At 72.9% G+C, this 51,612-nt stretch carries 37 protein-coding genes, 1 rRNA gene and 1 other RNA gene (1 of these 39 cut by a window edge); 10 read left to right on the plus strand and 29 right to left on the minus strand.

All coding sequences use genetic code 11. The features are described 5' to 3' along the window. Together ACFZCF_RS05155 and ACFZCF_RS05160 are read right to left on the minus strand one after the other, a co-directional pair. Positions 1–229: the 5' portion of a DUF3039 domain-containing protein gene (locus ACFZCF_RS05155; RefSeq protein WP_388441604.1), read on the minus strand. Its footprint begins 65 nt before the window's first position; only the first 229 of its 294 coding nucleotides appear in the window; its start codon is at positions 227–229; its stop codon lies beyond the left edge, outside the window. A 30-nt stretch (positions 230–259) separates the two neighbouring features. Next, positions 260–820, minus strand: a complete 561-nt coding sequence (locus tag ACFZCF_RS05160; RefSeq protein WP_391284693.1) for a YqgE/AlgH family protein — start codon at positions 818–820, stop codon at positions 260–262. A 289-nt stretch (positions 821–1,109) separates the two neighbouring features. On the opposite strand from ACFZCF_RS05160, the gene murA reads away from it, so the two are divergent. After that, on the plus strand, positions 1,110–2,456 hold the full coding sequence (murA, locus tag ACFZCF_RS05165; RefSeq protein WP_388441610.1) for a UDP-N-acetylglucosamine 1-carboxyvinyltransferase: 1,347 nt from the start codon (positions 1,110–1,112) through the stop codon (positions 2,454–2,456). An 85-nt stretch (positions 2,457–2,541) separates the two neighbouring features. Here murA and ACFZCF_RS05170 read toward each other — a convergent pair whose 3' ends face one another. The 7 genes from ACFZCF_RS05170 to ACFZCF_RS05200 all read right to left on the minus strand — a co-directional run bounded on the left by ACFZCF_RS05170 (position 2,542) and on the right by ACFZCF_RS05200 (position 11,582). Beyond that, entirely contained in the window at positions 2,542–2,823 is a 282-nt protein-coding gene (locus tag ACFZCF_RS05170; RefSeq protein WP_015033921.1) for an HU family DNA-binding protein, read from the minus strand. A gap of 314 nt (positions 2,824–3,137) precedes the next feature. Next, entirely contained in the window at positions 3,138–4,553 is a 1,416-nt protein-coding gene (locus tag ACFZCF_RS05175) for an NAD-dependent malic enzyme (RefSeq protein WP_388441614.1), read from the minus strand. Positions 4,554–4,941: 388 nt separating this feature from the next. Continuing rightward, positions 4,942–7,221, minus strand: coding sequence for a HelD family protein (locus tag ACFZCF_RS05180; protein ID WP_388441617.1), 2,280 nt, complete (start codon positions 7,219–7,221; stop codon positions 4,942–4,944). 62 nt (positions 7,222–7,283) lie between these two features. Next, on the minus strand, positions 7,284–7,814 hold the full coding sequence (locus ACFZCF_RS05185; protein ID WP_391284697.1) for a GNAT family N-acetyltransferase: 531 nt from the start codon (positions 7,812–7,814) through the stop codon (positions 7,284–7,286). Positions 7,815–7,883: 69 nt separating this feature from the next. Beyond that, positions 7,884–9,002, minus strand: coding sequence for a uroporphyrinogen-III synthase (locus ACFZCF_RS05190; protein WP_388441623.1), 1,119 nt, complete (start codon positions 9,000–9,002; stop codon positions 7,884–7,886). An 84-nt stretch (positions 9,003–9,086) separates the two neighbouring features. Then, a complete protein-coding gene (locus ACFZCF_RS05195) occupies positions 9,087–10,442 on the minus strand; it encodes an MFS transporter (RefSeq protein ID WP_391284699.1) in 1,356 nt (451 codons plus the stop codon). A 162-nt stretch (positions 10,443–10,604) separates the two neighbouring features. Beyond that, positions 10,605–11,582: a LysR family transcriptional regulator gene (locus ACFZCF_RS05200; RefSeq protein ID WP_388441629.1), complete on the minus strand. Its 978-nt coding sequence runs from the start codon at positions 11,580–11,582 to the stop codon at positions 10,605–10,607. Between the two features lie 84 nt (positions 11,583–11,666). Here ACFZCF_RS05200 and ACFZCF_RS05205 point away from each other — a divergent pair, with 84 nt between their 5' ends. After that, positions 11,667–12,911, plus strand: a complete 1,245-nt coding sequence (locus tag ACFZCF_RS05205; RefSeq protein ID WP_391284702.1) for an MFS transporter — start codon at positions 11,667–11,669, stop codon at positions 12,909–12,911. Positions 12,912–13,010: 99 nt separating this feature from the next. Here the strand turns inward: ACFZCF_RS05205 and ssrA are convergent. The 5 genes from ssrA to ftsE form a co-directional block, all read right to left on the minus strand. Then, positions 13,011–13,379, minus strand: a transfer-messenger RNA (tmRNA) gene (gene ssrA, locus ACFZCF_RS05210). Positions 13,380–13,476: 97 nt separating this feature from the next. Then, positions 13,477–14,013 carry an SsrA-binding protein SmpB gene (gene smpB / locus ACFZCF_RS05215; RefSeq protein ID WP_388441635.1) on the minus strand — a complete coding sequence of 179 codons (537 nt, stop codon included), beginning with the start codon at positions 14,011–14,013 and terminating at the stop codon, positions 13,477–13,479. A gap of 18 nt (positions 14,014–14,031) precedes the next feature. Continuing rightward, a complete protein-coding gene (locus ACFZCF_RS05220) occupies positions 14,032–15,198 on the minus strand; it encodes a S41 family peptidase (protein ID WP_388441638.1) in 1,167 nt (388 codons plus the stop codon). Between the two features lie 78 nt (positions 15,199–15,276). Next, positions 15,277–16,194, minus strand: coding sequence for a permease-like cell division protein FtsX (ftsX, locus tag ACFZCF_RS05225; RefSeq protein ID WP_388441641.1), 918 nt, complete (start codon positions 16,192–16,194; stop codon positions 15,277–15,279). Positions 16,195–16,215: 21 nt separating this feature from the next. Continuing rightward, entirely contained in the window at positions 16,216–16,905 is a 690-nt protein-coding gene (ftsE, locus tag ACFZCF_RS05230) for a cell division ATP-binding protein FtsE (protein WP_031008389.1), read from the minus strand. A 237-nt stretch (positions 16,906–17,142) separates the two neighbouring features. On the opposite strand from ftsE, the gene ACFZCF_RS05235 reads away from it, so the two are divergent. After that, on the plus strand, positions 17,143–17,328 hold the full coding sequence (locus ACFZCF_RS05235) for a hypothetical protein (protein ID WP_388441645.1): 186 nt from the start codon (positions 17,143–17,145) through the stop codon (positions 17,326–17,328). Positions 17,329–17,415: 87 nt separating this feature from the next. Here ACFZCF_RS05235 and ACFZCF_RS05240 read toward each other — a convergent pair whose 3' ends face one another. The 4 genes from ACFZCF_RS05240 to ACFZCF_RS05255 all read right to left on the minus strand — a co-directional run bounded on the left by ACFZCF_RS05240 (position 17,416) and on the right by ACFZCF_RS05255 (position 23,336). After that, complete coding sequence (locus ACFZCF_RS05240) at positions 17,416–18,594, minus strand: hypothetical protein (RefSeq protein WP_391284707.1); 1,179 nt, start codon at positions 18,592–18,594, stop codon at positions 17,416–17,418. 364 nt (positions 18,595–18,958) lie between these two features. After that, a complete protein-coding gene (gene prfB / locus ACFZCF_RS05245; protein WP_388441651.1) occupies positions 18,959–20,068 on the minus strand; it encodes a peptide chain release factor 2 in 1,110 nt (369 codons plus the stop codon). A gap of 85 nt (positions 20,069–20,153) precedes the next feature. After that, positions 20,154–21,404 (minus strand): serine/threonine-protein kinase, encoded by a 1,251-nt coding sequence (locus ACFZCF_RS05250; RefSeq protein ID WP_388441654.1) that lies wholly within the window; start codon positions 21,402–21,404, stop codon positions 20,154–20,156. A gap of 171 nt (positions 21,405–21,575) precedes the next feature. Next, positions 21,576–23,336, minus strand: a complete 1,761-nt coding sequence (locus ACFZCF_RS05255; RefSeq protein WP_388441657.1) for a protein kinase — start codon at positions 23,334–23,336, stop codon at positions 21,576–21,578. Positions 23,337–23,951: 615 nt separating this feature from the next. On the opposite strand from ACFZCF_RS05255, the gene ACFZCF_RS05260 reads away from it, so the two are divergent. Both ACFZCF_RS05260 and ACFZCF_RS05265 read left to right on the plus strand, forming a co-directional pair. Next, positions 23,952–27,356: an FHA domain-containing protein gene (locus ACFZCF_RS05260; protein ID WP_391284711.1), complete on the plus strand. Its 3,405-nt coding sequence runs from the start codon at positions 23,952–23,954 to the stop codon at positions 27,354–27,356. Positions 27,357–27,507: 151 nt separating this feature from the next. After that, a complete protein-coding gene (locus ACFZCF_RS05265; protein WP_391284714.1) occupies positions 27,508–28,836 on the plus strand; it encodes a glycosyltransferase 87 family protein in 1,329 nt (442 codons plus the stop codon). 50 nt (positions 28,837–28,886) lie between these two features. Here ACFZCF_RS05265 and ACFZCF_RS05270 read toward each other — a convergent pair whose 3' ends face one another. Continuing rightward, positions 28,887–33,848, minus strand: coding sequence for an NAD-glutamate dehydrogenase domain-containing protein (locus ACFZCF_RS05270; RefSeq protein WP_391284715.1), 4,962 nt, complete (start codon positions 33,846–33,848; stop codon positions 28,887–28,889). A gap of 427 nt (positions 33,849–34,275) precedes the next feature. Here ACFZCF_RS05270 and ACFZCF_RS05275 point away from each other — a divergent pair, with 427 nt between their 5' ends. Next, a complete protein-coding gene (locus ACFZCF_RS05275; protein ID WP_031008360.1) occupies positions 34,276–34,830 on the plus strand; it encodes a DJ-1/PfpI family protein in 555 nt (184 codons plus the stop codon). Between the two features lie 43 nt (positions 34,831–34,873). Here ACFZCF_RS05275 and ACFZCF_RS05280 read toward each other — a convergent pair whose 3' ends face one another. Together ACFZCF_RS05280 and ACFZCF_RS05285 are read right to left on the minus strand one after the other, a co-directional pair. Further along, positions 34,874–35,536: an HAD family hydrolase gene (locus tag ACFZCF_RS05280; RefSeq protein WP_391284718.1), complete on the minus strand. Its 663-nt coding sequence runs from the start codon at positions 35,534–35,536 to the stop codon at positions 34,874–34,876. Between the two features lie 24 nt (positions 35,537–35,560). Then, positions 35,561–36,067, minus strand: a complete 507-nt coding sequence (locus ACFZCF_RS05285) for a DUF6912 family protein (RefSeq protein WP_391284720.1) — start codon at positions 36,065–36,067, stop codon at positions 35,561–35,563. A gap of 217 nt (positions 36,068–36,284) precedes the next feature. On the opposite strand from ACFZCF_RS05285, the gene ACFZCF_RS05290 reads away from it, so the two are divergent. Next, the gene (locus ACFZCF_RS05290; RefSeq protein ID WP_391284722.1) at positions 36,285–37,133 is read left to right on the plus strand and encodes an Rv3235 family protein; all 849 of its coding nucleotides are present in this window, start codon (positions 36,285–36,287) and stop codon (positions 37,131–37,133) included. Positions 37,134–37,185: 52 nt separating this feature from the next. Here the strand turns inward: ACFZCF_RS05290 and secA are convergent, their stop codons facing one another. Further along, entirely contained in the window at positions 37,186–39,987 is a 2,802-nt protein-coding gene (secA, locus tag ACFZCF_RS05295; RefSeq protein ID WP_388441678.1) for a preprotein translocase subunit SecA, read from the minus strand. A gap of 240 nt (positions 39,988–40,227) precedes the next feature. Between secA and ACFZCF_RS05300 the strand changes: the two genes are divergently transcribed. Then, on the plus strand, positions 40,228–40,866 hold the full coding sequence (locus ACFZCF_RS05300; RefSeq protein ID WP_388441681.1) for a GNAT family N-acetyltransferase: 639 nt from the start codon (positions 40,228–40,230) through the stop codon (positions 40,864–40,866). A gap of 9 nt (positions 40,867–40,875) precedes the next feature. Then, positions 40,876–42,078: a winged helix-turn-helix domain-containing protein gene (locus ACFZCF_RS05305; protein WP_388441684.1), complete on the plus strand. Its 1,203-nt coding sequence runs from the start codon at positions 40,876–40,878 to the stop codon at positions 42,076–42,078. Between the two features lie 60 nt (positions 42,079–42,138). Here ACFZCF_RS05305 and ACFZCF_RS05310 read toward each other — a convergent pair whose 3' ends face one another. From ACFZCF_RS05310 to mtrA, 6 genes are all read right to left on the minus strand, one after another. Beyond that, the gene (locus ACFZCF_RS05310) at positions 42,139–42,903 is read right to left on the minus strand and encodes a response regulator (RefSeq protein ID WP_391284725.1); all 765 of its coding nucleotides are present in this window, start codon (positions 42,901–42,903) and stop codon (positions 42,139–42,141) included. 214 nt (positions 42,904–43,117) lie between these two features. Continuing rightward, complete coding sequence (gene hpf, locus ACFZCF_RS05315; protein ID WP_388441690.1) at positions 43,118–43,804, minus strand: ribosome hibernation-promoting factor, HPF/YfiA family; 687 nt, start codon at positions 43,802–43,804, stop codon at positions 43,118–43,120. A 291-nt stretch (positions 43,805–44,095) separates the two neighbouring features. Beyond that, positions 44,096–44,992, minus strand: a complete 897-nt coding sequence (locus tag ACFZCF_RS05320) for a ComF family protein (RefSeq protein WP_391284728.1) — start codon at positions 44,990–44,992, stop codon at positions 44,096–44,098. A 154-nt stretch (positions 44,993–45,146) separates the two neighbouring features. After that, on the minus strand, positions 45,147–46,922 hold the full coding sequence (locus tag ACFZCF_RS05325) for an LpqB family beta-propeller domain-containing protein (RefSeq protein WP_391284730.1): 1,776 nt from the start codon (positions 46,920–46,922) through the stop codon (positions 45,147–45,149). Positions 46,923–47,016: 94 nt separating this feature from the next. After that, positions 47,017–49,038: an MtrAB system histidine kinase MtrB gene (mtrB, locus tag ACFZCF_RS05330; protein ID WP_391284732.1), complete on the minus strand. Its 2,022-nt coding sequence runs from the start codon at positions 49,036–49,038 to the stop codon at positions 47,017–47,019. 1 nt (position 49,039) lies between these two features. Then, positions 49,040–49,717 carry a two-component system response regulator MtrA gene (mtrA, locus tag ACFZCF_RS05335; protein WP_030498730.1) on the minus strand — a complete coding sequence of 226 codons (678 nt, stop codon included), beginning with the start codon at positions 49,715–49,717 and terminating at the stop codon, positions 49,040–49,042. 333 nt (positions 49,718–50,050) lie between these two features. On the opposite strand from mtrA, the gene ACFZCF_RS05340 reads away from it, so the two are divergent. Continuing rightward, a complete protein-coding gene (locus ACFZCF_RS05340) occupies positions 50,051–51,214 on the plus strand; it encodes a hypothetical protein (RefSeq protein ID WP_391284735.1) in 1,164 nt (387 codons plus the stop codon). 144 nt (positions 51,215–51,358) lie between these two features. On the opposite strand, the gene rrf is transcribed toward ACFZCF_RS05340, so the two are convergent. Continuing rightward, positions 51,359–51,475, minus strand: a 5S ribosomal RNA gene (gene rrf / locus ACFZCF_RS05345). Between the last annotated feature and the right edge of the window lie 137 nt (positions 51,476–51,612).

Below are 51,612 nucleotides of genomic sequence, written 5' to 3' on the forward strand. Positions count from 1 at the left end.
TCTCCTTGCACATGGGGCAGACCGGGTACTTCTTCGGGTCGCGCCCCGGCACCCAGACCTTCCCGCACAGTGCGACGACGGGAGTGCCGTCGAGGGCACTCGCCATGATCTTGTCCTTCTGGACGTAATGGGCGTAGCGCTCGTGGTCGCCGTCACCGTGGGACACCTGCGGCGTCGGCTCGACGAGGGTTCCCGTACCTGCCCCGCGCTCGGGCTCGAGAGTGCTCATGGGACCCAAGGGTACTGAACCCCGGGGCCCTCAGTTGAGCGAAGGGTCGTCGGGATAGGTGGCGACCATGGCGAGGTCGCCGCGCTGGCGGCGCAGGACCTGGCGCCAGAGGGTCTCGGGGGTGGGCGAGGAGACGTCGCCGGGCTCGGACTCGACGACGTACCAGGCGCCCTCGGTGAGTTCGAGCTCCAGCTGCCCGGGGCCCCAGCCGGCGTACCCCGCGAAGATGCGGAGCGCGCCGAGGGCGGGGCCGAGGAGCTCGGGCGGGGCCTCCAGGTCGACGAGACCGATCGCGCCGAAGACCCGGCGCCAGCCGAGCGGACCCTCGTCGCCGGGGATGACGGCGAGGCCGAGGGCGGCGTCGAGGGAGACGGGCCCGCCCTGGAAGACGACGCCCGGCTCGCCGGCGAGGGCCGCCCAGGGGGCGAGGACGTCGCCGACGGTGACGGGCGTGGGGCGGTTGAGGACGACGCCGAGGGAGCCCTCGTCGTCGTGATCGAGCAGCAGCACCACCGCGCGGTCGAAGTTGGGATCCGCGAGGGCGGGCGTGGCCACGAGCAGCCGTCCTGTGAGCGAGGACACCTCGGTCATGCGACACATGATCCCGCATCTTCGGCGCGGGCGGGGGTTCTCGGGCGGAATCCCGGGGAAAGCGGGGAAGGCGGGGACGAGCCTCGCAGGTCGGAAGGGGCGGGACAGGACCGCCCCGACCACCCCTCCGGAAGAACCGGACGGTGACACTCCGCAAGATCGCGGGGACGGAGGGTGTTGTGCCGAATTCATTACGTCTGACAGGCACCCCGACCGGCCCGATCAGGGTCCAATGGCCCCTTACCCTTTTCTCTGGCCACCCGACCGACGACTCCGGAACGCGAGATTCATGACCGGCACAGACAGCCATGATGTACTGCTCGTCCATGGCGGAACCCCGCTGGAAGGCGAGATCCGCGTTCGCGGCGCGAAGAACCTCGTGCCCAAGGCGATGGTCGCCGCCCTCCTCGGCAGCGGCCCCAGCAGACTGCGCAATGTGCCGGACATCCGCGACGTGCGCGTCGTCCGCGGTCTGCTCCAGCTGCACGGCGTGACGGTCCGCCCCGGCGAGGAGCCCGGCGAGCTGGTGCTCGACCCGACGCACGTCGAGTCCGCCAACGTCGCCGACATCGACGCCCACGCCGGCTCGTCGCGCATCCCGATCCTCTTCTGCGGCCCGCTGCTGCACCGCCTCGGCCACGCCTTCATCCCCGGCCTCGGCGGCTGCGACATCGGCGGCCGGCCGATCGACTTCCACTTCGACGTGCTCCGCCAGTTCGGCGCGACCATCGAGAAGCGCGCCGACGGCCAGTACCTGGAGGCCCCGCAGCGCCTTCGCGGCTGCAAGATCCGCCTCCCGTACCCCTCGGTCGGCTCGACCGAGCAGGTGCTGCTCACCGCCGTCCTCGCCGAGGGCGTCACCGAGCTCTCGAACGCGGCCGTGGAGCCGGAGATCGAGGACCTGATCTGCGTCCTGCAGAAGATGGGCGCCATCATCTCGATGGACACCGACCGGACCATCCGGATCACCGGTGTCGACAAGCTCGACGGCTACACCCACCGGGCGCTCCCGGACCGCCTGGAGGCGGCCTCCTGGGCATCCGCGGCGCTCGCCACCGAGGGCAACATCTACGTGCGCGGCGCGCAGCAGCGCTCGATGATGACCTTCCTCAACACCTACCGGAAGGTCGGCGGCGCCTTCGAGATCGACGACGAGGGCATCCGCTTCTGGCACCCGGGCGGCTCGCTGAACGCGATCCACCTGGAGACCGACGTCCACCCCGGCTTCCAGACCGACTGGCAGCAGCCGCTGGTCGTCGCCCTGACGCAGGCCTCCGGCCTCTCCATCGTCCACGAGACGGTGTACGAGTCCCGGCTCGGCTTCACCTCGGCGCTGAACCAGATGGGTGCCCACATCCAGCTGTACCGCGAGTGCCTCGGCGGCTCGGACTGCCGCTTCGGCCAGCGCAACTTCCTCCACTCGGCGGTCGTCAGCGGCCCGACGAAGCTCCAGGGCGCCGACCTGGTCATCCCGGACCTGCGCGGCGGCTTCTCGTACCTGATCGCGGCCCTCGCCGCCCAGGGCACCAGCCGGGTCCACGGCATCGACCTGATCAACCGCGGCTACGAGAACTTCATGGAGAAGCTCGTGGAGCTCGGCGCCAAGGTCGAGCTGCCGGGCGGCGCGCTCGTCTGAGCCCTCCAGGGGGCCTGGGAAGGGCATACGGAAGGGCGGCCACCCCCGAGGGGGTGGCCGCCCTTTTCGTGCGCCTACAGGCCGCTTACTTGCCCTTGGCGGCTTCCTTGAGCTTCGAGCCCGCGGAGACCTTCACGCTGTAGCCGGCCGGGATGTCGATCGGGTCGCCGGTCTGCGGGTTGCGAGCGGTGCGAGCGGCACGGTGGGTGCGCTCGAAGGTCAGGAAGCCGGGGATGGTGACCTTCTCGTCGCCCTTGGCGACGACCTCACCGACGGTCTCGGCGAGGGCGGCCAGCACGGCGTCGGCGTCCTTGCGGGTCACCTCGGCGCGGTCGGCCAGCGCGGCCACCAGCTCACTGCGGTTCATGTTGTTACTCCCGTGTTCTTCTTGCCTGTGAGGCGTGAGATCGAAGCCGATGCTGCCAGGGGCCTCGGACAGTGCCCGGACTCGGGTCTGCCTCTCGTGGATCCCTCGCGCCCTGGGGGTTCCCCCCTGGACGAAGTCCTCGGGGGAGCATCCTGCCCCCACCAGCGGCGGGAACGCCAATCCGGCACCCTCTGGGGTCACACGGAAAGCGCCTGAGCGCCTCGGTGGTGACGTAGCGTCGACTCCCCGCAAACGGTGCGGAGCCGAAAAGCCACCCTAAAGGCGGGTTTACGGCTCCGCGAATCGCGACACGCTCAGGCGCCCGCGGCCGCCGCCTTGGCGGCGTTCCTGACGGCCCCCGCGACGGCGCCCGCGACCTTGTCGTTGAAGACCGACGGGATGATGTAGTTCGGGTTCAGCTCGTCCTCGGTGACGACGTCCGCGAGGGCGGTGGCGGCGGCGAGCATCATCTCGGTGTTGACCGTGCGGGACTGCGCGTCGAGCAGGCCGCGGAAGACGCCCGGGAAGACCAGCACGTTGTTGATCTGGTTCGGGAAGTCCGAGCGGCCGGTGGCGACCACGGCGGCGGTCTGCCGGGCGGCGGCCGGGTCGACCTCCGGGTCGGGGTTCGCGAGCGCGAAGACGATGGAGTCCTCGGCCATCGCGGCCACGTCCTCGGCGCCCAGCAGGTTCGGGGCCGAGACGCCGATGAAGACGTCCGCGCCGACGACGGCCTCCTTGAGGGTGCCGGTGACGCCCTCCGGGTTGGTGTTGTCGGCGATCCAGCGCAGCGGGGAGTCCGCCGGGGCCGCCACCAGGTCCTCGCGGCCGGCGTGCACGACGCCGTGGATGTCGGCGACCACCGCGTGCTTCACGCCCGCGGCGAGCAGCAGCTTCAGGATGGCCGTGCCGGCCGCGCCGGCGCCCGACATGACGACCCGGACGTCGCCGATGCCCTTGCCGACGACCCGGAGGGCGTTGGTGAGGGCGGCGAGGACGACGATGGCGGTGCCGTGCTGGTCGTCGTGGAAGACCGGGATGTCGAGGGCCTCACGGAGCCGGGCCTCGATCTCGAAGCAGCGCGGCGCGGAGATGTCCTCCAGGTTGATGCCCGCGAAGCCGGGGGCGATCGCCTTCACGATCTCGACGATGGCGTCGGTGTCCTGGGTGTCCAGGCAGATCGGCCAGGCGTCGATGCCCGCGAAGCGCTTGAAGAGGGCCGCCTTGCCCTCCATGACGGGCAGCGCGGCCTTGGGGCCGATGTTGCCGAGGCCGAGGACGGCGGAGCCGTCGGTGACGACCGCGACCGAGTTGCGCTTGATGGTGAGTCGGCGGGCGTCCTCGGGGTTCTCGGCGATCGCCATGCACACCCGGGCGACACCCGGGGTGTAGATCATCGAGAGGTCGTCACGGTTCCGGATGGGGTGCTTGGACGCCATCTCGATCTTGCCGCCGAGGTGCATCAGGAACGTACGGTCGGAGACCTTGCCGAGGACGACGCCCTCGATGTCCCGCAGCCGCTCGACGATCTCGTCGGCGTGCGCGGTGGAGGTCGCGGCGATGGTGACGTCGATCCGGAGCTTCTCGTGACCCGAGGCGGTGACGTCGAGGCCGGTGACGGATCCTCCGTGGGACTCGACCGCCGCCGTGAGCTGCGAGACCGCGGTGCCGCTCGCGGGCACCTCCAGCCGGACCGTCATCGAGTACGAGACGCTGGGCGCCGTTGCCATGGCCGGATTCCTCTGCTTTCCCTAGCTTCGTTGCTACGCCGCCCCGGCTGCTTGCCCTGGCGGCGCCCTCCGATCGTCGCACCTACCCGCCGGTAGCAGGTAATGCGGTCATTTTGTTTTCGGAAAGTAGTTTCCACCATACGAGAGTTTCCCGGGCAACAGAAGGGGCCCCGGTCATCGGAAGACGACCGGGGCCCCAACTTCGTATGTATGTCTAAGTGACACCGACCCGCCATGCTCGCCTCGCGGCAAGTGGTCCCTCTGAGGGACGAAGGTTGGGCCCGGGGGCTTGGATCGAGCCGGTGTCACGACCAGGCTAACAAACCCTCCCCGAAGGTGATTCCCCCGGCGCGTGTTGACCGGAAATCACCCCCGGAGAGCCCTGTCCTCAGTCCCGCAGGAGGTCCGGGACACCCGCCTCGTCCGGCAGGTCCCGCTCCCCCGAGAGCACCGTCAGCGCCTGCGTCGAGCGGGTGAGGGCGACGTACAGGACGCGCAGGCCGGCCGGGGACTCGTCGGCGATCTCGGCCGGGGAGACGACGAGGGTGGCGTCGTACTCCAGTCCCTTCGCCTCCAGCGAGCCGAGCGCGACCACCCGGTCGCCCAGGCCGTCGAGCCAGCGGGCCGCCTCCGCGCGCCGGTCCATGGCGACGACCACGCCGACCGTGCCCTCCACCTCGGCGAGCAGCCGCTCCGCCTCGGACCGTACGGCTCCGGCCAGGTCGCCGCGTCCGCCGACCGCGACGAAACGCGGCTCGACGCCCGTCGAGCGGACCGCCCTCGGCGACTCCTTGCCCGGCATCGCGAGGGCCAGGACCCTGGCGGCCAGCTCGGCGATCTCCGCCGGGTTGCGGTAGTTCACCGTCAGCTCGAAACGGCGGCGCGGCCGGGAGCCCAGCGCCTCGTCACGGGCGGCGGCCGCCTCGTCCGGGTCGGACCAGGACGACTGCGCCGGGTCCCCGACGATCGTCCAGGTCGCGTGCCGGCCGCGGCGGCCGACCATCCGCCACTGCATGGGCGTCAGGTCCTGCGCCTCGTCGACGATGACGTGGGCGTACTCGGTCCGCTCGGCGGCCAGCCGCTCGGCCCGCTCCCGCTGGGTCTCCTCGCGCACCGGCATCAGCTCCTCCAGCCCGGTGAGCTGGTCCAGCGGGTCGTACTCCCGCTTCCGCTTCGGCCGGGCGGGGGCGCCCAGGAGGGTGTGCAGCTCGTCGAGGAGGGCCACGTCGTGGACGGAGAGCCCCGGCCGGCGCAGCGAGCGGGCGACCCGGCGGACCTCGCCCGGGTTGAGGATCCGGCGGGCCCAGCGGCCGAGCCGCCGCTCGTCGGCCATGGCGTCGAGGACCTGGCGCGGGGCCAGCTCGGGCCACCAGGCGTCGAGGAAGCCGAGGAACGCGTCCTCGGTGGAGACGTCCTCGTCGAAGGAGGAGCGCAGCTCGGCGGCGAGCTCGGGATCGCTGTGCCGGCCGGCCGCGCCCGAGCGGGCGTACAGGGCGTCCAGGAGGAGCCGACGGGCGCGGGGCCGCAGCAGGTTGACGGGGGCGGTGCCGGAGAGCACGTTCTGCCGGATCCGGCGCAGCTCGGCCTCCTCCAGTTCGAGGCGGCGCCCGAAGGCGACGACCCGGAGGAGCTTCGGCGAGTCGGGCCGGTCCAGGGCGCCGCGGGCCGCCTTGCGGAGCACGGCGAGCATCCGCGAGGAGCCCTTGATCCGCGAGACGGCGGGCTCGTCGTACGCGTCGGCCTCGGCCCCGTCGACCAGGTTGCCGAGCGCCCGGATGGCGACCTGCCCCTCCTCGCCGAGGGAGGGCAGCACGCCCTCGGTGTACGAGACGAGCAGCGGCGTCGGCGAGACGATGAGGATGCCGCCCGCGTAGCGCCTGCGGTCCTGGTAGAGCAGGTACGCCGCCCGGTGCAGCGCCACGGCCGTCTTCCCCGTGCCCGGCCCGCCCTCCACGTACGTGACGGAGGCGGCGGGCGCGCGGATGACGAGGTCCTGCTCGGCCTGGATCGACGAGACGATGTCCCGCATGGTGTGCGAGCGGGCCTGCCCGAGGGCAGCCATCAGCGCGCCGTCGCCGATGACGGGCAGCTCCGCGCCGCCGAGGCGCGCCTTCAGCTCCGGACGCATCAGGTCGTCCTCGACGCCCAGGACCCGACGCCCCTTCGAGCGGATGACCCGGCGGCGGACGACCCGGCCGGGCTCCACGGGCGTCGACCGGTAGAACGGTGCGGCGGCGGGGGCGCGCCAGTCGATGACGAGCGGGGAGTAGTCGGCGTCCAGGACGCCGATGCGGCCGATGTGCAGGGTCTCGCCGATGTCGGCGGTGTTGTCGGGCCGGACGGCGTCGTCGGCGGGCTCCACGGAGGTGTAGGCGCCGTCCGGCCCCTTCACCCCGTCCTTCCCGTCGAGCAGATCGATCCGCCCGAACAGGAAGTCCTCGAACTCGTTGTTGAGCCGGTTCAGGTGCACCCCGGCGCGGAAGACCTGGGCGTCGCGCTCGGCGAGCGCGCCGGGCGTGCCCACGTGCCCCTTCCGCGCGGCGTCGTTCATCAGGAACTCCGCCTCGTGGATCTTCTCCTCCAGGCGGCGGTAGACCTGGTCCAGATGTTCCTGCTCGATGCCGATCTCACGGTCTCTGACCGTGTCGACGGCTTCCTGCGCGGCCACTAAGGCCCCCTTCTGACGTGCACTGGGCAGCCGTCAAAGGTACGCCACCGGGGGCCGCCGTGTCAGGCGAGGTCGGGCGCCCGATCATGCAGGATCCGCTGGAAGAGGAGGTGATCGCGCCACTCCCCGGCGATGTGCAGGTAGCGGGGCGCGTGCCCGATCCGCTCGAACCCGGCGCGGGCGAGGACGCGCTGCGAGGCGTGGTTGTCGAGGAGGGTGGACGCCTCGATCCGGTGCAGGCCGAGGTCGTCGCGCGAGGCCCGCAGCACCTCGGCGACGAGCGCGCCCGCGATGCCGCGTCCCGTGCGCCGGCCGTCCACCCAGTATCCGAGCGAGGCGCTCTGGAAGGGCCCCCGCACGATCCCGGACAGGATCGCGGCCCCCACGATCCGCTCCCCCTCGTCCGTCTCCTCCACGGCGAACCACCGCCGGCCGCCGTCGGCCAGCCGCTCGGCCTGCGCCTCGGCGGTGTAGTACCGCTCCGGCCGGTACGGCTCGGTGGCCCGCATGTGCGCCCGGTTCCGCGCCAGCGCCTCCGCCAACGCGCCCGCGTCCCCGTCCCGACCCGCCCTGATCCCCACCGAAACATCCACCCGGGCAACCTACTCCGTCAGGACGGCCGTTCCCCCCGCCGTGTCGTCGTGGGTGCCCGCGCGGGGGTGCTACGACGTCGGGTCGACCGAGAGGCGGTAGCCGCGTTTGACGACGGTCTGGATGAGCTTGGGGGTCCCCAGGGACGCCCGGAGACGCGCCATCGCCGTCTCGACCGCGTGCTCGTCCCGCCCCGCCCCGGGCAGCGCCCGCAGCAGATCCGCCCGCGAGACGACCCATCCCGGCCGGCGGGCCAGCAGCCCGAGCAGGGCCATGCCGGCCGGCGGCACGGGCCGCAGCGCCCCGTCGACGAGGACCGCGTGCCCCCGGATCTCGACCCGGTGCCCCGCCACGGGCAGCACCCGGGCCCGTGCGGGCAGTTCCGTGCAGAGGAGCTGCACGAGCGGCCCGAGCCGGAAGCGTTCGGGCTGGTGCGTGGGGATGGCCTCGGCCTGCAGCGGCAGCGCCGTCACGGGCCCCACGCACATCGCGGGCACCTCGTGCCGCAGCGCCTCCACCAGCCGCTCCCGCAGCCCCCGCTCCGCGGCCCGCGCGAAGAGCGACGCGGCGGCGGGCGCGCTGGTGAAGGCGACCGCGTCGAGGGAGCCGGAGAGCACCGCGTCGAGGAGCCGGTCGAGCGGTCCGAGGTCCTCCGGCGGCATCCAGCGGTAGACGGGCACGCCCACGACCGTCGCCCCGGCCTCGGTGAGCGCCTCGACGAAGCCGGGGAGGGGCTCGCCGTGGAGCTGGACGGCGATCCGCCGCCCGTCGACGCCCTCGGCGAGCAGCCGGTCGAGGACCTCCGCCATGGACTCGGACGAGGGCGACCAGGACTCGGTGAGCCCGGCGGCCCGCACGGCGCCCTTGACCTTGGGCCCGCGGGCGAGGAGTTCGATCCCGCGCAGCGCGTCGAGGAGTTCGGAGCCGTACCCCCATCCCTCCGCCGCCTCGACCCAGCCGCGGAAGCCGATCGCGGTGGTGGCGACGACGACGTCCGGTGTGTCGCCGATGATGTCCTTGGTGGCGGCGAGGAGTTCGGTGTCGTCGGCGAGGGGGACGATCCGCAGCGCGGGGCCGTGCACGACCGCCGCCCCGCGCCGGCGCAGCAGGGCGATGAGTTCGTCCGCGCGCCGGGCCGCGGTGACGCCGACCGTGAAGCCGGCCAGGGGTCCGTGTTCGTGCTGGTCCATGGGCATCGAGAGTGGCGCGGACGCGTGACAGTCGGGGTTCACGCGTATTTCCTGGCCGTTACGGTACGCGCCCTGCACCTCGGCTCACACCTTCGCGTATCCGGGCCGGGTCTCCGGCTCCTCGGCGGACTCGGCGGTGTCGGGGACGACGGGCGGGCGGCGAAGGTATACCGCCCAGGTGACGGCCATGCACGCGGCGTAGAAGGCGAGGAAGGCGACGAAGGCGCCGGTGCCGCTGCCGACGGTCTGGAAGGACTGCCGGAAGGCGAGGTTGATGCCGAGGCCGCCGAGGCCGCCGATGGCCCCGATGAGGCCCATGGAGGCCCCGGAGAGCCGCCGTCCGTAGGCCTCCGCGGTCTCGCCGGCGAGGCCCTTGCGGTGCCCCTGGGCGAGGAAGATCGCCGGGATCATCTTGAAGGTGGAGCCGTTGCCGAGGCCGCTGAGGACGAAGAGGGCGGTGAAGCCGACGAGGAAGACGGCGAGCGACTCGATGACGGAGGCCCAGATGACGACGCCGGTCGCGGCGGACATGGCGGCGAAGGTGGCGAGGGTGATGCGGGCGCCGCCGTGCTTGTCGGCGAGGGAGCCGCCGAAGGGGCGGATGAGGGAGCCGAGCAGGGGGCCGATGAAGGTGAGCGAGGCCGCCTGGAGCGGCGTGCGGCCGAACTGGGTCTGGAGGACGAGACCGAAGGCGAAGCTGTAGCCGATGAAGGAGCCGAAGGTCCCGATGTACAGGAAGGCCATGATCCAGGTGTGGCGGGCCCGGACGGCCTCGCGGAAGGCGCCGGTGTCGTTCTTCACGGGCGTGAGGTTGTCCATGAAGAGCGCCGAGCAGACCGCGGCGACGATGATCAGCGGCAGGTAGACGCCGAGGACGATCCTGGGGTGCAGGGCGCCGGCGGTGCCGATGACGAGGAGGCCGACGAGCTGGACGACGGGGACGCCGATGTTGCCGCCGCCCGCGTTGAGGCCGAGCGCCCAGCCCTTCCGCCGGAGCGGGAAGAAGGCGTTGATGTTGGTCATCGAGGAGGCGAAGTTGCCGCCGCCGACGCCGGTGAGCGCCGCCACCAGGACGAAGGTGGAGTAGGACGTGCCCGGTTCCATCACCGCGTAGGCGAAGCCGGTCGGCAGGAGGAGCAGCAGGGCGCTGAAGACCGTCCAGTTGCGTCCGCCGAAGCGGGCGACGACGAAGGTGTACGGGATGCGGATCAGCGCGCCGACGAAGGTCGCGGTGGCGATGAGGAAGAACTTGCCGGCGGCGTCGACGCCGTACTCCGGGCCCATGAAGAGGACCATCACCGACCACAGGCTCCAGATGGAGAAGCCGATGTGCTCGGAGAGGACGGAGAAGGCGAGGTTGCGCTTGGCGATCCGCTCGCCCCGCTCCCGCCAGAAGGTCTCGTCCTCGGGTTCCCAGACATCGATCCAGCGCCCGCCCATCTCGCACCTCCACCGTGTCGGATCCGGTCTCGGATCCTGGTGCATCCGACGCTAGGGAGGGCGCGTTTCAGGACAGTGCCGTGAGGTGACGGCGGCGGAACCTTGCTCTCACCCGTCCGCCGGGCCCCCTGTGAGCGGCGGCCGGGCCCCCTCCTCTCCGGGTCACGCGCCGGCGCGGGCGCCCGGCAGCCCCGGTTCTCCCTCCGGGAGCCAGGAGCCGGGCGGGCGGGCGTGCCAGCCCTCCTGTGCGGCCAGTTCGGCGACGGCCTCGTGGAGGGCGTCGAGGGCGGGGTGGCGTAGGCCCTTGCGCCAGACGAGGCTGACGGGCGAGAGCGGGACGGGGTCGACGAGGGGGCGGAGGACGCAGCCGGGCATGGGCGGGAAGCCGACGACGGCGAGGACCGGGTGCCGGTGCTTGGCCATGATCCGCTGGAACTCCTCCTTGCCGACGGCGAGCGGCGCGGGCGGCGCGAGGTGGATGCCGCGGCCGGCGAAGAGCCGGGTGGCGAGGTCGGTCCACTCGGGGGTGCGGTCGTTCCCGGCGCCGGCGTAGAGGCGTTCTCCGGCGAGCCGGCCGAGCGGCACCTCGGGGAGGTCGGCGAGCGGATGGTCCTCGGGCAGCACCACGGCCATCGGCTCGTACCGCACGAACCGCGCGTCGAGCCGGGCCCGCAGCCCGGGGGCGAGCCCGCCGTACCGGCCGAAGGAGGCGTCGAGCCGGCCGGCCAGGATCTCCCGCGCGGCGCCGGTGAGCCCGGACTCGAAGCGGGCCATCAGTTCCTGCTCGGGGGCGAGTTCGCGGGCCCGGCGCAGGATGCGGTCGTGGACGAGGCCGGGCGAGTTCAGGTCGACGAGGAGCGGGCGGGCGCCGGCCCGGAAGGCGTCGCGGAGCGCGTCGTGGGCGTCGAGGACCCGGCGGGCGTACGGCAGGAGCCGCTCGCCGTCCGGGGTGAGCGCGACCTGCCGGGTGGTCCGGACGAACAGCTGGGCGCCGACCTCCCGCTCCAGGCGCCGGATGTCCCGGCTGAGCGCCTGCTGGGCCACGAAGAGCCGGCCGGCGGCCCGGGTGAAGTGGAGCTCCTCGGCGACGGCGGTGAAGGCGCGCAGCAGCCGGGGTTCTATGTCGTACGGTGTGGCCACCCGCCGCATTCAACAACACGGGTGCGTGAATCGCGAGCCGATGGGTGTTGGACGGTCCGGGCGGCCGGGCCGGAGCCTTGATCCATGCCACCTCAGCTTCTCGTCCCCACCCCGGCGGGTCCGGGCCTGGCCCCCCGCTACCGCGAGCGCCCCGCCGTGCTGCCCCGCAACCCGTACCTGCGGCTCTTCGCCCCGCCCGGCACGCGCGCGTTCACCGCCGGGAACCTGATCGCCCGGCTGCCCTCGGGAATGACCGGCATCAGCGCGGTGATCATGATCTCGGCCGGGTACGACTCCTACGCCCTGGCCGGAGCGGTCACGGCGACGGGTCTGGCGGCGAGCGCGCTGGCGGCGCCCTGGATCGCCCGGCTGGTCGACCGGCACGGACAGGCGCGGGTCGCCGTCCCCGCCACGCTCGTCGCCGTCCTGGGCCAGCTGGCGCTGCTGCTGTGCGTCCGGGGGCACGCGCCCGCGTGGACGCTGTTCTGCGCGATCGCGCTGACCGCGACCACCCCGAACACGGGCGGCATGTCCCGGGCCCGCTGGGCGCACCTGCTGCGCGGCGACGCGGCCGCGCTGCACACCGCGAACTCCTTCGAGCAGGCCGCCGACGAGCTGTGCTTCATGCTGGGGCCGGTGGTGGCGGCGGTGGTCTGCTCGGCGTTCTTCCCGGAGGCGGGGACGCTGGTGGCGGCGGTCCTCCTGCTGACCGGTGTCCTGCTCTTCGCCGCCCAGCGCTCGACCGAACCGCCGGTCGCGCCGCGCACCTCGGCGGGCTCGCCGCTGCGGCTGCCCGGGATGGTCCCCCTGCTCGTGGTGTTCCTCGCGACCGGCGCGGTCTTCGGTTCGATGGAGGTGACCGCCCTGGCGTTCGTGGACGGCCCGGCCGCGGGTCCGGTGCTCGCCCTCCAGGCGGCGGGCTCCTGCGCGGCCGGCCTGCTCTACGGCCGGGCCCGCCGCACCGCCGGCCTGCGGCTCTGCCTGGCGGCGATGACGCTGCTGATGGCGGCCCCGCTGCTGATGGCGCGGACGGGTTCCCTGCTCGCCCTCGCCGCCGGCCTGCTGGTGGCGGGCATGGCGACGGCCCCGACGATGGTCACCGGCATGGGCCTGGTCCAGAAGCTCACCCCGCCGTCCCAGCTCAACGAGGGGATGACGCTGGCCGTGACCGCCCTGCTCGCGGGCGTCGCCACCGGCTCCGCCACGGCCGGCTGGACCGCCGACCACGCCCCGTCCCCCCTCGTCGGCTTCCTCCTGCCGGTGACGGCCGCGGCACTCGCGCTGGCCCTGTGCGCGGCGACCGGCGTCGGCCGCCGCGCCCGGGGATGACCCGGCAGCGGTTCGGCTCCGGCGCGAATCTCCCCGACCGGGAACGACAGAGGCCCGGCGGTCGCGTGTGCGACCACCGGGCCTCTGCCCACATGGGATGAGTGGAGATGGCGGGAATCGAACCCGCGTCCAACGGTGCGGAACCAGGGCTTCTCCGTGTGCAGTCTGGTGCGATTTTCTCAGCCCTCCGGATCACCCAGACAAGTCCGGAACGGGCTCAGTCACTGTTTGATTTCCCTCTTCACCCCGTGACCGGGATCAAGGTTTAGTCCCCTTCATGATGCCAGGATCCGGGTCGGGAACAGCCCCGGGCTGACACTTCGCAAGTCGCTACTTAGGCAGCGAGGGCGAAGGAATCGCGCTTGGTGTTGGCGATTATTGGTTTCGGCGCGTGGTTTACGAGATCATTGCCGCTTCCTCGACACGCTTCCCCTGCTTCGACATCCGCTGTCGAAACCGATCATCCCCATGTTGATTTTTCAAACTATGCGCCCTCGGTGGGGTGCGTCACCCATCGTACGTGAACCGTGGGCGCGGTTGCCAGCGGATTAACGCCGCGCCTCGCTCAGCGCTCCTGGGCGCGCTGGCGCCGCTTCGCCGCCGCGATGGCGCGGGCGGTCTCCCGGGTGTCCTGCTTCTCCCGCAGCGTCTGCCGCTTGTCGAACTCCTTCTTGCCCTTGGCGAGCGCGATCTCGCACTTCACCCGGCCGCCGAGGAAGTACAGCGCGAGCGGCACGATCGTGTGACCGGTCTCCGACGCCTTCTGCTCCAGCTTGTCGATCTCCGCCCGGTGCAGCAGCAGCTTCCGCTTCCGCTTCGCCGAGTGGTTGGTCCAGCTGCCCTGCATGTACTCGGGCACGTGGATGTTGTACAGCCACGCCTCGTGGCCCTCGATCTGGACGAAGCCGTCCACCAGCGACGCCCGCCCCATGCGGAGCGACTTCACCTCCGTGCCCATGAGCGCCACGCCCGCCTCGTACGTGTCGAGGATGAGGTAGTCGTGGCGCGCCTTCTTGTTCTGCGCGATGAGCTTGCGCTCCGGCCCCTTGTCCTGGGCCTTCTTGGCAGGCTTTCCCTGCACGTTGACGAGTCCCTTAGCCATAGTGCGGTCATTTTCGCACTACGAGCCCCCTCCGAGGCCACTCAATACCGTGCGGGCCCGCTCCTCCGCCCCCTCCTCGGCCGGCAGGTCGGGCGCGATGCCGCGCCCGTCGACCTCGTGCCCGGCGGGGGTGCGGTAGTGACCCACGGTCAGCTCGGCGACGGAACCGTCCGGGAGGGCGCTCGGCATCTGCACCGAACCCTTGCCGAACGTCCGGGAGCCGACGGTGACCGCCCTCCCCCGGTCCCGGAGCGCCCCGGTGAGCAGCTCGGCCGCGCTCATGGTGCCGCCGTCGACCAGCGCGACCAGGGGCCGGCCGGTGTCGCCGCCCCGCTCCGCGTACACCGCCCGCTGCTCGCCCTCGACGTCGTACGTGGCGACCAGCCCGCCGTCGAGGAAGGCGGAGGCGGCGGAGGCGGCCTCGTCGACCAGGCCGCCCCGGTTCCCGCGCAGGTCGAGCAGGACGCCCGCGCCGGCCGGCGCGGTCCTGACGGCCTCCCGCACCCGGGCGCCGACGCCCTTGCTGAAGGCGGCGACCCGGATGACGACGGTCCGGGCGTCGGGGCGGGTGACGGTGACGGGCTCGGTCGCGAGCCGTTCCCTGCGCAGGGTCTGCGTCCAGGTCATGCCGCCGCGCCGGATCCGGAGGGCCACGGTCGAGCCGGGCACGCCGTCGCCGCGGAGCAGGGAGACGACCTCGGAGGCGGAGCGGCCGTCGGTGGCGATCCCGCCGACCGCGAGCAGCCGGTCCCCGACGCGCACCCCGGCCCGCCCGGCGGGACCGCCGGACCGCACCCGGGTGACCCGGATGCCGTCGTCCGCCGCGTCGGCGGAGAGGCCGACGCCGGTGTAGGCGCCGTCGAGGGACCGCTCGAACTCGGCGTACTCCCGCGGGTCGTAGACCGCGCCCCAGCGGTCGCCGCTGCGGCTGACGAACTCCTCGGCGGCCTGCTTGCCCGACTTGCCGTCGGCGGCCGCCTCGGCGGCGAAGCGGTGCAGGGCCGCCCGGTCGAAGGCGGCCCGGTCCGCCGGGCCGGTACGGGGCTCCCGCCCGGCGTCGTCCTCCCGGGGCAGTGCCCCGGTGGCGGCGCCGGTGGCGAGGACCCCGGCGAAGACGAGCGTGAGAACGGCCCCGCGGACGACACCGCGGGGCCGGAGACAGAGGGGTGCGCGGCCGGCCGGCATGGCGCCCACTCTAGGACAGGGCGGTGGCGCCGCAGGGGCTTTGGCCCGAGGACGCCATCCGTCGTCAGAGGTCTCTTCTCACACCTTCAGGTACTTGCGCAGCGCGATGAACGCCGCCACGGACGGCATCAGCAGGCCGATGACGATCACCAGCGGCAGCTGGGCGAGGACCACGTCCCAGCCGATGAAGTTCACCAGCGGCATCTGCTCGGCGAGGTTCAGACCGTGGTCGACGAGGAGGTACCGGCCGGCCACGAGCAGCACGCAGGCGAAGGCGCCGCCGATGAGGCCCGAGAAGGCGGCCTCCATGATGAACGGCATCTGGATGTAGAAGCTGGAGGCGCCGACGAGCCGCATGATGCCGGTCTCGCGGCGGCGGCTGAAGGCCGAGACGCGGACCGTGTTGATGATCAGCATCAACGCGATCACCAGCATCAGGAGCATGAGCGCGACCGCCGCGTAGTTGACGCTGCGCATCATGTTGAAGAGCGTCTCCAGGATGTTCCGCTGGTCCTGGACGGACTCGATGCCGTCCCGCCCCTCGAAGGCGGTGGCGACCACCTTGTACTTCTCCGGGTCCTTCAGCTTCACCCGGAACGACTCCGGCATCTGGTCCGGGGTGATGACGGAGGCGATGGCGGTGTCGCCGTACTGCTCCTGGTAGCGCTTGAAGGCCTCTTCGGCCGACTCGTAGTAGACGTTCTCGACGATGCTCAACTTCTTCAGATCGGCCTCGATCTGCTTCTTCTGCTCCGCCGTGACCGCGCCCTTGGCGCACTTGTCCCCGTTGGTGGCGTCGGCCTTGGTGCAGAGGTAGATCGAGACGTTGACCTTGTCGTACCAGTAGTCCTTCATCGTGTTGACCTGCTCGCGCATGAGCAGGGCACCACCGAAGAGGGCCAGCGACAGGGCCACGGAGACGATGACCGCGAAGGTCATCGTCAGGTTGCGCCGGAGGCCGACGCCGATCTCGGAGAGCACGAACTGAGCGCGCATGGTGTTCTGGATCCCCCGCCGTCAGTGCTGGTAGCCGTAGACGCCGCGCGCCTGGTCGCGGACGAGACGGCCCTTCTCCAGCTCGATGACGCGCTTGCGCATCTGGTCGACGATGTTCTGGTCGTGGGTCGCCATGACGACGGTGGTCCCTGTCCTGTTGATGCGGTCGAGCAGCTTCATGATGCCGACGGAGGTCTGCGGGTCGAGGTTGCCGGTCGGCTCGTCGGCGATCAGCAGCATCGGGCGGTTGACGAACGCGCGGGCGATCGCGACGCGCTGCTGCTCACCACCGGACAGCTCGCCCGGCATGCGGTCCTCCTTGCCGCCGAGGCCGACCAGGTCGAGCACCTGGGGCACGGCCTTGCGGATCTCGCCGCGCGGCTTGCCGATGACCTCCTGGGCGAAGGCCACGTTCTGCGCGACCGTCTTGTTCGGCAGCAGGCGGAAGTCCTGGAAGACGGTGCCGAGCTGGCGCCGCATGTGCGGCACCTTCCAGTTGGAGAGCCGGGCGAGGTCCTTGCCGAGGACGTGCACCTGCCCAGTGCTGGCGCGCTCCTCCCGCAGGATCAGCCGGAGGAAAGTCGACTTTCCGGAGCCGGAGGAACCGACGAGGAAGACGAACTCCCCCTTCTCGATCTCCAGGGAGACTTCCCGGAGCGCGGGGCGGTTCTGCTTCGGATAGGACTTGGAGACGTTGTCGAATCGGATCACGGATGCACCACGGTCGGCCGGGAGTAGGTGTGCGTGACCTTACGCGAACCGGGAAGCCCCGCGCAGTCGCGGTCCTGGCTTGTGTGCTTTATCCTTTTTCGCCCCCCTGGAGCGGGGCGGGGCCGTTTGCGACCGGGGCGCGCCGGAACCTCGCGGAGCTGGCACAGTGGTAGGGGGAACGTCCGGACGGTGCCGGCCGTTGTCCCGTGTGAGCCCCGTGCGGGAGGAGGAGAGCGTATGACCTACGACCGACTGGTGTGCGCCAGCTGCGCGGCCCCGGTCGCCGAGGGTCGCTGCCCCGTCTGCCGGGCCAGTCGCGAGCGACTGACACCCCAGGGCGGCCTGTCCCCCGCGATGGTGCTGACCCTGGTGATCGCCCTGCTGGGCACGCTGGCGCTGCTGGCGGCGGTCCGCACGGTCTGAGCGGTACGACGAGCCGGACGGCGGATTGACGAAGGGCCGGGGAGGAAGTCTCCCCGGCCCTTCGCCGTACTCATGTGTTCACGCGGCTCAGGCGGCCGCGCCCCGTCCGCCGGCCACCAGGCGCGGCAGGAAGCGGAAGCCGATGCCACCGGCGATCATGGTGGCGGCACCGATGATCAGGAAGGACGTCTCGGCCGCACCGGTCTCGGCGAGCTCCTCCTTGGCCTCGCCCTGCTGGACCGGCTGGGAGCCGGCCTGCTGGGTGTCGGTGTTGTTGTGGGAGCCGGTCGAGCCGTTGGAGCCGGTCGTGCCGGTCTCGACGCACTCGACGCCGTCGATGTCGACGGTGCAGTTGCCGGTGTCACCGCCGGTCGCGGAGGAACCCCCGGTGGTGGTGGCACCCGAGTCCGAGGTGGAACCGGAGCCCGAGGTGGAACCGGAGGCCGAGGTGGAACCGGAGCCCGAGGTGGAACCGGAGTCGTTGCCCCCGTTGCCGTTCCCGTTCGAGCCGTTGCCGTTCCCGTTGGAGCCGTTGCCGTTCGACCCGTTGCCGCCGTTGCCGTTGCCGCCGTTGCCGGCGTCAGCGCCGCCGTCGGCCGCACCGCCATCGGCACCACCGTCAGCCGCACCGCCATCGGCACCGCCGTCAGCCGCACCGCCATCGGCACCGCCGTCAGCCGCACCGCCATCGGCACCGCCGTCAGCCGCGCCACCGTCGGCACCGCCGTCAGCCGCACCGCCATCGGCGCCGCCATCGGCCGCACCGCCGTCGGCGCCACCGTCAGCCGCGCCACCGTCGGCACCACCGTCAGCCGCACCGCCATCGGCGCCACCATCTGCGGCGCCACCGTCGGCACCGCCGTCAGCCGCACCGCCGTCAGCGCCACCATCTGCCGCACCGCCGTCGGCGCCACCGTCAGCCGCGCCACCGTCGGCCGCGCCACCGTCGGCACCGCCGTCAGCCGCGCCGCCATCGGCCGCACCGCCATCGGCGCCACCGTCAGCCGCGCCACCGTCAGCCGCGCCGCCATCGGCGCCACCATCGGCCGCCCCACCATCGGCACCACCGTTGTCGCCACCCTCGGTGTCACCGAAGGTGGTGTTGCCCGTCGTGTCGCCGTTGAGCGCGCCGACGGTCACTTCAAGCGTCGCGGCGTCCTCGCTGTTGACGGCCTGCGCGGCGCCCGCCGCGGTCAGGGACGCACCGGCGATGATCACGGCACCGGCCGCGACTCGCGCCAGGCGGACTCGCGTCTTGTTGGTCATCTGGTTGCTACCCCCAGTAGCTTCATCTCGTCATGGGGCAGCGCCAGGGGCCCCGGGCACGGGAAGCGTCATGGTTACTGGACTGCCCCCGTTCACACGCGCCCCAGATATGCGCATGCCATCCAGCCACCCTTCCGAGTTTCCGAAGCAGCGTCAAGGCCGTTGCGCGTGCGATGCCCGAAAGATCACGATTTGAACGGCATGTGACGATGCAACTGTGACGTAAACCCGGAACTACGGGCTCTGCGGCGCCAGTTCCCTTGTCGACAAAGCGCTCCGGTCGCCCACGAACCGCTTGCAGCGGCGAACGCGCCGGGCCCCGCACCGAGAGGTGCGGGGCCCGGAAACGAACGCTGCGGGGCGGTTACTTCGCCTGCTCCTGCTGCCTGCGCCAGCGGATGCCGGCCTCCAGGAAGCCGTCGATCTCGCCGTCCAGGACCGACTGCGGGTTGCCGACCTCGAACTCCGTACGGAGGTCCTTGACCATCTGGTACGGGTGGAGGACGTACGACCGCATCTGGTTGCCCCAGGAGCTGCCGCTGTCCTTGAGGGCGTCCATCTTGGCCCGCTCCTCCTGGCGCTGGCGCTCCAGGAGCTTGGCCTGGAGGACGTTCATGGCGCTCGCCTTGTTCTGGATCTGCGAGCGCTCGTTCTGGCAGGAGACCACGATGCCGGTCGGGAGGTGCGTGATGCGCACGGCCGAGTCGGTGGTGTTGACGCCCTGGCCGCCGGGGCCGGAGGCGCGGTACACGTCGACGCGGAGGTCCGACTCCTCGATCTCGACGTGGTCCGAGGACTCCACGACGGGGAGGATCTCGACGCCCGCGAAGGAGGTCTGGCGGCGGCCCTGGTTGTCGAAGGGCGAGATGCGCACCAGGCGGTGGGTGCCCTGCTCGACGGAGAGGGTGCCGTAGGCGTACGGCGCCTTGACGACGAAGGTGGTCGACTTGATGCCGGCCTCTTCCGCGTACGAGGTCTCGTAGATCTCGGTCGAGTAGCCGTGGCGCTCGGCCCAGCGCAGGTACATGCGCTGGAGGCGCTCGGCGAAGTCGGAGGCGTCGACGCCGCCAGCCTCGGCGCGGATGTTGACCAGCGCCTCGCGCTCGTCGTACTCGCCGGAGAGGAGGGTGCGGACCTCCATCTCGTCGAGCGCCTTGCGCACGGCGGTCAGCTCGGTCTCGGCCTCGGCGCGGGTCTCCGCGTCGTCCATCTCCTCGGCGAGGTCGAAGAGGACGCCCAGGTCGTCGATGCGGCCGCGCAGCGCCTCGGCCTTGCGGACCTCGGCCTGGAGGTGGGAAAGCTTGCTCGTGATCTTCTGCGCCGCCTCCGGGTCGTCCCAGAGGGACGGGGCCGCGGCCTGCTCTTCGAGCACGGCGATGTCTGCCCTCATCTTGTCGAGGTCCAGGACGGCCTCGATCGACCCCATGGTCGAGGAGAGGGACTTCAGCTCTTCGGATACATCGACGACTGCCACGCGTCCAGCGTAACGGCTCCGGGCCCCGAGCCGAACCTGTGGCCGCCCGGCCTGTGGACAACCCGATCCGAAAGGTGCCCCGGGGCTACGGCGCGGGCTGCGAGGTCGGGCGGGAGTCCTGCGGCGGGGTGCCGTCGTCGCCGGCGAGCGCCAGGTAGCCGCCGGTGCCGAGCGCGGCGGCCGCGACGACGGCCGCGAGGCCGAGGGTGATCCGGCGCTTGCGGACGGCCCCGGCCTTGTTGCGGGCCGAGCCGGGCCTGCGGGCGCCGGCCGGGCGGGGGGCGCGGGCGGTGCCGTGCGGGCCGCCGGACAGCTCGTCCGGGCCCGGGACCCGCATGGAGGTGTGGGTGTCGCGGTGGGAGTCGGCGGAGGCGCCGGGCACCAGCGGGACGGCGGCGCGGCGGCGGCCGGTGTCGGCGGGCGCGCCGACGGAGGTGGCGTACGCGGGGTCCTCGTACGGCTCCTGGGGCGCGGGTTCGGCGTCGGGCTCGTCCACGTCCAGCGGCGGGATGCCCTTGAGGAGGGGCAGGACGTCGGCGAGGCGGGCGGCCAGCTCGGAGGCGCGCAGCCGGGAGGCGGGGGCCTTGGCGAGGCACTGCACGAGGAGCTGCCACAGCTCCTCGGGGATGCCGGGGAGCGGGACGACGGTCTCGGTGACGTGCCGGCGCAGGACGGCGCCGGGGTGGCCGCCGCCGAAGGGGGTGAAGCCGGCGAGGAGCTCGTACAGGACGGTGGCGAGGGCGTAGATGTCGACGGCGGCGCGGGGCGGCAGGCCCTCGACGATCTCCGGGGCGAGGTAGTCGGGGGTGCCGATGATCCGGGTGGCCTTGGTGCGGCCGGGGGTGTCGATGAGCTTGGCGACGCCGAAGTCGGTGAGGAGGGCCGGGTGGGCGCCGCCGGGGCCGAGCGGGCCCTCCATGTCGAGGAGGATGTTCTCCGGCTTCACGTCCCGGTGGACGACGCCGGCCGCGTGGGCGGCGGCGAGTCCCTCGGCGACGTCCTTGATGATCGCGACGGCGGCCTCGGGGGCGAGGCGGCGCTCGCGGTCGAGGCGGGTGCGCAGGTCGGTGCCGCGGACCAGGTCCATGACGAGGGCCAGGTCGTTGCCGTCGACGACGAGGTCGCGGACCTTGACCACGCGCGGGTGGTCGAGGCCGAGCAGGGCGGTGCGCTCCTGCACGAAGCGGCCGACGAGCTCCTGGTCGGAGGCCAGGTCCTCGCGCAGCAGTTTGACGGCGACGGGCCCCTCGGGCCCCTCGCCGAGCCACACCGTTCCGGCGCTGCCCCGCCCGAGGATCTGGTGGGTGGTGTAGCGACTGCCGATGTTCCGTGCCAAGACTGCTCCCTCAGCGGCTGCGGTTCGCGTCAAAGTTACGCGTCCCGGACCGCCGGACGTCACTCCCGGAGGGAAATCACCCCCCGGAAGTCGATAAATCGGCAGTACGACCGCGATTCCGGCGGGCGCCCGCCCCCTCAGGCCGGTCGTACCGCCCCGCTCCGGCCGGTCCTACTGGCCGGTACCGCCCGATCCGCCGGAGGAGCCGGTGGCGTCCCCGAGGGTGGAGACCCAGTCGGTGACGGTGGAGATGCCGTCGCCGATGGCCTCCCAGTAGCCCTTGCCCTGGGCGATCCAGTCCTGGAGCGGGGTGAGCTCCCAGACGAGCCAGCCGGCCACCACGAAGAGGACGACCATGATCAGGCAGCCCTTGAGGCAGCCCAGGCCGGGGATCCGCACCGGGTTGGCGCTCCGCTGGCGCGGCGGGCGCGGCTCGCGCGGGGCGGGCGGCTGGGGCTGCGGCCGCTGGGGCTGCGGCGGCTGCTGGGGCTGGGCGTACTGCTGCTGCGGGGGCTGCGGCGGCGCGTACGGCTGCGGGGCCGGCCGCTGGGGCTGCGGCGGGCGCTGCTGCTGATACGGCGGCGGCTGGTGGGGCTGCTGGTAGCCCTGGGGCTGCTGCTGGTACTGCTGCGGCGGCGGGCCCTGCTGGTACGGCGGGGGCTGCGGCGGCTGCTGCGGGCGGCGCGCGGGGCGGCGGCGCAGCGGGTCCTCGCTGGGGTCCAGGTACTGGACCTGGGTCTGCTCGTTGCGGTCACGGGCCGCGCGGAGCTGGGTCTGCCAGGGGTGCGGGTCCTCCGCCGGCGGGTTCGCCGGCATCGCGGGCATGACGGCGGTGGGGTCCGCCGCGCCGGCCGGGCCGCCCGCGGGCAGCACCGTGGTGGGGTCGCCGGCGCCGGCCGGACCGCTCGTGGGCAGGACGCTGGTGGCGGCGGCCGGGTCGAAGGCCGCGGGCGCGCCGGAACCGGTCGGCAGCACCTGCGTGGGGTCCGCGGCGCCGGGCGTGCCGGGGACCTGCGCCGGGTCGGGGTCCGGGGCGAGGAGGGCGCCGACGCCCTCGGCGGCCTCGATCTGGGCGGGCGAGGAGTGCACGCCGATGCCGGCGGCGACCGTGCGCAGGCCGCGCGCCAGGTTGACGGCGCTGGGCCGCAGGTCGGGGTTCTTGCTGAGGCAGCGCTCGATGACCGTCCACAGGGGCGCGGGCACCGTGGAGGGGCGGCGGGGCTCCTCGCTCAGGTGCATGTGGAGGACTTCGAGGGCGGTGCCGCCGGCGAACGGCGGGCGGCCGGTGACCAGCTCGTACAGCAGGATGCCGGCGCCGTAGATGTCGACGGCGGAGGTCTGCGGGCGGCCCTCGGCGGACTCCGGCGCCACGTACGCGGGCGTGCCGACGAACTCGTGGGTGCGGGTGAGGCCCGGGGAGTCGGCGAGGCGGGCGATGCCGAAGTCGGTGAGCATCGGGTGCATGGCGCCGTCGCGCTCGGCGAGCAGCACGTTGGCCGGCTTGAGGTCGCGGTGGACGACGCCGTCGGCGTGGCTGGCGGCGAGCGCGTCGGCGATCTGCGCGGTGAGGAGGGCGGCGGCGACCGGGGTCAGCGGGCCGCTCTCCCGGAGGTAGCGGTGCAGGTCGGGACCCTCGACGAGGTCCATGACCAGGGCCAGGACGTCGCCCTCGACGACCAGGTCGCGGGTGCGCACGATGTTCGGGTGGGTGAGCCGGAGGAGCACGGACCGCTCGCGCAGGAAGCGCATCACGATGTCCGCGTCGTTGGCCAGCTCCTCCTTGAGGACCTTGATCGCGACGGTCTCGCCGGGCTGGCCGGCCACGGCCGCCTCGGCGCCCGCCGTCTCCCGCTGGCGGGCTCGCCAGACGGTGCCCGTGGCGCCGCGGCCGAGCGGCTCCTCGAGCAGGTACTTGCTGCCGATAGGCCGCACGTCACGCGCTCCCTGCTGATCGTGGTCCTGGGTGGCCGGTGCCGCTCGGTGCGACCGAGCCGGGCCCCGGAGGCCTCTTGTCTTCTCACTTGTGACCCGTCCGGGTGTCCGACCCACTCTAGTGCCGCCGAACGGGTCACCGGTCGGTCGTCCACAGGCGGATTCCCGCGGACGCGTGCGGACCGCCGGGTCTCCGCGGAGGGCCCGGAGGCCGACCGCCGGGTGGCCGAAGGCTTTCCTTCCCCGCCCGCGCTCCGCCCCGGAATCCCACCCGGATCCCGGGGCGGACACCCGCCCGAGTGGCGTCCGAACTTGTCCGGAAGAAGACGCTCCCCCGCCCCGGATGGTTGCCACACCGGCCCCGCGCCGCAGGTCGACCCGGCGTTTTCGCGTCACACCGGGCGACCGCCGGCAACGGTTCAAGATCAATCCGGGGTGACCCGGCGGCAGGTTGTCGGCGGCAGGTGCGAGGATGCCTCCAGCACGTCGCATCGGTGGGGTCGGGAGCCCCCGCGCCGTGCCGACCTGTACCGGGCGACGCGTCCGTGCCGGGTGGGGGGTGGATCGGGGCGGTCCCCTGCCGGGCATGTCGCGCAGAAGGGACCGCTGACGGCGATGCAGATCCGGCTGACCGTCCTCGCGCCGCACGCCGGCCACGGCGCCGGGCGCGCCTGCGACGTGCTCGTCACGGCCCCCGCGGGCACCGCGCTGTCCGCCGTGGCCTCGAACCTCGCCGCCGCCGTCACCGGCCCCGACGCCGCCGCGGGCACCGGCACGCCCGTGCTTTACGCGGGCGCGGAGCGCCTGGACGCCCGCCGCTGCGTGCTGGGCGAGCCGCCCCTGGTGGACGGCGCGGTCATCTCCCTCCACGCCCCCGACCCGGACGACCGCACCGACCTCGCCACCGCCGGATCCGCGGCCCGGCTGCACGTGGTCGCGGGCCCCGACGCGGGCGGGGTGCACCTGCTGCACGGCGGGCCCATCAGGATCGGCCGCTCCGTCGAGGCGGACGTGCCGCTGGACGACCCGGACGTCTCGCGCGCGCACTGCACGGTGACCGTCGCGGGCGACGGCCGGATCACCGTCGCCGACCTCGGCTCCACCAACGGCACGACCCTCGACGGCGCCCCCGTCGGCGACCGGCCCGTCCGGCTGCGCCCCGGCGCCCTGCTCCGCCTCGGCGAGTCCACCCTCCGCCTCACGGCCCCGCACGACGCCGCGGACCCCGGCCCGCTCCCCACCTCCCCCGACGGCGAGGGCCATCTGCGCGTCCCCCTGCCGGCCACGCCCGCCGAGGCCGGCACGGGCGACGACGACGGCGGCACGCACGCGTGGGCGGACCACGGCCCCGGCACGTTCGCGGCGCCCCTGGAAGCCTCCGCCACCCCCGACGCCCAAACCGACGCCGGCCACGGACGGGCGCGGGAGCCCGAGGGCGGCGACGGCGGCGCGACGCACGCCCGCGTGCGGACGGCCTCCCCCAACGACACCGACCCGTCCGGACCGGCCACCCGCAGGACCGGCCGTCGCGGGCTCGGCGCGTGGGCCCGGCGCCTCGCCGGCGGCCGCGAGGCCGAGCCGGCGGCGGCCGGCGCCGGACCGTCCCCGGTCGCCGCCGCGTCGCCCCGGGCGGCCGGGCTCCCCGGCGAGACCGCCGCCCCCGACACCTGGCCCGACCCGTCGGCCGTGCTGCTCACCGCCCTCGGCCCGGGACCCCGGCTGTGGGAGCGGACGCCGGACCACCCCGAGGCCCTGACCGTCCGGCTCGGCACCGCCGACCGCGCGGAGCTCTCCGGGGTGCCCGTCACCGTGGGCCTGCGCGAGGCCGGCTCCCTGGGCCTGGCGGGCCCGGCGGACCGCCTGGCCGGCCTGGCCCGGGCCGTGGTGGCCCAGCTGGCCGCCCTGCACTCCCCGGCCGACCTGGAGATCGTGCTCGTCAGCGCGGACCGCAACCGGCCCCTGGAGGAGCGGCGGCGCGCCTGGGGCTGGCTCGGCTGGCTCCCGCACGCGCGGCCGGCGCACGGCCAGGACTGCCGGCTGCTCCTCGCGTACGACCGCGAGCAGGCGCAGGCCCGTACGGCCGAGCTGACCCGCCGGCTCGACGACGGCCCGCTCGGGCCCGGCTGGGCCAGCGCCGACCGGGCGGCGGTCGCGGGCGCGGCGGCGGCGTACACGGGTCCGGCGACGGTCGTGGTCGTGGACGGCGACCCGGGCACGGCGGCGCTGCGCGAGACGGTGGCCCGGCTCGCGGGCGCGGGCGCGGCGGCCGGCATCCATCTGATCTGCCTCGCCGAGGCACCCTCGGCCTCCCCCGCCTCGCCGCTCGCCGCGACGTACGAGACGGCCTGCGCGGCCTCGCCGGCCTTCCGCGAGTGCGGGGCGGCGGCGCTGCTCAGCGGGGACGTGGCGACGGCCCTGCGGCTGCTGCGGACCTCCGGGGGGCGGGTCGCGGGCCACGGCACGGTCGGTGTCGTGGACGCGGTCTCCGTCGCCTGGGCGGAGCGTTTCGGCCGCGCGCTGGCCCCGCTGCGGACGGACGCGGCGGCGGCCGCGCAGGGCCGGGCGGCCGCGCTGCCGCTCTCCTCCCGCCTCCTGGACGAGCTGGGCCTGGCCCGGGCCACCCCGGCGTCCCTCATGGCCCGCTGGGCGTCGGCCGGCGAGGGAACGGCGGTCCTGGGCGCGGGCCCGCGCGGCCCGCTCGCCGTCGACCTGACGGCGGAGGGCCCGCACCTGCTCATCGAAGGCCCCGCGGGCAGCGGCCGCACGGAGCTGCTCCGGGCCATCGCCGCCTCCCTCGCGGCCGGCGGGCGCCCCGACCGGCTCGGCCTCCTCCTGGTGGACGGAGCGGGCGGCGAGCGCGGCGAGGGCCTCACGGCCTGCACGGAGCTGCCGCACGTCACCGAACACCTGGTGGCGTCGGACCCGGTCCGCATGCGGGAGTTCGCCCAGGCGCTGGGCGCGGAGCTGAAGCGCCGCGCCGAACTGCTCGGCGACGGCGACATCGCCGACCTCCGCAGCACCCGCACCCTCATCGGCCAGCGCTCCGCGAGCCCCGCCGAGCAGCTTCCCGCCCGGGCCTCCGCCGACCTCGCCGACCGCCCCAGCGGCCGCACCCTGCGCACCGGCGCCGGCTCCGTGGGCGACAGCGCCCCCGGGGCCCGCACCCCCTACCAGTTCCCCCGCGCCTCCGAAGAGCTCCCCGACACACCCAGCGACCGCCTGGCCCGCGCCCCCCGCGCGGCCTACCCGGGCACGGGCGACATCCCCGGCGGCTCCGGCGGCCGTACGGCGTACCCGGGCGCGGGGGACGTCTCCTCCCCGGCGGGCGGACGGCTCGGCGGCCGGTCGGCGGGGGCGGCCGACCTCGGTGAACGGGCCAGCGGACGGACGCTGCGGACCGACGAGGGCAGGCCGGGCCCGCCGGGCGCGCGCGTGCCGCGCCCCGCGAGCGAGGAGGCCCACCTGGCCGCGGCGCGCGGCGGCGCGCCCCGGACGCCGCTGCCCCGGCTCGTCGTGCTGGTGGACGACTACGACGCCCTCGTCGCCCCGGCCCTGGGCGCCCCGGGCCGGCCGGCCGCCGGGTCGGTCGTCCGGGCCCTGGAGGCGGTCGCGCGGCACGGCGAACGGCTCGGCGTGCACCTGATCGCGACCTCCGCCCGCCCGGACCGGACCGCCGACACGGACCTGGCGCACGGCGCCCGCCTCCGCGTGGTCCTGGATGCCCCGCCGAGCACGCCGGGCCCGGAGGTACCGGCCCCGGGCCGCGGCCGGCTCGGCCACCCCGACGGCCGCGTGACGCCCTTCCAGGCGGGCCGCGTCACCGGCAGGATCCCGCGCACGGCGACGCTCCGCCCGACGGTCGTCCCCCTGGAGTGGGAGCGCATGGGCGACCCGCCCACCCGCCGCCCGGTACGCGAGCTCGGCAACGGCCCCACGGACCTGGCCCTCCTGGCCAGTGCCCTGGACCGCGCCGCCCGCTCCGTCGAAGCCACCCCCATGCCGCCACTGACCCACGCCTGATCCCCGCCTCCCCCGGAGGCCCGTCCGGGTTCCGGGCACGGTGGCCGGCGTGTCCCTCCGGGAGGGGCGGCGTGCGAGGAGTTCACCAGGACGGGCGCCACCCAGCCCAACGAACGAGGCAAGTGACGCACACCGGACATATCGTCAGAACGTGACGCCGCCCGATCACCGCCCTCACCCCCCTGACGCCGACCCGGCCTCCGTCCCGGCCGCCGCCCCCGCACCGCCCTCGCTCACCCGCTCGCCGTTCGAGTCGGACTCCTTCACCTCCGCCACCTTCGTCACCGTCGGGCGCGGCCCCGCCCTCGCGCTCGCCGTCGTCTGGGTGGTCACGCGGGTGGGCATGCTGGCGCTGCTCGCGAGCGACAGCCTCGGCATCGGCGGGGTCGGCAACGAGGTGCGGCTCCTCTACCGCCACTGGTACGGCTTCCTCGCCGACGGCACCTTCCCGCCCGGCGACCCCACCTGGCAGTACCCGCCCGGCGCCGGGCTGGTGGTGATGGCGCCGGGGGTGCTGATGCCCTGGCTCGGTTACGCGCAGGCGTTCGTCGCCCTGACCCTGCTCGCCGACGCGGCCGTCACCCTCGCCCTGGCCGTCGCCGACCGGGCACGGCTCACCCACGGCGCCTGGTACTGGGTGTGCGGCCTGCCGCTCCTCCTCCACCTGCCGTTGGCCCGGTACGACGTCCAGGCCACCGCCCTCGCCGTCCTCTCGCTCCTCCTGCTCAAGGCCCGCGCCCCCGCCGCGCACCGGCTCGGCGGGGCGCTCGCCGGGCTGGGGGCGCTGGTCAAGGTGTGGCCGGCGCTCGCGCTGATCGGCACGCCCCGGGGGCGTACCACCCGGGAGGCGTGGACGGCCGCCGCCGTCACCGCCGGCACGCTCCTCGCCGTCCTCGCCCTCCTCTTCTCCGACTCGCTCGGCTTCCTGCGCCACCAGGGCGCCCGGGGCGTCCAGGTGGAGTCCCTGGGCGGCACCGCGCTCGCCCTCGGCCGCGCCACGGGGCTCTGGCCGGGGACGACCGAGCTGCGCTACGGCGCCTACGAGTACGTCGGCCCGTACGTCTCCACCCTCGGCCACCTCTTCCTCCTGCTGACCGTCGCCGCCGTCCTCTGGCTGGTGCTGTGGCGGCTGCGCGCCGCCCGCTGGAGCGAGGCGACCCCGCTGGACGCGGCCCTGGCCGCCGTCCTGCTCCTCACCGTCACGAGCCGGGTGATCAGCCCCCAGTACCTGGTCTGGCTGCTCGGCCTCGCCGCCGTCTGCCTGACGTCCCGGCGGACCGTGATGCGGCCGGTGGCGCTGCTGCTGCTCCCCGCGGCGGCCCTCAGCTCGCTGGCGTACCCCGTCCTGTACGCCGAGGTCGTCACCGGCACGCCGCTCGGCCTGGCCGTGACGGTCGCCCGCAACGGCCTCCTCCTCGCGGCCGCCGCGGTGGCCGCCCACCGGCTGTGGCGGGCCACGGTGTCCCCGGTGCGGGAGTAGCCGAAGGCCCCGCCGGACGAGGTGTCCGGCGGGGCCTTCGGGTGTCGACGTCAGCTGTGCGCGCGCAGCAGCGTCCGCATGGTGCGCATCGCGACCGAGAGGTTCGCCAGGTCGAAGGTGTCCGAGCCCTGAATCTCCTCCAGGGTCGTCCGGGCGCGGCCCAGGATCGCCGCGTTCTTCTCCTCCCACGCCTTGAAGCGCTCCTCCGGCGTCGAGGTGCCGTCGCCGACGGCCAGGACGTCGGAGGTGAGGGCCGCGTGGGCGGCGAAGAGGTCCTCGCGGATGGAGGCGCGGGCCATGGACTGCCAGCGGTCGGCCCGCGGCAGCTCGATGATCCGGTCCATCAGGTCGGTGATCCGCAGGCGGTCGGCGAGGTCGTAGTAGACCTCGGCGACGGCCAGCGGGTCCTTGTCCGTGCGGTCGGCGATCGCGACGATGTCGAGCGTCGGGAAGGCGGACGAGAAGCCCGCGACGCGCACGGCCAGCTCCTCCGGGACGCCGAAGCCGGTCAGCTCGTCGAGGATCGACCGGTACCACTCCGCGTCCGAGCCGCGCAGCAGCTGCGGCAGCTGCTGCCAGACCCGCTCGACGCGGTCGGCGAAGAACTCGATGGTCTCGCCGATCGCGAGCGGCTGCGGCCGGTTGTTGAGCAGCCAGCGGGTGCCGCGCTCGACGAGCCGGCGGGAGTGCAGCCGCATCCGGGTCTGGACCTCGGCGGGGACCGTGTTGTCGAGGGCCTCGACGGCGTCCCAGACCTCGCTGAGCCGGAAGATGGCCCGGGCCGCGGTCTGGGCGCGGACGATCTCCTCCAGGGACGCGCCGGTCTCCTCGCGGAGGCGGTGCAGGAAGGTCGAGCCGCCGGTGTTGACGGTGTCGTTGACCAGGACGGTGGTGATGATCTCGCGGCGCAGCGCGTGGTTGTCGACGGCCTCGCCGAACTTCTCGCGCAGCAGCGTCGGGAAGTAGGCGTGGAGCAGACCGGCGAGGTACGGGTCGTCGGGCAGCCCGGTGCCGATCAGCTCGTCCGCCACCGTGATCTTGGTGTAGGCGAGGAGGACGGCGAGCTCGGGCTGGCTGAGGCCCTTGTCGGTGTTGAGCAGCTCGCGGATCTGCCGGTCGTTGGGCAGGAACTCCAGCGAGCGGTCGAGCGCCCCGTCGCGGCCGAGCCGGCGCATGAAGCGCTGGTGGGCGTGGAGCAGGGACGGCGACTGGGCGACGGCGTTGGCGAGGGCGGTGTTCTGCGCGTAGTTGTTGCGCAGGACGAGCCGGCCGACCTCGTCGGTCATCTCGGCGAGGATCTTGTTGCGCTGCTTGACGGTCATGTCGCCCTCGGCGACGAGCCCGTTGAGCAGGATCTTGATGTTGACCTCGTGGTCGGAGGTGTCGACGCCGGCGCTGTTGTCGATGGCGTCGGTGTTGATCTTGCCGCCGGTACGCTCGGGGCCGCCCGCGCGGGCGAACTCGATGCGGCCGAGCTGGGTGGCGCCGAGGTTGCCGCCCTCGCCGACGACCTTGGCGCGGACGTCCTGGCCGTCGACGCGGATGGCGTCGTTGGCCTTGTCGCCGACGTCGGCGTTGGACTCCGCGCTCGACTTCACGTACGTGCCGATGCCGCCGTTCCACAGCAGGTCGACGGGCGACTGGAGGATCGCCTTCATCAGCTCGGCCGGGGTGAGCTTGGTGACGCCCTCCTCGATGCCGAGCGCGGCCCGCATGTGGGCGTTGACCGGGATGGACTTGGCGGTACGGGGGTGGATGCCGCCGCCCGCGGAGAGCAGCGAGGTGTCGTAGTCGGCCCAGGAGGAGCGGGGCAGCTCGAAGAGGCGGCGGCGCTCGGCGTACGAGGTGGCCGCGTCCGGGTTCGGGTCGATGAAGATGTGGCGGTGGTCGAAGGCGGCGACGAGGCGGATGTGCTCGGAGAGCAGCATGCCGTTGCCGAAGACGTCGCCGGACATGTCGCCGACGCCGACGACGGTGAAGTCCTCGGTCTGGGTGTCGTGGCCCAGCTCGCGGAAGTGCCGCTTGACGGACTCCCAGGCGCCGCGCGCGGTGATGCCCATGCCCTTGTGGTCGTAGCCGGCGGAGCCGCCGGAGGCGAAGGCGTCGCCGAGCCAGAAGCCGTACTCCTCCGCGACGCCGTTGGCGATGTCGGAGAAGGTGGCGGTGCCCTTGTCGGCGGCGACGACGAGGTAGGTGTCGTCCTCGTCGTGGCGGACGACGTCGACCGGGGGCACGACCTCGCCGGCGACGAGGTTGTCGGTGATGTCGAGCAGCGCCGAGATGAAGGTCTTGTACGAGGCGATGCCCTCGGCCAGCCAGGCGTCGCGGTCCACGGACGGGTCCGGCAGCTGCTTGGCGACGAAGCCGCCCTTGGCGCCGACGGGCACGATGACGGTGTTCTTCACCATCTGCGCCTTGACCAGGCCGAGGATCTCGGTGCGGAAGTCCTCGCGGCGGTCGGACCAGCGAAGGCCGCCTCGGGCGACCTTGCCGAAGCGCAGGTGGACGCCCTCGACGCGCGGCGAGTACACCCAGATCTCGAAGGCGGGGCGCGGCGCGGGGAGGTCCGGGATGGCCTGCGGGTCGAACTTCATCGACACGTAGGAGTGCGGCCGGCCGGCCGCGGTCTTCTGGAAGAAGTTGGTCCGCAGCGTCGCCTTGATGACGGTGAGGAAGGACCGCAGGATCCGGTCCTCGTCCAGGCTGGCGACCTGGTCGAGGGCGCCGTCGAGCTCCTCCAGGATGCCGTCGATGAGCTCGGTGCCGGCGCGCTGGCGCTCCGGTGCCATCCGCGCCTCGAAGAGGGAGACGAGCAGCCGGGTGGTGTGGACGTTGTTGCGGAGGGTGTCCTCCATGTAGTCCTGGCTGAACGGCGAGCTGGCCTGGCGGAGGTACTTGGCGTAGGCGCGCAGCACCATCGCCTCGCGCCAGGTGAGCCCGGCGGACAGGACGAGGGAGTTGAAGTTGTCGTTCTCGGCCTCGCCGGTCCAGGTGGCGGCGAAGGCCTCCTGGAAGCGCTCGCGGGCGTCGTCGCCGACGAAGTCGCCGCCGTTGCCGGTGGGCGCGGGCATCCGCAGGCCGAAGTCGTAGATCCAGGCGTGGGTGCGGTCGGCGCAGCGGAGCTCGTAGGGGCGCTCGTCGGTGACCTCGACGCCGAGGCGGTTGAGGACCGGCAGGACGGCGGAGAGGGAGACCTGCTCGCCGGTCTTGTAGATCTTGAAGCGGCGCTCGCCGGGGCCGGCGGCGACGGGCTCGTACAGGGAGAGCGCGAAGTCCTTGCCGCCGGAGATGAGCGCTTCCATGCGGACGAGGTCGGCGACGGCGGCGCGCGGCGAGTGGTCGGCCTTGTAGCCCTCGGAGAAGGCGTTGCCGTAGCGGCGGAGCAGTTCGGCGGCGCGCTCCTCGCCGAACTCGGCGTTGAGGGCCTCGCCGAAGCCGTCGGCCCAGGAGCGGGCGGCCTCGACGAGCCGGGCCTCGATGCGGTCCACGTCGGCGTCGGTGAGGGCGGTGAGGACCGTGCCCGGCTCGACGCGGATGACGAAGTGGAGGCGGGAGAGGATCGACTCGGTGTTCCAGGCGGTGAAGTCGACGGAGGCGCCGTTCAGCTCCTCCTTGAGGATCTCGATGATCCGCAGCCGGACGCGGGTGGTGTAGCGGTCGCGCGGCAGGTAGACGAGGGCCGAGTAGTAGCGGCCGTACTCGTCCTGGCGCAGGTAGAGGCGCAGCCGGCGCCGCTCCTGGAGGTACAGGACGCTGGTGACGATGGACCGGAGCTGGTCGACCGGGGTCTGGAACAGCTCGTCGCGCGGGTAGGTCTCCAGGATCTGGAGCAGGTCGCGGCCGTCGTGGCTGTTCGGGGAGAAGCCGGCGCCGGCCAGCACCTCCTGGACCTTGCGCTTGACGACGGGCACGCGGCGCACGGACTCGGTGTACGCGGCGGAGGAGAAGAGGCCGAGGAAGCGGCGCTCGCCGATGACGTTGCCGTCGGCGTCGAACTTCTTCACGCCGACGTAGTCGAGGTACGAGGGGCGGTGCACGGTCGCGCGGCTGTTGGCCTTCGTCAGGATGAGCAGCTTGTGCTCGCGGGCCTTGGCGCGGGCGTCGGCGGGCAGCCGGCTGAAGGACGGGGAGACCGGGTGGGCGTGGTGGCCGGACTCGCCGTCGGTGTGGTGCGGGTCGGAGCGCAGGATGCCGAGGCCGGTGCCGGGGACGGCGGCGAGCGCGTCGCCGTCGACGAGCTCGTACTCGCGGTAGCCGAGGAAGGTGAAGTGGTCGTCGGCGAGCCAGCGCAGCAGCTCCTGGGCCTCCTCGACCTCGGTGGGCCGCAGGTCGGAGGCGGTGGGCTCGGCGGGGAGGCCGTCGGCGATGCGCAGCGCGGCGTCGCGCATCTTCTCCCAGTCCTCGACGGTCTCGCGGACGTCGGAGAGGACGCGGAGCAGGTCGGCGGTGATCTGCTTGAGGTCGGCCTTGTCGGTCTCGCGGTCGATCTCGACGTGGATCCAGGACTCGGCGAGCGCGTCGTGCGGCAGCTCGCCGTGGATCTGGGTCGACAGGACCTCGATGAGCCGGCCGGTGATGTCGCGGCGGACGAGGACCTGCGGGTGGATCACGACGTGGATGCCGCGGCCCTGGCGGGACAGCTCGTTGGTGACGGAGTCGACGAGGAAGGGCATGTCGTCGGTGACGACCTCGACGACGGAGTGGCTGCTGGTCCAGCCGTTCTCCTCGACCGTCGGGGTGTGCACGCGGACGTTCGCGGTGCCCTGGGGCCGGTTTTCCGCGAGCTTGTAGTGGGAGAGCGCGGCACCGAAGACGTCGTCCGGATCGCGGTCGGAGAGGTCCTCGGGGGCGGTGTGCAGGTAGTAGCGCTGGAGATAGTCGAGCACGGTGTCCCGGGCCGGGCGCGCGCCCTCCGGGCCCGTCGGAAGTCGCCCCCCGACCGGGCTGTGCTCAGCTACGCGGGCGGCCCTCTCGAGCAGCTCGGCCTTTGCTTCGTCCAGCTTGGTCTGCATGTCCTCTGCTCCTGTCGCGCGCCGTTGCGTGACGTCGGTGGAAGAAAGAAAGGGCACAACGCCTCGACGCGGTGGTTCCTGTCGAGGACGACGCTATGCCCGGATGAGAGATGCCCGGATCGAAACCGGCCACGGAGGGCGGCGTTTCCGGACGGAGGGGATCGGCGAACGCACGGGCGGCCCGGCCGCGTGAGCGGACCGGGCGGCAGCCGGGGGCCGCACTGCCCCCGCGGCGTATCGCGCTGATCACGGGAAAAGCCTATCTCTCCGGCCCCCCGCGCCGTCATGAGCCGTATGTGTACAAAAGCGGGGGTGGAAGTTTGACGTTCTGGACAGCGACACATGCACTCTTGGCGGATCGCGCGGAACCGTGCAGCGTGGACGCGTGCACGACGAGGACCGACCGTCCCTGGAGACCGGGAGAGCCATGGCGAAGATCTTGATCGTGACGGGTGACGCTGCGGAGTCGCTGGAGGTGTTGTACCCGTACCAGCGTCTGCTCGAAGAAGGGTACGAGGTCGACATCGCGGCCCCGGCGCGCAAGCAGCTCCGCTTCGTCGTCCACGACTTCGAACCGGGCTACGACACGTACACCGAGAAGCCGGGCTACACCTGGCCCGCCGACCTCGCCTTCTCCGAGGTCGACCCGGGCGACTACGTGGCCGTGGTGATCCCGGGCGGCCGCGCCCCGGAGTACCTCCGCAACGACCCGGAGCTCCGCAAGATCCTCAAGTCCTTCTTCGACGCCGACAAGCCGGTGGCGCAGATCTGCCACGGCCCGCTGCTCACGGCGGCGGTCGGCGGCCTGGAGGGCCGCAGGGTCACCGCGTACCCGGCCCTGGAGTTGGACATGCAGGCGGCGGGCGCCGACTTCCAGGACTCGGCGGCGGTCGTCGACGGCCTGCTCGTCTCCTCGCGGGCCTGGCCGGACCATCCGACGTGGATGCGCGAGTTCCTGAAGGTGCTGCGCGCGAAGGGCTGAGCCCGGCGGGGGCGGCGCCGCGCGGACCGCCCCCGTACGCGGGTCAGACCAGCTCCTCCGCGACGGCGACGGCCTCCTCCAGGGAGTCGACGACCGGCACGCCGACCCGTTCCAGCGAGGCCCGGCTGTGCGAGCCGCCGGTGAAGAGCACGGCCTTCGCGCCGACGTGCGCGGCGGCCACCGCGTCGTCGGCGGCGTCACCGATGACGACGATCCGCTCGGCCGGGACGGCCAGCGCCCGCAGGTGGCGCACCATGTGCCCGGACTTGCCGTCCGTGGAGCTGTCGGGGCGTCCGTCGACCCGGACGAACCGCTCCGCGATCCCGTACCGCCGCACCAGCGGCACCAGGTCGGCGTGCGGGGCGAGCGAGAGCAGCGACTGGGTGGCGCCGGCCGCCTGCCGGGCGGCCAGCAGCTCGGCGGCGCCCGGGGTCAGCCCGCAGCCCTCGGCCCGCGCCCAGTAGTAGCGGTGGAAGGTGCCGTCCATCAGGGTCCACTCGGCGTCGGTGGGCAGCCGGCCCATCAGCCGCTCGTAGAACCTCGGCACCGGAACGGTGTACAGCTCGCGGTACCGCTCCAGCGTGATCGGTTCGAGGCCGAGCTCCGCGAAGGCGGCGTTGGTGGCGCCGATGACGGCGGCGATGTCGTCGAGCAGGGTGCCGTTCCAGTCCCAGACCAGATGCTTCCCCGAGTGGTGCTTCCCCATGGAGTGACGGTACAGCCCGCGGCCTCAGCCGAGGAGGGAGGGGATCTCCTGGATCCCGAACCAGAGCAGCTCGTGGTCCTCGACCCCGTCCACGACGAACTGGGCGTCGTCGTCGCCCTGGTCGGCGGCGCCGAGCGCGGCGGCCGCGGCGGTCACGTCCGCCTCGGCGTCGTCGGCGTCGGCGTGCACGGCGGCGGCCTTCGCGAGGACCACGGGCCCGGCGATCCGGACCTCGCCGATCGCGCCGGGGTCGAGCCCCCGGTCCGGGTCCACGACGGCGTCCTTGTCGGCGACGTCGACGGCCACGACCACCCGGCGGCGCGGCGCCTCCGGATCCCCCGCGACGAGCCGCAGCGACGCGGCGGCGGCCCGGCTGAGCGCCGCGTACTCCAGCTCCTCGATGTCGTCCGAGACGTACCACTCGCGCAGCGCCGGGGTCACCGCGTAGGCGGTCAGCGGCCCGGGGCCCACCTCGCCCGCCTTGTGCGCCTGTGCGAGACCGGGGAGGGTCAGAGGGACGTACACGCGCATGGCTGGCCGCTTTCGTAGTCGGAAACGCCCTCAGGATACGTCCGCCGCCCTCGCCCCGGGATGTCCACCCGTGGCCCCGCGCCACCCTGATAGGCGAATCACCCTGCGTGTCCGCCCCCGCGCCGCGCCCCTTGCGGCCCCCGCCACCCGCCCCGTACAAGATCCCCACGGAAAGTTACCGACCGGTACCGCACGGTCACGCTCCGAAGGGACCGCCATGCGCCAGCAACCCCCCGCACCCACGACCGCCCCCGAGACCCCGGGCCCCGGGCCCGCTCGGGCCCAGCACCCCGGCACACCGGTCGCTAGCGCCCCGCGCCGGCCCGCCACCGCCGACGCCGCGCCCACGACCGCCCCCGAGGCCCCCGATCCCGGGCCCGCTCGGGCCCAGCACCCCGGCACACCGGTCGCTAGCGCCCCGCTCCGACCCGCCACCGCCGACGCCGCACCCACGACCGCCGCCGCGGCGACCGCCCGGAGGAGCCCCGGCACCCCGGCGCACCCGGCCCCCACCGTCCCCCGGCCCCGCGGCCTCCCGGCCGCCCTCCACGCCCACGCCACGGCCCCGGCCGGCGGCGGCCGAGCCGCCGCCCTCGCCGCCGCGCGCACCGCCCACCGTCCCGGCGGCCCCGGGGGCCCCGCGCGTCCCACCGTGCCCGGGCAGGGCGGGCCCGGCGGGCGGCCCGGCCGACCCGGCCCGGGCGCCGCCTCCCGCCGGGAACTCCCCGTGCACACCGCGTTCGCCGAACGGCTGGTCGCCGTGCTCAGCGGGGAGCGGCCCGTGCACTCCATGCTGGGGCTGACCGTCGGGGAGGCGTACGAACAGCTCGTCCGGCTCGCGCCGAGGACCGTGCCGCGCGGGCTCGGGGCCCGGCCCGTCCTGCGTCGGTGCGCCGCCCAGCCGCACTCCGGCGACGCCGTCCTGGAGGTCTTCGCCTCCCTCGCCGCCGGCCACCGCGTCCGCGCCCTCGCCTTCCGCCTGGAACGCGGCGACGACCACCGCTGGCGGTGCGCCGCCGTCGAACTCGACGGCCTCGGCCGACTCGTCGGCGGCGCCCAGCCATGACGAAGGGCCCCGCCGGACGGATCCGGCAGGGCCCCTGGCCACACTCAGCGGGTCACTTCTTGCGGCGACGCCCGCCCGCGTTCTTCTGCGCCTTGCGGCGCTCCGCCCGCGTCATACCGTCGCCCGCGTCCTCGCCGTCCGACGCGAAGTCGCCCTCGACGACACCTCCGTCACCGTCCACCGACGGCGCCGAGAAGTGCAGCCGGTCCGGCCGCTGCGGAGCGTCGAGACCCTTCGCCCGGATCTCCGGACGGCCCGCCGGCACGGCCTCGCCCTTGTCCAGGGACGGCGCGCCCGCCTGCACCGGAACCTCCTCGACCTGCTGCTCGACCTGGACCTCCAGGTTGAACAGGTAGCCGACGGACTCCTCCTTGATGCCCTCCATCATGGCGGTGAACATGTCGAAGCCCTCGCGCTGGTACTCGACCAGCGGGTCCTTCTGCGCCATCGCCCGCAGGCCGATGCCCTCCTGGAGGTAGTCCATCTCGTAGAGGTGCTCGCGCCACTTGCGGTCCAGGACCGACAGCACGACCCGGCGCTCCAGCTCGCGCATGATCTCCGAGCCGAGCTGCGCCTCACGCGCCTCGTACTGGGCGTGGATGTCGTCCTTGATGGACTCGGCGATGAACTCCGCGGTGATGCCCGCGCGGTCGCCCGCCGCGTCCTCCAGCTCCTCGATCGTCACCTTCACCGGGTAGAGCTGCTTGAACGCGCTCCACAGCCGGTCGAGGTCCCACTCCTCCGCGAAGCCCTCGGCGGTCTCCTGGCGGATGTAGTCGTCGATGGTGTCGTCCATGAAGTGGCGGATCTGCTCGTGCAGGTCCTCGCCCTCCAGGACGCGACGGCGCTCGCCGTAGATGACCTCGCGCTGGCGGTTCAGCACCTCGTCGTACTTCAGGACGTTCTTGCGCGTCTCGAAGTTCTGCGTCTCGACCTGCGACTGGGCGGAGGCGATGGCCCGGGTGACCATCTTGTTCTCGATCGGCACGTCGTCCGGCACGTTGGCCATGGCCATCACGCGCTCGACCATCTGCGCCTTGAAGAGCCGCATCAGGTCGTCGCCCAGCGACAGGTAGAAGCGGGACTCGCCCGGGTCGCCCTGACGGCCGGAACGACCGCGCAGCTGGTTGTCGATGCGCCGCGACTCGTGGCGCTCGGTACCGAGGACGTAGAGCCCGCCGAGCTCCTTGACCTCCTCGAACTCCGCCTTCACGGCCTTCTCGGCCCGCTCCAGCGCGCCCGGCAGGGCCGCCGCCCACTCCTCGACGTGCTCGACCGGGTCCAGGCCCGCCTGCCGCAGCTCCGCCTCTGCCAGGTCGTCCGGGTTGCCGCCCAGCTTGATGTCGGTACCGCGGCCGGCCATGTTCGTCGCGACGGTGACCGCGCCGCGGCGGCCGGCCTGGGCGACGATGCTCGCCTCGCGCTCGTGGTGCTTGGCGTTCAGCACCTCGTGCGGCACGCCCCGCTTCGACAGCTGCTGCGAGAGGTACTCGGACTTCTCGACGGACGTGGTGCCGACCAGGACCGGCTGGCCCTTCTCGTGCTTCTCCACGATGTCGTCGACGACCGCCGCGAACTTGGCGACCTCGGTCCGGTAGATCAGGTCCGACTGGTCCTTGCGCTGCATCGGCTTGTTCGTCGGGATCGGGACGACGCCGAGCTTGTAGATCTGGTGGAACTCGGCCGCCTCGGTCATCGCCGTACCGGTCATGCCGGACAGCTTGTCGTAGAGGCGGAAGAAGTTCTGGAGGGTGATCGTGGCGAGCGTCTGGTTCTCGTCCTTGATCTGCACGCCCTCCTTGGCCTCGATGGCCTGGTGCATGCCCTCGTTGTAACGGCGGCCGGCGAGGATACGGCCGGTGTGCTCGTCGACGATCATGACCTCGCCGTCAATGACGACGTAGTCCTTGTCCTTCTTGAACAGTTCCTTCGCCTTGATGGCGTTGTTCAGGTAACCGACGAGCGGGGTGTTCACCGACTCGTACAGGTTGTCGATGCCCAGCCAGTCCTCGACCTTGGCGACACCGGCCTCGTGGATGCCGACCGTGCGCTTCTTCTCGTCGACCTCGTAGTCGCCGGTCTCCTCGATGCCCTTCAGCGGGTTGCCGGGCTCGCCCCTCGTGAGACGGGTCACCAGCTTCGCGAAGTCGGCGTACCACTTGGTCGCCTGGTCGGCCGGACCGGAGATGATCAGCGGCGTACGGGCCTCGTCGACGAGGATCGAGTCGACCTCGTCCACACACGCGAAGTTGTGGCCGCGCTGCACCAGCTCGTCCTTCGACCACGCCATGTTGTCGCGCAGGTAGTCGAAGCCGAACTCGTTGTTCGTGCCGTACGTGATGTCGCAGGCGTACTGCTCACGGCGCTGCGCCGGCGTCATGTTGGCGAGGATGCAGCCGACGGACAGGCCCAGGAACTTGTGCACCCGGCCCATGAGCTCGGAGTCGCGCTCGGCCAGGTAGTCGTTGACCGTGATCAGGTGCACGCCCTTGCCGGACAGCGCGTTCAGGTACGCGGGCAGCGTGCCGACGAGGGTCTTGCCCTCACCGGTCTTCATCTCGGCGACGTAGCCGAGGTGCAGCGCGGCACCGCCCATCAGCTGGACGTCGTAGTGACGCTGGCCGAGGACGCGCTTGGCCGCCTCGCGGACGGTGGCGAAGGCCTCCGGCAGCAGGTCGTCGAGGCTCTCGCCGTCGGCGTACCGCTGCTTGTACTCCTCGGTCAGGGCCCGCAGGTCGGCGTCGGAGAGGTTGACGAAGTCCTCTTCGATGGAGTTGACCTGGTCCGCGATGCGGTGCAGTTTGCGCAGGATCTTGCCTTCGCCTGCACGCATGAGCTTGTTGAAGACGGACACTGAGGCTGGTCTCCTTGCCGGTCGGGCCTGGCACTGGGTCTTGTCACGGACACGAGCGCGGGCACGGCAGGTGGTCCCCACCGCAACGGCCATCGTAAGCGAGACCACCCTCACGGAGGGAGGCCCGCAGGGCCGCCGCCGCACGTCCGCCCGCAATAGAGAACGCACGAGGTGGTCGGAAGGTGCCGCGTCTTCCGAAAAGTGTTCGCTTCAACCCCGCCCGGTCCTCACAATCCGGGCATGGATCCCATCACGCTCACCAGCGAACGCCTCCGGCTGCGCGGCTTCGTCCCCGAGGACGAGGACATCGTGTACGCCCACTGCCAGGACCCCGCCATCCGCCGCTGGACGACCGTCCCGGACCCGTACCCCCGCGAAGCCGCCACCTTCTTCCTCACCCGGCTCGTCCCCGACGGCTGGCGCGACGACTCCGACTACACCTTCGCCGTCGAGCCGCTGGAGGGCGGACCGCTGTTCGCCTCCGTCGGCCTGCACAACCGCGGCAGCGGCGTCTGGGAGGTCGGCTTCTGGCTCGCCCCCGGCCACCGCGGCCGGGGCTACATGACCGAGGTCGTCCGCACCGTCGCCCACTGGGCCTTCACCGGACTCGGCTGCGTCCGCCTCGTCTGGCGCGCCGAGGTCGGCAACACCGCCTCCCGCGCGGTCGCCGAACGCGTCGGCTTCGCCCTGGAGGGCGTCCAGCGCGCCGGCCTCCTCCACAACGGCACCCTCAGGGACGCCTGGACCGGCTCCCTGCTCCCCTCCGACTTCGGCCTGCCCAGCCCCGTCCCGTACCTCCCGCCCCGCGAGGCGCCGCCCGCCGTGGCCCCCCGCCCGACCGCCCCGGAGACCTCCGGCACTGTCGGTCCCGGGGCCTAGGGTTTCCCCATGACGACCGTGCCGAAGACCGCCCCGCCGACCTCTCCGAAGCCCGCTCCGAAGCCCACCGCCGCCCTCTCCGCCACCGAGGCGCGCAGGATCGCCCTGCGCGCCCAGGGCTTCCTCGGCGCCCCCGACCGCCGGGCCGGCGTCCGCGGCGTACTCCGTCAGCTCGGCCAGGTCCAGCTGGACACCATCTCGGTCCTCGCCCGCTCGCACGAGCTCATCCCCTACGCCCGTCTCGGCGCCGTCGGCCGGACCGCCGTCGAGGAGGCGTACTGGTCCGACGGCCACGCCTTCGAGTACTGGTCGCACGCCGCCTGCATCCTGCCCGTCGAGGAGTGGCCGCTGTTCGCCTTCCGCCGCCGCGCCTACCGCGCCCGGCCGCAGTGGTACCACGACCTGCCCGAGGGCGCCTACGCCAAGGTCGTCGACCAGCTGCGCGCCGAGGGCCCGCGGACCGCGACCGAACTCGGCGGCGCCAAGAACAAGGGCGAGTGGTGGGACTGGTCCGACACGAAGATCGCCGTCGAGCGGGCGCTGATGTTCGGCGAGGTCGTCGTCACCGAGCGGCGCGGCTGGAAGCGCGTGTACGACCTCGCGGAGCGCGCGATCCCCGAGCGGCTCCGCCACGACGACCTCGACGACGCCGAGTGCGTACGGCGGCTCGTGCGGCAGGCGGGCGAGGCACTGGGCGTCGGCACGCGCGCGGACATCGCCGACTACCACCGGCTGAAGGGCGAGCAGTTCGACGCCGTGGTCGCCGACTCCGGCCTGGTGCCGGTCGAGGTGGAGGGCTGGGGGAAGCCGGCCTGGGCGGACCCGGCGGCCCTCGACGCCCCGCCGCGCGGCCGGCACCGCACGACGCTCCTCTCCCCCTTCGACTCGCTGATCTGGGAGCGGGCGCGCACCGAGCGGATCTTCGGCTTCACCCACCGCCTGGAGGCCTATGTGCCGAAGCCGAAGCGGGTGCACGGCTACTTCGCGATGCCCGTCCTCGCCGGCGGGCGCCTCGTCGGCCGGGTGGACCCCGCCCGCGAGGGGCGCACCCTCGTCGCCAAGCAGGTCTCCGTGGAGGGCCCCAAGGCCGTGGAACCGGTCGCCCAGGCCCTCCGCGAGGCCGCCTCCTGGGTCGGCTGCGACACGGTGCGCGTCGAACGCCTCGACCCGCCGGAGCTGACCCCGCTGCTGGTCAAGGCCGTGGACGCCTGAGCCGTCAGCGCCTGATCCCTGAGCCATGGATGCCCGGGCCGTGAACGCCCGGGCGTCGCCTCAGCGGATCTCCAGGATCTTCTCCCGCATCGCGTACACCACGGCCTCCATGCGGGAGTGGAGCTGGAGCTTCTCCAGGATGTTCCGCACGTGGTTCTTCACCGTGTTCTCGGAGATGAACAGCTCCTTGGCGATGTCCCGGTTGTTCATGCCGGTCGCGACCAGCTTCAGGACCTCCAGCTCGCGGTCGGTGAGCCGGGGCGCCGGGACCAGCCGGCGCTCGTCGGTGCGCTGGATCATCGACTTGAACTCGGTGAGGAGCTTCGAGGCCATCGACGGGCTGATCTGGGACTGCCCGTCGGCAACGGCACGGATCGCCGTCGCGACCTCGTCGGTGGAGATCTCCTTGAGCAGGTAACCCGTCGCGCCCGCCTTGATCGCGTCGTACAGGTCCGCCTCCTCGTCGCTGATCGTCAGCATGATGATCTTCGCGCTGGGGGCGACCTCCTTGATGGAGGTGCACGCCTCGATGCCGCCGCGCCGGGGCATCCGCACGTCCATCAGGACGATGTCCGGCAGCAGGTCCGCCGCCTTGTCGACCGCCTCGGCGCCGTCTCCCGCCTCGCCGACGACCTGGATGTCGTCCTCCTGCGCGAGGACGATCTCCAGGCCCCGCCGGAAGAGCGCGTGGTCGTCCACCACGAGGACCCTGATCGGCTCCCCCCGATGGACGTCGGCGCCCGAATCCGATCCTTCCGGGACACCCTCATGGGCGAGCGCACCGCGCTCGTGCCCGCCGAGCACCGGGCCGAAGCTGTCTGCCATCGTTCCTCCCCCTGAAGGCCGTGGCCTGAATTCGTTTCCGGATTCGTTTCCGGTGCCTCCAACCACTGCCCTGGAGGCACCGGTTGGCGTGCACGCCATGATTTCATGCCCGGGCGGTCCCGGGGTGTCCTCAGGGGCGCACAGGGGTGCCCCTGGGGGCGCGAGGGGCGCTCCAGGGGCACCGGAAGAGCCGGCCGATCAGCCGTTCGACGGGTCAGCCGCCGAGCGCGCCGCCCGCTCCGCCGCTGTTCTCGGCGAGCGGGTCGTTCTCCAGGTGGATGACGCCGTAGTCATAGGCATGGCGCCGGTAGACGACGCTCGGCTGCTTCGTCTCGGCGTCGACGAAGAGATAGAAGTCGTGCCCGACCAGTTCCATCTCGTAGAGGGCCTGGTCGAGTCCCATCGCGGCGGCCCGATGCGTCTTCTCGCGGACCACGAGCGGACCTTCGCCCTGGACCTCGATCGGACCCACCATCTTGGTGGGAACCTCGCCGTCGGTCTCGTCGGCGACGAGCTCGCCCTGGCCGTTCAGCTGGGCCACGCCGGGGACGACGTCGGCGACCTCCGCCGCGGAGAGCCGTCCGTTGCCCCTGCGGGTGTAGCGCTTGTCGTGCTGCTTGCGGAGCCTGGCCTCCAGCTTGTCGCTGGCCAGGTCGAGGGCCGCGTACGGGTCGGCGGCCGACGCTTCGGCCCGGATGACCGGGCCTCGGGAGTGGAGGGTGATCTCCACGCGGTCGGACCGGTCGGCCTGCCGCGGGTTGGGCTCCTTGGACACCTCGACGTCGAGGCTGATCACCTTGCCGTCGAGCTTCTGGATCTTCTCCAGCTTCAGCTTCTCGGCCACGTGCTTGCGGAACCGCTCAGGCACCTCGGTCTTGCGGCCCTTGACGACGATGTCCACGCAGAACTCCGTTCCCGGATAGCCCGCCCGGCTCCCAGGCCGGCGGGCGTCTCCCTTTGCACCAGCCCCGGCGCTTTCACCGGAGCTCGGACTTGGCGACTTCCTCCTCCTCCCCAGTCGACAAGATCGCCACCCCGTCGACGGGAGGTTAATTCGCCTTTAACTCCTGTCCTGTGCGCAACCATGTATGCGTCGAGGGGATCGGACTTCCGCCCGCCCTCACAACCGAACATAGCCCCTTCGGACGGGTGTCGGCACCCGCTGCCGCGACTTGGCTCCAATCGGACGCTTTCACCTCTCACCACCTGCAACGATCCAAGTTTCCGACGAGTTCCGGTTTATTTCGAACGAAGCGGGAGATGATGCGATCACAGCCGCCACCCGCTGTTCGAATTCATGCTGCGCGAAATCACTTCGGGGTCTTTCCGCAGCCCCGGAGGTGAACGCGGAACGGAGCACGGGACGGGACGCGGGCCGGAACGCGGAATGGGACGCGGCACGAACGAATCCGCCGCCCGCGCCCCGGAGTCCGTCGCCGAGCGCCCGCGCGGCCTCCGCGAGCGTCGCCCCGGTCGTCATCAGGTCGTCGACGAGGACCACCCGCCCGCCGGCCAACAGCCGCGCTCCGCCCGGCACCACCTCCAGCGCCCCCGCCAGGTTCGCCCGACGTCCGCGCGCCCCGAGCCCCGCCTGGTCCGCCACGGCCCGCCGCTGCCGCAGCACCGGCACCACCCGGGCCGGCCGCCCCGCACGCCGCAGCCGCGACGCCGCGGCGAGGGCCACCCGCCGCGTCGGATCGTGCCCCCGCGCCCGCACCGAGCCCCGCGAGGACGGCACCGGCACCAGGAGCAGCGGACGGCCCCCGACACCGCCCACGGCCCGCACAGCCCCCTCCACGGCCCGTGCCAGCGCCCCGCCCAGCGGGCCCACCAGCCCCAGCGCCCCCCGCTCCTTGTGCGCGATCAGCAACTCCCGCACGACGCCCTCGTACGGCAGGGCGGCGTGCACCAGGGGCAGGCCCTCCGGCTCCGGCAGGGGGCGCACCCGCCCGCCCCCTCCCCCCTCCCCCGCCCCGACCCCCGCCAACTCCCCCGCACACCCCGCGCACAGGGCCGTCCGAGGGGCCCCGCAGCCCTCGCAGGTGCCCGGCAGCACCAGCCCGGAGATCTCGCGCCACCAGCCCCGCATGGCTCCACTGTGACGGGGAGGGAGGGGACGTGCCACCCCTGTGGAAAACAGCCTGTGGACAACGTGATGGGGGCTGTGTCCCGGGGCCAGAACCCCGGGACACAGCCCCCACCTCGGACAACCCCCTCGGACGCAGCGCGCCCGGTGGCCCGCCCTACCCCGGGTAGACCGGCCCGTTCCCCGACTTCACCAGCGGCTGCCAGTTCGCGCCGGGCACCAGCCGCACGATGCCGTCGTTGCCGGAGGCGGCGACGAGCGGCTCGGTGTCGCGGTAGGGCGCGGCGACCGTGCTGACGCCGTTGAGGCCGGGGAGCACGGAGCTGGCGGAGGTGGAGCCGTCGGTCTGGAGGAAGCGGAGCTGCTGGACGCCGCCGGCCTCCCGGCCGACGACGACGAGCCGGCTCGGGCCGGCCCAGGAGACGGACGAGATCGACTCCATGCGCGGCGCGGCCGGCTGGAGGTCGACGACGGACACGGTCTGCTGGTCCGCGCCGTCCTGGCGTTCGATGCGGCCGATCTGGAGGGTGGTGCGCCCCTCGCGGGTGATGAGGAGCGCGATCCGCACCCCGTCCGCCGAGACGCGCAGCGACTCGACCCGGGTGTCCTCGGTCAGCCACGGGGTGCGGACCTCGAACCACTTGCCGGTTCCGTCGGGCACGATGACCAGCCGCTGGTGGCCCTTGGCGCGGTCGGCGACCCACAGGTCGCCCCGGCGGCCGTCCCAGCTGGGCTGCGAGAGCCCGTCGTGGACCGCCGCGGGGCCCACCGCCGCGCTCTTGAAGACGGGGGGCAGCTGCTCCTGCTCGGTGGTGAGGGAGGAGACGTACATCGCGGTGCCGTCCTCGGAGACGCCGGCCGCCCGCGTCTCGCCGCGGGCCACGGCGACGGAGCCGAGCGGGACCGTCCCCTTGCCCAGCGGGCCGGGCACGGGGACGGGCGGGATGCCGTCCTTGCCGCCGGGGGCGAGCGCCATCATCCGGCCGCCCTCGTCGACGAAGAACGGCGTCTCGTCCTGCCCGGTCTCCCTGACCGCCCGGAAATCGGCGGCCTGCCCCTTCCCGAGTCGGCACACGGCGCCGCCGTCGCGGGCCTGGAGCTCCACCTGGTCGACCCGTACGGAGGGCAGGTCGCCGAGCGTGACGAGCATCTGGGCCGCCATCCGCCGGCACACCTCGCCGCCGAAGCGGTCGGCCGTCGCGTTGAGCGGCACCTTGAGAGTGAACTGGTCGTCGGTGGTCAGCGTGGTGACGTCCGCCTTCAGCTCGGTCCCGGACGGGAAGGGCGAGTCGACGGCGGGCCGCAGCCAGTGCGTCGGCCCTTCCAGGAGCGCCTTCACGGTCTGCGCGACCGTGTCCATCCGGGTGACGGGGTCCTGGCGCTGCCGGATGTAGACGGGGTCGGCGACCAGCCAGTCCTCGCCGGAGGCGAAGTAGTACTTGTTGACCGAGCGGTAGTTCCGCAGGAAGTCGGCCTCGCCGAGGACCAGGCCGGGCGGCAGGCCGTCGATCCGCCATTCCTTGTCCTTGCCGCCGGCCACGGTCTCCTGCACGACGTGGATGGCCTGCGTGTATTCGACGGGGCTGTTCGGCTGGTACGCGTGCCGGGCGTCCACGGTCGCGATCTTGCGGCCGGAGATCGGGTACGCGCGCCCCTGGTTCTCGGGGTCGGCGTTGCGGTCGGCGCCCTTGCGGTCGGGCGCGGTGGCGAGCACGGTGATGCTCTGCTCCGGCTTCCAGGATTCGGCGGCCTGCCGGGTCAGGTACTTGCGGGCGGTGGCGAAGCCGGGGTCGTCACTGGTCATGGCCTCCAGGAAGCCGTCGACGATCTCGTCGGGGTTCGCGTTCTCCCGGGGGGCGACCGCGTAGACCCGCACCTGCGACTCGCCGGGGTTGGCCCCTCGTACGGCTTGGACGTCGCCGCTGTCGGGCATGGTGGCGCAGCTCGTGGCCAGGAACGCGCCGCAGGCGGCGAGCGCAAGCGTCCGTCCGGTCCGACCCCGCCCCGCCCGCGGCCGCTTCCGCTCGTCAGCCCTCACGTGTGCCGTCCTCCCGCTCCGCGTTCCCCGCCCTGCCCGTGCTCGTGCCGGTGCCCGGGCCGTGTTCCGTCTCGGCCGCCGTGCGTGCCACCACCCGGGCGCCGTTGCCGGGCAGCGCCGCCGGGTCGACGGCCGCGGTCAGCGGCGCCGGGAGGCGCGGCGGCACGCCGGGCAGCGGGGCCCGTTCGCCGGCGGACTGGGCGGGTACGGAGGCGGTGCGGCCCGTCTCCTGTGCCCGGCCCGCGGCGGCCTGCTCCCGGTTGCGCCGGGAGTCCTCGGGCTCCAGCGGTATCGGCGATCCCCGCAGCGGCTCGTCGGCGGTGCGCGGCAGCGTCAGCCGGAACTGCGAGCCGCCGCCGGCCTCGCCCCACGCCTGGAGCCAGCCGCCGTGCAGCCGGGCGTCCTCGACGGCGATGGACAGGCCGAGGCCCGTTCCGCCGGTGGTACGCGCGCGTGCCGGGTCGGCGCGCCAGAAGCGGTTGAAGACCCGGGTGGCCTCGCCCGGTTTCAGTCCGACGCCGTAGTCGCGTACGGCGACGGCGACGGCCCCGCCGGCCGCGGCGAGTTTGACGACGACGTCCCGGCCCTCGCCGTGCTCGACGGCGTTGACGACGAGGTTGCGCAGCACCCGCTCGACGCGGCGGGCGTCCGCCTCGGCGACGACGGGCTGTTCGTCGCCGACGACGACGATCCGGGTGCCCTTGCGTTCGGCGAGCGGCTCGGCGCCGCCGATGACCCGGCGCACCACCTGCCGCAGGTCGATCGGCTCGGCCTCCAGGGCGGCGGCGCCGGCGTCGAAGCGGCTGATCTCCAGGAGGTCGGAGAGCAGCGACTCGAAGCGGTCGAGCTGGTCGCCGAGGAGTTCCGCGGAGCGGGCGGTGACGGGGTCGAAGTCGACGCGGGCCTCGTGGATGACGTCGGCCGCCATCCGGACGGTGGTCAGCGGGGTCCGCAGCTCGTGCGAGACGTCGGAGACGAACCGCCGCTGCATCCGCGACAGCTCCTCCAGCTGCTGGATCTTGAGCTGGAGGTTGGAGGCCATCTTGTTGAAGGCCTCGCCGAGGCGGGCGATGTCGTCCTCGCCGGTGACCTTCATCCGTTCCTGGAGCCGTCCGGCGGAGAGCCGTTCGGCGATCCCGGCGGCCATCCGCACGGGGGTGACGACCTGCCGCACCACGAACCAGGCGATGGCTCCGAGGAGCACGACGACGAAGAGTCCGGCGGTCGCCAGGGTGGTCTTGACCAGGTCGAGGGAGTCCTCCTCCTGGGTGAGCGGGAAGAGGTAGTACAGCTCGTACTGCTTGCCCTCGGCGTCGTTGAGCCGCTTGCCGATGACGAGTCCCGGCTCGGACGGCTTGTCGCTGGCGTAGTGGATGCGTCCGTACTTCTGGAACGGGGAGTTGCCGTTCGCCACCCAGTGCCGCAGGTCGACGGGGACGGACCGTGTGGGGTCGACCTCGCCGGAGGCGCGGGCGCCGCGGCTCGCGGTGTCGCCGGAGTCCAGCGAGAGCGCCACCACGTTGAACGCGTTCTGGCCGCCGCTGGCGAGCTGCTCGACGAGGGTGGAGCGCCAGTTCACCGAGGATCCGGCGCGTACGCCGTCCTGCCCGGGCACTCCGGAGGGGGTGGTCGCCGCCCGGTCCTGCGCGGCGGAGAATCCGCCGGCGGCCTGGGTCTGGGCGGCCTTCTCCTTGGTTTCGAGCAGGCCGTTGCGGACCTGCCCGATGACGACGAGGCCCAGCAGCAGGACCACGCCGAGGGACATCAGGAGGGTGCCGGCGACGACCCGCAGCTGGATGTTCCGCCGCCACAGCCGTACCGCCGGCAGCAGCGGCCTGCGCACCAGCCGGGCGACGATCCGGAAGACCCTGCCTCCCGGCGTCCCGTCCTGGAGGAACCGGCCACCGCGCCTGAGGCGGCCGGAGCGCGAGCCCCCCCGTCCCGGTCCGGCAGCCCGCCCGGTACGGCCCCCGGGGGCGGGGGACTCCGGAGCAGCACTGCCCTTGCTCATATCAGCTCGGTCCCGCCTTGTAGCCGACGCCGCGGACGGTCACCACGATCTCCGGCCGCTCCGGGTCCTTCTCGACCTTGGAGCGCAGCCGCTGGACGTGGACGTTCACGAGCCGGGTGTCGGCCGCGTGGCGGTAGCCCCAGACCTGTTCCAGGAGCACCTCGCGGGTGAACACCTGCCAGGGCTTGCGGGCGAGCGCGACCAGCAGGTCGAACTCGAGCGGCGTGAGCGCGATGGACTGGCCGTCCCGCTTCACGGAGTGGCCGGCGACGTCGATGACGAGGTCGCCGATGGTGAGCTGCTCCGGCGCGGGCTCCTCGGAGCGCCGCAGCCGCGCCCTGATGCGGGCGACGAGCTCCTTGGGCTTGAACGGCTTGACGATGTAGTCGTCGGCCCCTGACTCCAGGCCCACGACGACGTCGACGGTGTCGCTCTTGGCCGTCAGCATCACGATGGGCACGCCGGACTCGGCCCTGATGAGCCTGCAGACCTCGATGCCGTCCCGTCCGGGCAGCATGAGGTCGAGCAGCACCAGGTCCGGCTTGGCCTCCCGGAATGCGGCGAGGGCCTTGTCGCCGTCCGCGACGAACGACGGCTCGAACCCTTCGCCCTTCAGCACGATCCCGAGCATCTCGGCCAGTGCTGTGTCGTCGTCGACGACGAGAACGCGTCCCTTCATATCGACATCATCCCATTTCCGTATCAGTCTCAAGGCGGCTGGTGAGATACCTCACTGACCTGCGACAACGTCCCGGAGGAAGTCTCTGACTCCCTGTGTTCGGGCGCCCCGCCGCCAGTAACGACTGTCACCCCCCGTGCCCCCGCGGTCGCCCAGAACCGTACCCCGCCGGGCCGCGAACGCCCACGTTCGGGACGGTGCTTCCTGCTTGGTCCATCGTCGGGTCCACCGTGGCACGATGGCAGCCGGCCCGCCGCCCGACCGTGGACGGCCGCCGTGACCAGGCCGGTTCGCCGACCGGCACCGCGACCCAATCCTTCGAGGTGGACGACCGTGAACGACACTCCGGGCCGGAACACGCCCGGATCCGCCCCTTCCGACGACCAGGACGGCTCGGTGATCCCCGGGCAGCCCTCCGCGCCGGAGCCGGACGGCTCCGGGCCCCAGTGGTCGAAGGACCAGCCGCCCGCCGGCCGCTGGTCGCCGCCTCCGGGCGGCCCGAACCGGCCTCCGGTTCCCGGCCGGACCTGGGGCAACCCGCCCCCGCAGCGCGGCTGGGGCGGCTACGGCGCCCCGCCCGCGCCGCAGCCCGGCGTCATCCCCCTGCGTCCGCTGGGCGTCGGCGAGATCCTCGACGCCGCGGTCCGGACCCTCCGCCGCTACTGGCGCACGGTGCTGGCCGTGACGGTCCCCGTGGCCGTCGTGACGCAGGTGGCCCTGGTGTTCGTGCAGCGGTACCTCTCCGCGGAGTTGCCGGCCCTGCACGCGGACGCGACGCCGACGGAGCAGCTGGAGGCGGCCTCCGCCTATCTGCGGGCGTCCGCCACGGAGCTGGCCCCGACGATGCTGGTGTCGGTGGCCGCCTCGGTCTTCACGAGCGCTCTCCTGACCATCGTGGTCAGCCGGGCCGTCCTGGGACGCCCCGTGACGGTCGCGGAGGCCTGGCGGGAGGCCCGTCCACGTCTGCCGCAGCTCCTGGTGCTGTCGCTGGCCCTGCCGCTCGGCGCCGGGGCGCTCGCCTCGCTGGCGATGCTCCCGGGTCTGCTGCTGGGCGGCGCCGGCGGAGCGACGCTGGCCTTCCTCGGCGGTTCGGCGGCCTTCGTGGCCGTCGTGTGGCTGCTGATGCGCTTCGGCCTGGCGTCCCCTGCGCTCATGCTGGAGCGTCAGGGCATCGTGGCGGCGCTGAAGCGCTCGGCGAAGCTGGTCGACGGCTCCTGGTGGCGGATCTTCGGCGTCACGGTACTGGCCCAGCTCCTCATCATGATCTTCACAATGCTGATGGCGCTCCCGTTCACCGCGATCGCCTTCGCTCTCGACGGCGGCGTCGAGCTCTCGTGGACGTACCTCTCGATCATGGCGGTCGGCGGAATCGTCACCAGCTCCCTCACGTATCCGGTCGCCGCGGGCGTCTCCGTGTTCCTCTACGTGGACCAGCGCATCCGCCGCGAGGCCCTGGACCTGGAACTCACCAAGGCGGCGGCCGGCCCCGACGCCTGACCCCACCACGACGGCCCCCGCTCTCCCCTCCGAGGAGACGGGGGCCGTTTTCATGGGGGGACGGTGTCATCGAGCACGGTGGAAATGGCCGGTGAACGCAGAAAAGCCCCGCACCATAAGGTGCGGGGCTTTCCCACAATGATTGTTCGGCGGCGTCCTACTCTCCCACAGGGTCCCCCCTGCAGTACCATCGGCGCTGAAAGGCTTAGCTTCCGGGTTCGGAATGTAACCGGGCGTTTCCCTAACGCTATGACCACCGAAACACTATGAAGTTGAACTCAACCGGAACATGGGAGTTCGTTACTTCAGAACTAACACAGTGGACGCGAGCAACTGAGGACAAGCCCTCGGCCTATTAGTACCGGTCAGCTCCACCCATTACTGGGCTTCCACATCCG

Origin of the sequence: Streptomyces sp. NPDC007945 (assembly GCF_042958885.1) — a bacterium.
GTDB lineage: Bacteria > Actinomycetota > Actinomycetes > Streptomycetales > Streptomycetaceae > Streptomyces.

What these genes read in the sequence shown, in the direction of transcription:
- ACFZCF_RS05190 (WP_388441623.1), bottom strand. Translation starts at nt 9,002, where the DNA reads ATGGACCAGCACGAACACGGACCCCTGGCCGGCTTCACGGTCGGCGTC.
- ACFZCF_RS05280 (WP_391284718.1), bottom strand. Translation starts at nt 35,536, where the DNA reads ATGGGGAAGCACCACTCGGGGAAGCATCTGGTCTGGGACTGGAACGGC.
- ACFZCF_RS05325 (WP_391284730.1), bottom strand. Translation starts at nt 46,922, where the DNA reads ATGCCCGACAGCGGCGACGTCCAAGCCGTACGAGGGGCCAACCCCGGC.
- mtrB (WP_391284732.1), bottom strand. Translation starts at nt 49,038, where the DNA reads ATGAGCAAGGGCAGTGCTGCTCCGGAGTCCCCCGCCCCCGGGGGCCGT.
- ACFZCF_RS05305 (WP_388441684.1), top strand. Translation starts at nt 40,876, where the DNA reads ATGACGACCGTGCCGAAGACCGCCCCGCCGACCTCTCCGAAGCCCGCT.
- ACFZCF_RS05175 (WP_388441614.1), bottom strand. Translation starts at nt 4,553, where the DNA reads ATGGCAACGGCGCCCAGCGTCTCGTACTCGATGACGGTCCGGCTGGAG.
- ACFZCF_RS05320 (WP_391284728.1), bottom strand. Translation starts at nt 44,992, where the DNA reads ATGCGGGGCTGGTGGCGCGAGATCTCCGGGCTGGTGCTGCCGGGCACC.
- mtrA (WP_030498730.1), bottom strand. Translation starts at nt 49,717, where the DNA reads ATGAAGGGACGCGTTCTCGTCGTCGACGACGACACAGCACTGGCCGAG.
- smpB (WP_388441635.1), bottom strand. Translation starts at nt 14,013, where the DNA reads ATGGCTAAGGGACTCGTCAACGTGCAGGGAAAGCCTGCCAAGAAGGCC.
- ACFZCF_RS05235 (WP_388441645.1), top strand. Translation starts at nt 17,143, where the DNA reads ATGACCTACGACCGACTGGTGTGCGCCAGCTGCGCGGCCCCGGTCGCC.
- ACFZCF_RS05220 (WP_388441638.1), bottom strand. Translation starts at nt 15,198, where the DNA reads ATGCCGGCCGGCCGCGCACCCCTCTGTCTCCGGCCCCGCGGTGTCGTC.
- ACFZCF_RS05310 (WP_391284725.1), bottom strand. Translation starts at nt 42,903, where the DNA reads ATGGCAGACAGCTTCGGCCCGGTGCTCGGCGGGCACGAGCGCGGTGCG.
- ACFZCF_RS05285 (WP_391284720.1), bottom strand. Translation starts at nt 36,067, where the DNA reads ATGCGCGTGTACGTCCCTCTGACCCTCCCCGGTCTCGCACAGGCGCAC.
- ACFZCF_RS05275 (WP_031008360.1), top strand. Translation starts at nt 34,276, where the DNA reads ATGGCGAAGATCTTGATCGTGACGGGTGACGCTGCGGAGTCGCTGGAG.
- murA (WP_388441610.1), top strand. Translation starts at nt 1,110, where the DNA reads ATGACCGGCACAGACAGCCATGATGTACTGCTCGTCCATGGCGGAACC.
- ACFZCF_RS05160 (WP_391284693.1), bottom strand. Translation starts at nt 820, where the DNA reads ATGACCGAGGTGTCCTCGCTCACAGGACGGCTGCTCGTGGCCACGCCC.
- ACFZCF_RS05240 (WP_391284707.1), bottom strand. Translation starts at nt 18,594, where the DNA reads ATGACCAACAAGACGCGAGTCCGCCTGGCGCGAGTCGCGGCCGGTGCC.
- ftsX (WP_388441641.1), bottom strand. Translation starts at nt 16,194, where the DNA reads ATGCGCGCTCAGTTCGTGCTCTCCGAGATCGGCGTCGGCCTCCGGCGC.
- ACFZCF_RS05270 (WP_391284715.1), bottom strand. Translation starts at nt 33,848, where the DNA reads ATGCAGACCAAGCTGGACGAAGCAAAGGCCGAGCTGCTCGAGAGGGCC.
- ACFZCF_RS05290 (WP_391284722.1), top strand. Translation starts at nt 36,285, where the DNA reads ATGCGCCAGCAACCCCCCGCACCCACGACCGCCCCCGAGACCCCGGGC.
- ACFZCF_RS05205 (WP_391284702.1), top strand. Translation starts at nt 11,667, where the DNA reads ATGCCACCTCAGCTTCTCGTCCCCACCCCGGCGGGTCCGGGCCTGGCC.
- ACFZCF_RS05260 (WP_391284711.1), top strand. Translation starts at nt 23,952, where the DNA reads ATGCAGATCCGGCTGACCGTCCTCGCGCCGCACGCCGGCCACGGCGCC.
- ACFZCF_RS05195 (WP_391284699.1), bottom strand. Translation starts at nt 10,442, where the DNA reads ATGGGCGGGCGCTGGATCGATGTCTGGGAACCCGAGGACGAGACCTTC.
- ACFZCF_RS05300 (WP_388441681.1), top strand. Translation starts at nt 40,228, where the DNA reads ATGGATCCCATCACGCTCACCAGCGAACGCCTCCGGCTGCGCGGCTTC.
- ACFZCF_RS05170 (WP_015033921.1), bottom strand. Translation starts at nt 2,823, where the DNA reads ATGAACCGCAGTGAGCTGGTGGCCGCGCTGGCCGACCGCGCCGAGGTG.